Here is a 55,365-nt window from a genome sequence, read left to right as displayed (position 1 = left end):
ATCTGCGCCAAGCCGGCCGCGGCCGTCGCTGCCGGCAAGGGGCTGTTCTACCGCCAGCTTGAAATGGGTATCGAGGCCGCCTACCAGCTGGCGGGCCAGACCATGGCCTGCAACATGATGGATGACTCCGCGCTGGAAGGCGTGCAGGCCTTCCTCGACAAGCGTGCGCCCTCGTGGCGTGGCGAATAATAGACATTTCCGCGTTCTTTATGCTGGGTGCGCATAAAGACATCGGTAAAAATTCGTTTATGGTATGAAGTGAATCGCATAAAATACCCGCTTTACAAAAATAAGTGCGGCAACAGCGCTCGAGACAACCTCGCCTGTTGCCGTTTTCTTTTGGTCACCTTTACATGATCGAACTGCAAGGACTGTCGCAGCGCTTCCCGGGCGCGTCTGGCGACGTGCATGCATTGCGGGACGTCAGCCTGTCGATTGCAGCGGGCGAAGTCTTCGGCATCATCGGCCGCAGCGGCGCCGGCAAGAGCACGCTGGTTCGCGCCATCAACCTGCTGAACCGGCCCACCAGTGGCCGCGTCATCGTCGGCGGCCAGGACCTGACCGCGCTGGATAACGGCGCACTGCGCCTGGCGCGGCGCGAGATCGGCATGATCTTCCAGCATTTCAACCTGCTGTCGTCGCGCACCGTCTATGACAACGTGGCGCTTCCGCTCGAGCTGGCCGGCAAGCCCAAGGCGGAGATTGCCACTACGGTGCTGCCGCTGCTGGACCTGGTCGGCCTGTCCGCGCTGAAGGACCGCTACCCGGCGCAGATCAGCGGCGGGCAGAAGCAGCGCGTGGGCATTGCGCGCGCGCTGGCGAGCAAGCCCAAGGTGCTGCTGTCGGATGAAGCCACTTCGGCGCTGGACCCGGAAACCACCCGCTCCATCCTGGAACTGCTCAAGCAAATCAACCGCGACCTGGGCCTGACCGTCGTGATGATCACGCACCAGATGGAGGTCATCAAGCAGGTGTGCGACCGCGTCGCCGTGCTCGAGGCCGGCCAGGTGGTCGAGCAGGGCCGCGTGATCGACGTGTTCCTGCGTCCGCAGCACGACGTCACCCGCGCCATGATCGGCGATGTCATTGCGCAGGAGCTGCCCGCAAGCGTGCTCAAGCGCGTCGAAAGCCGGCTTGGCAACGGCCGCGATCATGTCTACCGGCTCGCGTTCACCGGCGAGGGCGTCGACCAGCCGGTGCTGGCGCAGGCGATCCGCCGCTACGGGCTGGACTTCAACATCCTGCACGGCCATATCGACGAGATCCAGGGCCAGGCCTTCGGCTCGCTGGCGATCATGGCCACCGGGGAGCTGGCCGACGTGAAGGCAGCGATGGAATACCTGCAGGCGCAAGGCGTCGTGGTGGAGGAGTTCGAGCATGTGGTCTGAGATGTCTGACCTGTTCCTGACCTCGTTCAACGAGACGCTGCTGATGGTGGCGATCTCGGGCGTGGTCGGCTCGCTGCTGGGCGTGCCGCTGGGCGTGCTGCTGCACCTGACCAATCGCGGCGGCGTGCTGTCGCACCCGCTGTTCAACCGCACCATCGGCGTGGTGGTCAATGCGGTGCGTTCGATCCCCTTCATCATCCTGCTGGTGGTGGTGATTCCGTTCACGCGCTTTATCGTGGGTTCGTCGATCGGCACCACCGCGGCGATCGTGCCGCTGACCATCGCGGCGATTCCCTTTATTGCCCGCCTGGTCGAAAGCGCGCTGCGCGAGGTCGACAAGGGCCTGGTCGAGGCCGCCCAGTCGATGGGCGCGACGACCGGCCAGATCGTGTGGAAGGTGCTGTTGCCCGAGGCCATGCCCGGCATCGTCGCCGGGCTGACCATCACCTTCGTCAGCCTGGTCGGCTACTCTGCCATGGCCGGCGCGATCGGCGGTGGCGGCCTGGGCGACCTGGGCATCCGCTATGGCTACCAGCGCTACATCACCGAGGTGATGGTGGCGGTGGTGGTGATCCTGATCATCTTCGTGCAGGCGGTGCAGAGCTTCGGCGACTGGCTCGTCCGGCGCATCAGCCACCGCTGAACCAAACGACTCTTAGAGATAGGTACGTACATCATGCAACGTCGCAACCTGCTGCAATGGATTCTCGGCGCCGCGCTCGGCGCCTCGCTGGCCACCGGCGCGATCGCCCAGGAAAAGCCGATCAAGATCGGCGTGACCGGCGGACCGCACGCCCAGATCATGGAACAGGTGAAGAAGGTCGCCGCCAAGGACGGCCTGAATATCCAGGTGGTCGAGTTCAGCGACTACATCCAGCCCAACGCCGCGCTGGCCGCCGGCGACCTGGATGCCAACAGCTACCAGCACCTGCCTTACCTGGAAGCCCAGATCAAGGACCGCGGCTACAAGTTCGCGCACATCGCCTACACCGTGACCTTCCCGATGGGCGTCTACTCCAAGAAGATCAAGTCGCTCGACCAGCTCAAGCAGGGCGCGCGCGTGGGCGTGCCCAACGATCCGACCAACGGCGGCCGCGGCCTGCTGCTGCTGCAGAGCAAGGGCGTGATCAAGCTCAAGCCCAACGCCGGCCTGAAGGCGACCCCGCTGGACATCGCCGAGAACCCGAAGAAGATCCGCATCGTCGAGCTGGACGCCGCGCAGCTGCCGCGCTCGCTGGATGACCTGGATGCGGCCGCGATCAACGGCAACTACGCGGAATCGGCCGGCCTGTCGCCGACCAAGGATGCGATCGCCATGGAAGGCCCGAAAGGCCCGTACGCCAACCTGATCGCGATCCGCGAGGCCGACAAGAGCAAGCCGTGGGTGGCCAAGCTGGTGAAGGCGTACCACTCGCCGGAAATCAAGCAATACGTCACTTCGACGTTCAAGGAATCGGTCATCACGGCCTGGTAAGCGTTGTAAAGCCTTGGTCACTTTGCGGGGTTCATCCAATCAGACGATCCCCGCAGGCCTGGGTTTGCGGCACAATCTCCGGACGGCTGGTGATTGCCGGGCTATGCCCGGCATCATTTTGCCGATAAAATAGTACGATCGTTCGAAAAACAGGAGAGCCGCCAACCCGGTGGTTATAATGACGAGCGAACAAAATTTCTGACTATCAGCTATCAGTGGAGTGAGCGCATGAAAGTACTCGTCGCAGTCAAGCGGGTGGTGGATTACAACGTCAAGGTCCGCGTCAAGGCGGATGGCACGGGCGTCGATCTGGCCAACGTCAAGATGAGCATGAACCCGTTCGACGAAATCGCCGTGGAAGAGGCCGTGCGCCTGAAGGAAGCCGGCGTCGTCACCGAAGTCGTGGCCGTCTCGTGCGGTGTCACGCAGTGCCAGGAAACCCTGCGCACCGCGATGGCCATTGGTGCCGACCGCGGCATCCTGGTGGAGTCGAACGAAGACCTGCAACCGCTGGCCGTGGCCAAGCTGCTGAAGGCGCTGATCGACAAGGAGCAGCCGCAGCTGGTGATCCTGGGCAAGCAGGCCATCGACGATGACTCGAACCAGACCGGCCAGATGGTGGCCGCGCTGGCCGGCCTGCCGCAAGCCACGTTCGCCTCGAAGGTGGTGGTGGCCGATGGCAAGGCATCGGTGACCCGTGAAGTCGACGGCGGCCTGGAAACGCTGTCGCTGAAGCTGCCGGCCGTGGTGACGACCGACCTGCGCCTGAACGAGCCGCGCTACGTCACGCTGCCGAACATCATGAAGGCCAAGAAGAAGCCGCTGGATACCGTCAAGCCGGAAGACCTCGGCGTCGACGTGAAGCCGCGCCTGTCGACCCTGAAGGTGGTCGAGCCTGCCAAGCGCAGCGCCGGTGTGATGGTGCCGGACGTCGCGACGCTGGTGCAGAAGCTGAAGAACGAAGCCAAGGTTATCTGAGCGCGGGGGAGATAGAACATGACTGCACTCGTCATTGCTGAACACGACAATCAATCGATCAAGGGCGCCACGCTGAACACCGTGACCGCCGCAGCCCAATGCGGCGGCGACGTGCACGTGCTGGTGGCCGGTTCCAACGCCAAGGCCGCGGCCGACGCCGCCGCCAAGATCGCCGGCGTGACCAAGGTCCTGCTGGCCGACGCCGCCTACTTTGGCGACGGCCTGGCCGAGAACGTGGCCGAGCAGGCGCTGGCCATCGCCAACGATTACTCGCACATCCTGGCCCCGGCCACCCCGTACGGCAAGAACATCCTGCCGCGCGTGGCCGCCAAGCTGGACGTGGCCCAGATCTCGGAAATCTCCAAGGTCGACGCCCCGGACACCTTCGAGCGCCCGATCTACGCCGGCAACGCCATCGCCACGGTCAAGTCGGAAGACAAGATCAAGGTGATCACCGTGCGCGGCACCGCGTTTGACGCCGCCGCCGCCGAAGGTGGCTCGGCCGCCGTCGAAACCCTGCCGGCCGTGGCCGATGCGGGCGTTTCGCAATTCGTTTCGCGCGAAGTGGCCAAGAGCGACCGTCCGGAACTGACCGCTGCCAAGATCATCGTCTCGGGTGGCCGTGGCGTGGGTTCGGGCGAGAACTACACCAAGGTGCTGACGCCGCTGGCTGACAAGCTGGGCGCCGCGCTGGGTGCTTCGCGCGCCGCAGTGGACGCAGGCTTCGTGCCGAACGACTACCAGGTCGGCCAGACCGGCAAGATTGTCGCGCCGCAGCTGTACATCGCCGTCGGTATCTCCGGCGCGATCCAGCACCTGGCCGGCATGAAGGACTCCAAGGTGATCGTCGCGATCAACAAGGATGCCGAAGCCCCGATCTTCTCCGTGGCCGACTATGGCCTGGTGGGTGACCTGAACACCGTGGTGCCGGAGCTGGTGGCCGCGCTGGGCTGATGCCATCAGCTTGCCGGGGCTGTGACGCCCGGCAATGTTCGCAAAAGGAGCCGTTCCCGGGGTTTCCCGCGAACGGCTTTTTTGCGTCTGGCCACCGCTGTGGAGGTCCGTGATCTCGGCCAAACAAAAAGGGCGGCCTGCGGGGCCGCCCTTGCGTTGCCTACGTGCCGGCGTTGTCAGGCATGCGCTGGCCGCGGCGCCACGTGATGGCGCGTGGGCTTGAAATAGCGGCCCACCGACAGGTCATCGGCACGGATCGCCGGCGAAGTCCCGGAAACCAGGTCCGACAGCAGCTTGCCGGAGCCGCAGGCCATGGTCCAGCCCAGCGTGCCGTGCCCGGTGTTCAGCCACAGGCCGCGTACCTGCGTCGGGCCGACGATCGGCGTGCCGTCCGGCGTCATCGGGCGCAGGCCGGTCCAGAAGGTGGCCTGGCTGACATCGCCGGCGCCGGGGAACAGGTCGGTGACCACGTGTTCGAGCGTGCGTCGCTTGGCCGGATCGAGGCCGCTGTCATAACCAACGATCTGCGCCATGCCGCCGACGCGGATGCGATCGTCGAAGCGGGTGATGGCGACCTTGTAGGTTTCATCGAGCACCGTCGACACCGGGCTGCGCGAGGCGTCGCTGAGCGGCACCGTGATCGAGAATCCCTTGAGCGGGTACACCGGCAGGTTGGACATGCCCGACAGGAACGGCTTCACCAGCTGCGTCGACCAGCTGCCCAGCGCCACCACCACCAGGTCGGCGGGGATCGGCTCGCCGTTGACCATGGCGCCGGTGACGGCATCGCCCTGCGTCATCAGGCTGTCGATCGAGCGGTTGTAGAGGAACCTGACGCCAAGCATCTCGGCCATCTGCGAAAGCCGTGTCGTGAACAACTGGCAGTCGCCGGTTTCATCATTGGGAAGGCGCAGGCCGCCGCTCAGCTTGTGGCTGACGGCGGCCAGCGCCGGTTCGCTCGCGGCGAGTTCTTCGCGCGAAAGCAACTGGTAGGGCACGCCGGCTTCTTCCAGTACGGCGATGTCCTTGGCCGCGCTTTGCAGCTGCTCGTCGGTGCGGAACACCTGCAGCGTGCCTTGCTGGCGGCCTTCATATGCGATCCCGGTTTCCGCACGCAACGCGCGGATGCAGTTGCGGCTGTACTCGGCCAGCCGCACCATGCGCTCCTTGTTCACGGCATAGCGCTCGGCGCTGCAGTTCAGCAGCATCTGCCACATCCACTGCAGCTGGAACAGCGTGCCGTCCGGACGGATGGACAGCGGAGCGTGCTCCTGGAACATCCACTTGATCGCCTTCAGCGGGACGCCGGGCGCCGCCCACGGCGACGCATAGCCCGGGGAGATCTGCCCCGCATTGGCAAAGCTGGTGCCAAGCGCGGGTCCCGCCTCGCGATCGACAACGGTCACTTCGTGACCGGCCTTGGCCAGGTACCACGCACTGGTGACGCCAATTACGCCACTGCCAAGTACGAGAACGCGCATTTCGGGGGCTCCCAACTACGATGTCAAGTTGATGAAGGATTTGTCTCTATACTATTGAATACAATCCAGTCATAGTTACCGAATTTCTCAGTAAAACAGGAAAAACTCATGAGAACGAGTCGCCAGCCCGTACGCAGCCTTGACCGGCTCGACCGCAGGATCCTGACGTTGCTGCAGGCCGACGGCAGGATCTCGATGAAAGATCTGGCGGAAGCGGTCGGCCTGACCATCACGCCCTGCATCGAGCGGGTCAAGCGCCTGGAGCGCGATGGTGTCATCATGGGTTACTACGCGCGCTTGAACCCGACCTTGCTGGGCAGTGCGCTGCTGGTGTTCGTGGAGATTTCGCTCGGCAATAAGTCGGGCAATATGTTCGAGCAGTTCCGGCGCGAGGTGCTGCGCATCCCGGAAGTGCTGGAATGTCACCTCGTGTCGGGCGATTTCGACTACCTGATCAAGGCGCGCATCCGCGAGATCGGGGAATACCGGCGGCTGCTGGGCGACATCCTGTTGCAGCTCCCCGGCGCCGCGCAGTCGAAAAGCTATGTCGTAATGGAAGAAATCAAGGAAACCCTGGCAATCCCGGTCGAGGACAGGAGCCAGCCGACCTGACCACAGAGGCCAGGCGAACCATGCCGGCAACTATGAAGCGCCCCACCAATTCTCCCAAAGACACGGCCACCGGCGCCGATACGCAGGCGGGCCCGCGGCCGCCCGTCGCACGCAAGGGACGCGGGGCGGTCAGCAACCTGCAGGGGCGTTTCGAGCGAGACCAGCGCGAGGCCTTCGACGACGGTTGGGGTGCTCCGGCCCTGGACGAGCCATCCGCCGCGCCGGCGCCGGAAGCGCCATTGCCGCCGCTGCGCACGCAGGTGCGCATTGAACGTGCGCGTTCGATCCTGACGCGCAACGCGTCGCCGGATATCCCGTTCGACGTCTCGCTGAACCCGTATCGCGGCTGCGAGCACGGCTGCATCTACTGTTTTGCGCGGCCCACGCACGCCTATCTTGACCTGTCGCCGGGGCTCGACTTCGAAACCCGGCTGTTCGCCAAGGCCAACGCGGCCGAGAAGCTGCGCGAGGCCCTGGCTCGCCCTTCATACCGCTGCGAGACCATTGCACTGGGCGTCAACACCGACGCCTACCAGCCGATCGAGCGCGAGCAGCGCATCACCCGCGGCATCCTCGAGATGCTGAGCGAGCACGACCATCCGGTCGCGCTGATCACCAAGTCTTCACTGATCGAGCGGGATATCGACCTGCTGGCGCCGATGGCCGCCAAACGGCTCGCGGTGGCTGCCGTGACCATTACCACGCTGGACTCGGACATCGCGCGCACGCTCGAGCCGCGTGCTGCCACGCCGTCACGGCGCCTGCGTACGATCCGTACGCTGACCGACGCCGGCATCCCGGTGGGCGTGAGCATTGCCCCGGTGATCCCGTTCGTTACCGAGCCTGACCTTGAGCGTGTGCTGGAAGCGGCGCGCGAGGCGGGCGCCGTTTATGCGAACTACATCGTGCTGCGGCTGCCATGGGAGGTGCGGCCACTGTTTGAGGAGTGGCTGCTGGCGCATTTCCCCGACCGCGCCGAACGGGTCATGAACCGCGTTCGCGACATGCGCGAAGGCAAAGCCTACGATGCCAGCTTTGCCACGCGCATGCGGGGCACGGGCGTGTGGGCGGACTTGTTGCGCCAGCGCTTCTACAAGGCCGCCGACCGGCTCGGCTTCCGCTATAACCGGTTCGAACTGGATACTTCGCGGTTCCGGCCACCCGCGGGCCCACGCGGCAAGGACGATCCGCAAGGCTCCTTGTTCTGAGCGGCTTCTGTGGCCTGCTGGTCGCCGATCATGCGGCTGGCCAGGTCCAGCGCGGCCTTCGCGCTCGATGGCGGCAGTCCAGAGGACAGCGCCAGCCTGACGGCAATGGCAGCCAGGCGTCCTTCGTCATACGTTGGCATGTCGATTGGTGCTCCTTTGCGCCGCCAGAGCCACGCTCCACCGCGCATGTCGCCGCCAGGATCGGACGGTGTTTCCAGTATGGGCGATTTGCGAGAAAGGGGAATTGCCGATTGCGCCCGCATTGACCTCGCGCAAATGCCGGCTGCGCTTAGCGCTTGCGTCGATGCTTGTGCCAACCCCAATAGCGCGGCATGACGCCGCCGCCGCGGCTATTGCGACAGCTCGCGCGCCGCCTCGACCTGCGATTCGAAGAAGGTCTGGAAACTGATTGCCAGCCCCGCCATCAGCAGGCCGGTACCGATCAGCAGCGACAGGATCACCAGGATCACGACCGGCCAGCCGGAGCGCGTGGGCCGGCCATGGGGGTTGAAGCGCGCATCCCACTTGTCGTCCGGGCGCAGGCCATAGACGATCGCGGACAGGAAGGCGCTGATGACCGAAACCCCGCCGGCAACGGCGAACGTCCAGTTGAGCGCGGGTGTCCCGGCGTCAGCCGCCATCGAGGCAATACCGATGGCGCCGGCCAGCAACCCCAGCAGGTGAGCCCAGCCGTACACGTCGCGTAGACCGCCCAGGTAAAAGCGGTGCGCCCCAAGGCTGCCGAGCAGGAACGCCAGCGCGACGGTCAGCAGCTTGGACTTGCCGCGAAGCGGGGCGGCGGTGCGAGTGGTTGCGGGACTGGCTGGCGTGGCGGCAGGCATGGCGTTGGGGGCGTGCGTGGCAGTTCAGGTAAAACGGCGGCACGCGCGTGCCAGCCGGCAGTCATTGTACGCCGACGGTCACGGCCAGGGAGGTGAGAGGTGCATCAGCCGACGCGTGGAGCGACGCTAATGCCAGCCGCCCGCGAGCAGGCTCTTGATAAAGGTGGCGGCGCGTTCGCTGATATGCGTTTCGCCGTAAAGGACCAGGGTAAGGATACCCATGAACAGGATAGACAGCGATAACTGGCCAACGTGTTCGGCCAGGTCGCTAAGCAGGGGTGACATGACAAACCTCACAGAATTATTGTCATTCTGGAGGCTGCGCCCGAGCTGTCGTGATCGGGTCCGACAGGAGGTGTCGGGCAGAGGCAGGTCAGTTCGATTGCCGTCTGCACTGGACGGCACGCTGTGAGCCCCGGGCAGCGCCGGGCGGCAGCCTGTGTGCGGCACCCGGAAAGCGGGGCACACACTCAGATACAGACAGTCGGAGCGCGAGGCGAGTTCCGCAGCGAGTTCCACAGGGTGCCGGCGTTGCACGAACGCCGGCCACAAGGCGAATCAGCGTGCGCCGTTGTCGCGGCCGCGTGCCTGCCAGCCGGGGCCCACGTTGCCGGGGCGCGAGTCGTTGCGGGCGTCGGGAGCGTTGCCGCGCTGATCCTGGGCACGCGCGCGGTTGTCGTCGCGAGCGCCTTGCATGGCGGCGGCGGCGCGGCGGCCGTTCAGGCGGTCGTCGGCGCGGGCACGGGCTTCCATGCGGTCGATTTGGGCCTGTACGTGATCGCGGCTTTCGGCGCGCACGCTGGCGACCTGCCAGCCGTCGCCGGCCTGCAGCCGCACCGGCCGGGCATCAGCACGGCTTTGTTGCCAGAATGCGACCTGGGCATGACTGGCGGCTACCGCGCCGACCAGGCCCGAGGCCACCAGGATGCCAGCCACCAGGTCGCGCAGGAGAGAGCGGGTGAGCATGCGGATTCCCAGGTTCCTGTCGCGCTAAGTTGCTGTTGGAAGATGGGTTCATGGTACGCATGGGCCATCGGGTCGCGCTATGCCAAGCGCGTTACCGGTGTAACGGATTGTTTCGGACGCACAGCCCTTGCCGTTCCTCGTGTTTCCGCGGCTTTGCGGGCCTTGCTCGGGTCGTCTCCAGCCTACGGCGCGTAGCGGATCCGGTAGATCGCGCCGGCCAGGTCGTCACTGACCAGCAGCGAGCCGTCAGGGGCGACCAGCACGTCGGCCGGGCGTCCCCAGGGCCTGCCGCGCAGCCATCCCTGGGCAAACACTTCCTGCCGGACTGCCTTGCCGGACTCGTCCAGCACCACGCGCACTACGCGGTAGCCGGACGGCTCGCTGCGGTCCCAGCTGCCGTGTTCGGCGATGAACACGTTGTTGCGGTAAGCCGGCGGGAACTGGTTGCCGGTGTAGAAGCGCATGCCGAGCGCGGCCACATGCGCCCCCAGCCGTGCCACCGGGCCGACGAACTCCGAACACTTGCGCTGGCTGCCGTACTCGGGGTCGGCGACGTTGCCGGCATGGCAGTACGGATATCCGAAATGCTGGTTGGCGGCGGTGGCGCGGTTCAGCTCGTCGTCCGGCACGTCGTCGCCCATGCGGTCGCGGCCGTTGTCGGTGAACCACAGCTCGCGCGTGGCCGGGTGCCAGTCGAAGCCGACGGTATTGCGCACGCCCCGGGCTACCACCTGCAGGTCGCTGCCGTCGGGCTTCATCTTCATGATGTTGGCGTAGCGGTTCTCGTCCTTCGCGCAGATGTTGCAGGGCGCGCCGACCGGGACATACAGGTATCCGTCCGGCCCGAAGGCGATGAATTTCCAGCCATGGTGCGTGTCGGTGGGAAAGCGGTCGCTTACCACCACCGGTTCTGGCGGGTTGTCCAGGCGGGCTTCGATGTTGTCGAGGCGCACGATCCTGGACACCGACGAGGCATACAGGCTGCCATCGCGCAAGGCCACCCCCGCCGGCATGCGCAGGCCGCTGGCGACGGTCCGCACGCGCGGTTTGGCGCCGAGCGCGTCGGTCACCGCATAGACTTTGCCCTCCCGGAGCGTGCCGACGTACAGTGTGCCCGCCGGTGACAGCGTCATGGCGCGTGCACCCGGCACGTCCTGCGTCAACACGTCGATGCGGAAACCAGCGGGCAGCTTGATCTGCTCGAGCGGCAGGGCCGCCGCCGCGCTGCCCGCCAGCAGGACCATGCCAAGCAGGGCGGATTGCCGTATGGTACGAAGCAAGAAGTGCAGGTGCGGGCGCATGTCGGGCCTCCTGTCGCGTTTTTTGCCACGATGCCCGCACGGCCCCGGCACGTCAATCACCTAAGTGTTTGTTTGGCCTCGGAAACTGGGCTATACTCTTGTGTTTCGTGTTCGTTTGAACACCCGGACACCCGTTTTCTGAGGAATCATCCCATGGTCGTTATCCGTCTGGCTCGCGGCGGCAGCAAGAAGCGCCCGTTCTTCAACATCGTCGCTACCGACTCGCGCAACCGTCGCGATGGCCGTTTCATCGAGCGCGTTGGCTTCTACAACCCGCTGGCATCGGAAGGCGAAGAAGGCCTGCGCCTGGCGCAAGACCGCCTGGCCTACTGGCAAGGCGTTGGCGCCCAGCTGTCGCCGACCGTTGCCCGCCTGGTCAAGCAAGGCGCCAAGGCTGCTGCCTGATTGCCGCTGGTCCATCGGACTGAGCGAACACTATAGCGTGCCCGCAAGGGCACGTTCTTCGTTGCGCACGTGACTGAACGCAAGCAGCGGCCGCTGAACCGGCCGCAGGGCCAGCAGGGTGAGGCCCCCAAGGCCCTCAAGATGCCCGCGGCGCTGCTGTATGCCGACGCCCTGCCGGAAGACCTGGTGGAAGTCGGCTATGTCGGCGCGGCCTACGGTATCCGTGGCTGGATCAAGGTCCAGCCGCATGCCAATGACGCGTCCGCCCTGCTGCATGCGCGTCGCTGGTGGTTGCTGGCGCCGCCGCAGGCGGGGCTGGTGGCGGCCGGTGCGCAGCATGCCCAGCCGGTCTGCGTGAAGATCGCGCAGTCGCGCGAGCACAGCGGCACGGTGGTGGCGAATGCTGCCGGCGTGGCCGACCGCAATCTTGCGGAAGCGCTCCGGGGCCGTCGCGTGTGGATCCGGCGCGCGGATTTTCCGGCGCCGGAAGACGATGAGTTTTACTGGGTCGACCTGATCGGCTGCAGCGTCAGCAACGAGCAAGGCGAGTTGCTGGGCGAAGTGTCCGGCCTGATCGACAACGGTGCCCACCAGATCCTGCAGGTCGCGTACGCGCTGCCTGACGGCAAGGCCGGTGAACGGCTGATCCCGTTTGTCGATGCGTTCCTGCGCACGGTCGATACGGCCGGCAAGCGCATCGTGGTGGACTGGGGGCTCGATTACTGACCCTGGCACCGAGCCCGGCTTGTGCCCAGGAGGGGGAGAGCGGATGCAGTTCGATGTGATCACGCTGTTTCCCGAGATGTTTCGTGCGCTGACCGACTGGGGCATTACCAGCCGGGCAGCCAAGCAACAGCGGTATGCGTTGCGCAGCTGGAATCCACGCGATTTCACGGTGGACAACTACCGCACCATCGACGATCGCCCCTATGGCGGTGGCCCTGGCATGGTGATGCTGGCCAAGCCGCTGGACGATGCGATCGATGCCGCGGTGGCAGCGCAGGCGCAGGCCGGCGTGCCGCGGCCGCACGTGGTGCTGATGTCGCCGCAAGGCAAGGCGCTGTCGCACGCCAAGGTGATGGAGTTGGCAGAACGGCCTGGCCTGGTCCTGCTGTGCGGCCGCTATGAGGCCATCGACCAGCGGCTGATCGACCGCCGCGTGGACGAGGAAATCAGCCTCGGCGACTTCGTGCTGTCAGGCGGCGAACTGCCGGCGATGGCGCTGATCGACGCGGTGGTGCGCCACCTGCCCGGCGTGCTGGGCGACGCGCAGTCCGCGGTGCAGGACAGCTTCGTCAACGGCCTGCTGGATTGTCCGCACTACACGCGGCCGGAAGAATATGAAGGCGTGCGGGTGCCCGAGATCCTGCTCGGGGGCCATCACGCCGAGATCGAGAAATGGCGGCGCCAGCAGGCGCTGGCCAATACCGCGAGAAAGCGTCCCGATTTGATCGAGGCGGCTCGCGAACAAGGTTTGCTGTCCCGCGCCGACGAGAAATTCTTGTTGGAATGGGCGGCGAAGGAAGGGCGGTAGGCAACTCCCGCCAGGTAAAACCCCATCCTCTGCCGGGGCCCGGGACATCCTGGGGCATACAACGCCGGCACGATGGTTACGGAGAAAAAACGATGAACCTCATCGAGCAGATCGAGAAGGAAGAGATCGCGCGTCTGACCGCGAACAAGACCATCCCCGCATTCGCACCCGGCGACACCGTGATCGTCAGCGTGAACGTGGTGGAAGGTACCCGCAAGCGCGTGCAGGCCTACGAAGGCGTGGTGATCGCCAAGCGTAACCGCGGCCTGAACTCGTCCTTTATCGTGCGCAAGATCTCGTCGGGTGAAGGCGTGGAGCGTACGTTCCAGCTGTACTCGCCGCTGATCGCTGCCATCGAAGTGAAGCGTCGCGGCGACGTGCGTCGCGCGAAGCTGTACTACCTGCGCCAGCGTTCGGGCAAGTCCGCACGTATCAAGGAAAAGCTGGTGTCGAAGGCTTCCGCCGCTGCCAAGGCTGCGGAGTAAGCCGGACCCGCCGGTCGGGGCGACCCGGCCAGCGTTTCCTCAGGAAGGGCACCTCATGGGTGCCCTTTTTGCATTGGCGTACGGGCAACGGCCCGATTTTGCTGCGGCGCCGAATTGCGAGCTTCTGTCATACTTGCACTTGTTATGCGTCCCGCCTTCGATCCCGAATCCCTTCCCGTCGTCGACACCGACTTGCGCAATGCGCCATTGACCGAGCCGCGCTTGCAGGTCGACTTCATCCGGCACCGCTTCGAGTTGCCGCCCGCCTGGGCGCCGGAGCTGACCGACGAATCGCGCGTCTACGACCGCAGCCGCGGACTGCGCGATGCCGCCGTGCTGGTGCCGCTGGTGGAGCGTCGCGACGGCCTGACCGTGCTGCTGACCGAGCGCAACGCCAACCTGAGTGCGCATGCGGGGCAGATCAGCTTCCCCGGCGGCAGGCAAGAGCAGTGGGACACGAACCGCATCGATACGGCGCTACGCGAAACGGAAGAGGAGGTGGGCCTGGCGCGCGACTACGTGGAAGTGCTGGGCGCGCTGCCTGACTACATTACCGGCACGGGATTTCACGTCAGCCCGGTGGTCGGCCTGGTGCGCGATGGTTTCACGCTGCGTCCGGATGCCTCGGAAGTGGCCGATGTCTTCGAGGTGCCGCTTGCCTTCCTGATGAACCCGTCACACCATGAGCGGCGCCTGTTCCGCTGGGTCGATGGTGAGCGCCTGTTCTACGCCATGCCTTATCCGCGCGATGACGGCGGCCACCGCTTTATCTGGGGCGCCACCGCGGGCATGCTGCGTAATCTCTACCACCTGCTGGCGGCCTGAGCTGCCGCCTTGGACCTCTCTCAGGCTGCCGCCTGCTTTGTCTCGATGCAGTGCGGGCAGCTCTTGCCAATCACGTAGTGCGGGCTCTGTTGTTCTTCCGGCGTGACCACGGCACGGCAGGCAAAGCACTGCTTGGGCCCGGCGGGCTCCAGGTTCGGGTTCAGCGCGGTGCGGTAGTCGAAGACGAAGCAATCACCGCGATAGTGGCTGCCGCCCACTTCCTCGAAGTACTTGAGGATGCCACCCTCGAGCTGGTAGACGCGCTCGACACCGACTTCCTGCATGTGGATCGCCGCCTTCTCGCAGCGGATGCCGCCGGTGCAGAACGACACCACGGTCTTGCCTTCCAGCTCCGCCTTGTGCGCGGCGACAGCCTCGGGAAATTCGCTGAACTTGGCGATGTCGTACTCGACGGCGTCTTCGAACGTGCCGACCGCCACTTCGAAGTCATTGCGCGTATCGAGCATCACCACCGGGCGGCCTTCATCGTCATGCCCCTGGTCCAGCCAGCGCTTCACGTCCACCGGCCGCACCGACGGTGCGCGGCCATTTTCGGGGCGGATCAGCGGCATCTTCATGGTGATGATTTCCTTCTTGGCGCGCACCAGCATGCGCTTGAAGGGCTGGTTCTCCGACAGGCTTTCCTTGGGCGCGATATCGGCGAAGCGCGCATCGGCATGCAGCCACGCCATGAAGCCGTCGATGGCTGCGCGCGGGCCGGCGAGGAACATGTTGATGCCCTCGGGCGCGAGCAGAATCGTGCCTTTCAGGCCGGCCGCCTCACAGCGCTCGCGCATGGCCGGGCGCAGGGTCTCGATGTCGTCCAGCGAGACGAATTTGTAAGCGGAGATATTGACGATCTGCATGGGGGACGGCGCCTGCACGTCCGCGCCCGGAAGGGCGGGAAGGGCTTGGCGGCTTGCGATAACTGCCTGATAGGAAAGGCGAAATTATAACGCGCGCAGGCGCTTCTGCCGCGCATTCCCAAGCACCCCGATCAGCTTTGCGCAGCGGCCGGCACGCATCGCCTGCACGCGATATTGGAGGCCGGCAGGCGAGCCGAGCCGGTACAATGTCGCCCATGTCCGCACCCCGCTTCGTCCACCTCCGCCTGCATTCCGAATACTCCGTCGTGGACGGCATCGTCCGCCTCGACGACGCCGTCAAGGCCGCCGCCGCCGATGGCATGGGTGCGCTCGCCCTGACGGATCTTGCCAACGCCTTCGGGCTGATCCGCTATTACAAGGAAGCGCGCGGCAAGGGCGTGAAGCCGGTGGTCGGGGCCGATGTCTGGCTGACCAATGCCGAAGACCGCGACAAGCCCGCGCGCCTGCTGCTGCTGGTGCAGGACCGGCGCGGCTACCTGAACCTGTGCATGCTGCTGTCGCGCGCGTGGCTGGGCAACCAGTACCGCGGCCGCGCCGAGATCGATCCGTCGTGGTTCCTGGAGCCGGGCGAAGACGACATGCCGCTGGCCACCGGCCTGATCGCGCTGTCCGGCGCGATGGGCGGCGATATCGGCATGGCGCTGGCCAACGGCAATGCCGACGGCGCGCGCCGTGCCGCGCAGCACTGGGCATCGGTGTTCCCGCAGCGCTTCTATGTCGAACTGCAGCGCGCCGGCCATGCCGGCACGGATGCCTACGTGCAGCAGGCCGTGCAACTGGCGGCCGAGCTGCAGTTGCCGGTGGTCGCCACGCATCCGGTGCAGTTCATGACGCCGGACGACTACACCGCGCACGAGGCGCGCGTGTGCATCGCCGAGGGCGAGCTGCTGGCCAACCCGCGCCGCACGCGGCGCTTCACCACCGACCAGTACTTCAAGACACAGGACGAGATGTGCGCGCTGTTCGCGGATATCCCCTCGGCGCTGGAGAACGCGGTCGAGATCGCGCGCCGCTGCAACCTGACGCTGGAGCTGGGCAAGCCGCGCCTGCCGCTGTTCCCGACGCCGGACGGCATGTCGCTGGACGACTACCTCGTCTTCATGGCCAAGGACGGCCTGGAGAAGCGCCTGGCGGTGCTGTTCCCGGACGATGCGGTGCGCGAAGCGAAGCGCGCGGAATACTACGCGCGGCTGGAGTTCGAGACCGGCACCATCATCAAGATGGGCTTCCCCGGCTACTTCCTGATCGTGGCGGACTTTATCAACTGGGCCAAGAACAACGGCGTGCCGGTCGGGCCGGGTCGCGGTTCGGGCGCCGGTTCGCTGGTCGCGTATGCGCTGGGCATTACCGACCTCGATCCGCTCAAGTACGCACTGCTGTTCGAGCGTTTCCTGAACCCGGAGCGGGTCTCGATGCCCGACTTCGATATCGACTTCTGCCAGCACGGCCGCGATCGCGTGATCACGTACGTGAAGGAGAAGTACGGCAAGGACGCGGTGTCGCAGATCGCCACCTTCGGCACCATGGCGGCGAAGGCCGCGGTGCGCGACGTCGGCCGCGTGCTTGACCTTGGCTATGGCTTTGTCGACGGCATCGCCAAGCTGATCCCGTTCAAACCCGGCAAGCTGGTCACCATCGAGGAAGCGAAGAAAGAAGAGCCGCTGCTGACCGAGCGCGAGAACAACGAGGAAGAAGTGCGCCAGCTGCTGGAGCTGGCGCAGCGCGTCGAAGGCATGACCCGCAACGTCGGCATGCACGCCGGCGGTGTGCTGATCGCGCCCGGCAGGCTGACCGATTTCTGCCCGCTGTACACGCAAGGCGCGCAGAACGACGGCATGAGCGGCGTCGTCAGCCAGTACGACAAGGACGACGTCGAGGCCGCCGGCCTGGTCAAGTTCGACTTCCTGGGCCTGACCACGCTCACCATCCTGGACTGGGCCGAGCGCTATATCCGCCGCCTGGACCCAAGCAAGGCCGACTGGAACTGCAGCCATATCCCGCTCGACGACGGCCCCGCCTTCGACATCCTCAAGACCGCCAATACGGTCGCCGTGTTCCAGCTGGAAAGCCGCGGCATGCAGGGCATGCTGAAGGACGCCAAGCCTGACCGCTTCGAGGACATCATCGCGCTGGTGGCGCTCTACCGCCCGGGCCCGATGGACCTGATCCCCAGCTTCTGCGCGCGCAAGCACGGCCGCGAGAAGGTGGAGTATCCCGATCCGCGCGTCGAACCCGTCCTGAAAGAGACCTACGGCATCATGGTCTACCAGGAGCAGGTGATGCAGATGGCGCAGATCATCGGCGGCTACTCGCTCGGCGGCGCCGACCTGCTGCGCCGCGCGATGGGCAAGAAAAAGCCCGAGGAAATGGCGCAGCACCGCGTCATGTTCCGCGAAGGCGCCGACAAGAACGGCCTCTCCTCGCAGCAGGCCGACGACATCTTCGACCTGATGGAGAAGTTCGCGGGCTACGGCTTCAACAAGTCGCACGCGGCCGCCTATGCGCTGCTGGCGTACTACACCGCCTGGCTCAAGGCCCACCATCCGGCCGAATTCATGGCAGCCAACATGTCGCTGGCCATGGACGATACTGACAAGGTCAAGATCCTCTACGAGGACTGCAAGCTCAACAAGATCGCGGTGCTGCCGCCGGACGTCAACGCGAGCGAATACCGCTTCGCGCCGACCGACCCCAAGACCATCCGCTATGGCCTGGGCGGCATCAAGGGCAGCGGGCAGGGCGCGATCGAAGACATCCTGCGCGCGCGCGAAGAGGGTGGGGCGTTCAAGGACCTGTTCGACTTCTGCGAGCGCGTCGACCGCCGCCAGGTCAACCGCCGCACCATGGAGGCCCTGATCCGCGCCGGCGCCTTCGACAGCCTGAACGACAACCGCGCCCAGCTACTGGCTTCGGTGCCGATCGCAATGGAAGCCGCCGAGCAGAAGGCCGAGTCCGCCAACCAGGTCTCGCTGTTCGACCTGATGGGCGATGCCGGCGAAGCGCACCGCCCAGAACTGCTCGACGAACCGCGCTGGAGTCCCAAGCGCACGCTGCAGGAAGAAAAGCAGGCGCTCGGCTACTACTTCTCCGGCCACCTGTTCGACGCCTACCGCGATGAGGTGCGCCGCTTCAACAAGGGCACGCTGGCCTCGCTGGAAAAGGAAGTGCAGGGCAACGGTGGCGGCTTCGGCCGCGACGTGCGCGGCAAGACCATCGCCGGCGTGATCTCGGGCGTCCGCACCCAGATGACCCAGCGCGGCAAGATGCTGATCGTGACGCTGGACGACGGCACCGGGCTGGTCGAGATGACGGTATTCAACGAGGTCTTCGACGCCAACCGTCAGATGTTCCGCGAGGACGAGCTGCTGATCGCTACCGGCAATGCGCGGCACGATACCTTCACTGGTGGCGTGCGCTTTACCGCGGAATCGGTGATGGACCTGACCGCGGCACGCATCCGGTTTGCGACGGCCGTGCGTCTGGCGATGAACGGCAATTCTTCGACCGGGATGCTGCGCGAACTGCTGATGCCGCACCTGGCGCGCGCCACCGGCGCGCAGGGATTGCCAGTGCGGATCGGCTACCAGGCCCGGACCGCGTTGTGCGAAGCCGTGCTGGGGCAGGAGTGGCAGGTGGTACCGTCCGACGAAGCGCTGGGCGCGCTGCGGCAGGCGCTGTCACCAGAGAGCGTGAATACGCTCTATGAATAACGCCGCACCGGCGGCGTGCTCAGGCGCGCCGCGCGGCCATCGCCTGCCCCGCCAGTGCCAGCAGGCTATCGACGTGGCTGCCGATGCGCGGATCGTAGTCCAGCATGGACATCGGCTGCGCCAGCCTCGCCTGGCCGGACTGCGCGGCCTGCACGGCGGCGCGGATGGCCTGGTCGAGCGTATCGGCGCGCTCGCGAGCGAACGCATGGACGGCCTGCGGCCGGATCACTTCCAGGCAGGCGATATTGTCGGCAAACACCAGCGGTGTGCCGCACAGCACGGATTCCACGCCAACCAGTCCGAACGGTTCATAGCCCGATGCCAGGATGGTGAAGTCCGCGGCGCGGTAGAGCGCGTCAATACGGCTGCTGTAGCCTAGCTCGCGCACGCGCGGGATGGTGCGCCCGACCGGGCGGCCCGCCACTGCCAGCGTAATCGGCAGGCTGGATTTCGAGAAGTAATCGGCCAGCAGGTCGAATCCCTTGCGGGCATGCCCCGACGACGGAAACAGGAACACGACCTCATCGTCGCCAAAACCGAACTCGCTGCGCAGTGACGCGCGCGTGGCGTCGTCGACCGGCGAAAAGCGCTTCGTGTCGACCGGCGGGTAGAGCAAGTGCACCCGGTCTTCCGGTATCCCGTACAGCTCGACCACTTCGCGCCGCATCAGCGCCGAGTGCGCCACCACGCAATGCGCGCCGGCGTACTGCGCGCTTTCGAGATCGATCTGCCAGCGATCGGAGCGGCGCGGCGGCGTGCCGCGCGCGGCCAGGTAGCCGCGCGCGGCCAGGTAGCCGCGATGGGTGCCGCCGCAGATGGCGATGTCGGATCCCCGCACGCGATTGCAGCCGATCAGCACCGCATCGGCGGGCAGGCGTGCCTGCAGGCGCCAGGAGAAATAGCGGTCGCGCAACTTGCCCGGCAGCCACGAGACCACGATCCGGTGCGGCTCGATGCCGGACGCTTCCGCCACCCCGGCATCGAAGCGGCGCGCGTAGACCGACACCTCGGTGCCCGCGTGGCTGGCCATGGCCTGGCTGATGTCGAGCGCATAGCGCTCCAGGCCGCCGCCGGCGCCGAAGCGGTTGCAGGAAATGCCAATTTTCATCGGTGGATGCAGTGAGAGGGTGGGGCGTCAGGCTTCACCGCGTACCCGGGCGCTGTCCGCGGCGTGCAGCAGCGCGAGCTTCGCGTACTTGTAGTAGCTCGCCTGCGCGTTCATCAGCGCGACGCCGAAACCCGCGCTGCCATCGAGGAAGCCGCGCTTGAACACGTAGGTGCGGATGAACGCCCACAGACCGTGGCCCGCGGCCGAAGCCACCGAGCTGCGCTTGCCGCGCGCGAAGGCCTGCTGCGCACCGGCGCTGGAGTAGCTGTCGATCTTGCGCAGCACGTCCGACAACGAACGGTAGCTGTAGTGGATCAGCGGCTCGCGCAAGCGGGTCACAGGATCGTCCACCTTCAGGTGTTCATGGACCAGGTCTTCGGTGAAGCGGCCGCGGCCGTTGCGGAACACGCGCGTGACATAGTCCGGATACCAGCCGGCATGGCGCACGAAGGTGCCGCAGAACGCGGACAGGCGCGGCAGGGCCAGGGCCTGGGCATCGGGCCGGGCGATATGCCGCAGGATTTCATCGCGCAGCGCAGGCGTGACGCGCTCGTCGGCATCCAGACTGAGAATCCAGTCGCCCTTGGCGGAATTGACCGCGCGGTTCTTTTGCGGGCCGAATCCCGGCCAGTCGTCGGTCTGGATCACAGTGGCGCCGGCAGCACGCGCAATGGCCACCGTGTCATCCGAGCTTGCCCAATCCACTATAATCGCCTCTTCGCACCAGGATACGCTGTCGAGGCAAGCCCCGATATTGTGAGCTTCATTCCTGGTAATGATGACGGCCGAGACTTTCATGGAGTATGGGCGGCACCCCTGTCGGGCATACCGACGAGCCGCCGGCGTCGCCAACAGCCGGCGCTGATGGAAGATCGCGTATTCTACCGCACCGGCGCAGTGGTCCCGGCGCCGCCTGAGGGTTGCCGCAGGCCAGCCAGCCTTGCCCCGGCGCCGTTTTCTCCAATCGCGAACTTGATGATAAGAGCACATTTGTCCCGATTTACAGGGATGGAAAAAGTCTTCTCCCTGGTGGCATGTGCCGCACTGATCTCCTTTCCCATCCTGCTGCTGACCTATCCTTCGGCGGCCAATGCCGGTTTCAGCTTCCTGCTGCTGTGGTGCGTGTTGGCGCTGGCCGTGCAGCCCCGCGCCAGCCTGTGCGCCTGGGGGACGATGCTGCGCGAGCATTGGGCGGTGGCGGCGGCGATGGCGGCCTTGCCGGCGGCCTTCCTGCTGCGCCAGGTAGTCAGCGGCGATGGCATGGACCTGCCCTATCTCTACCTGCGCTTCGCCTTGTTCGGGCTGCTGGCCTGGGGCCTCGCACTGCTCGACCGGCGTGCGCTGCAGGCCGTGCAATGGGGACTGGTGGTGGGTGCCATCGTTTCGGCGATCTGGATATACACGGCAACCGCCGGCGGCCGGCCGGACCATGTCGGCATCAACAACATCATTCCCTTTTCCAATCTGTCTCTGCTGATGGGGATGCTGGCCATGATTTCGATTGGATGGGACCGGCGCGGCCAATGGCTTTCGATGGCTCCCAAATTGCTGGCCGGCGCGGCCGGGGTCTATACGTCGTATGCCAGTGCGACACGTGGCGGCTGGCTCGCCATCCCCGTGCTGCTGCTGATCGCGATCACCATCATGCGCAAATGGACCATCCGCGCCCGCGCCGCTTTGCTGGCGGTCCTGGTGGGAGGCATGGCGGTAGCCGGATACTGCAGCGATGTCGTCCGCAAGCGTGTGAATGAGGCGGTCGCCAATCTCAATGCCGCGGTCTCGTCACCGGGCATCGATGCGGCCGTAGTGACGCACCGCGGGCTGGATACGTCGGAGGGCTGGCGCCTGCAGCTGTGGAAGGCCTCGCTGCGCATGCTGGAAACGCACCCGATGACTGGCGTGGGACCGGACGCATTCGAGGCCAACCTCAAGGCCATGGCAGCAAGCGGATTCATCACGCCTGCAACCACCCAGTTCGCGCACTCGCACAACGATGTGCTGTACATCGCGGCAACGCAGGGGATTCCCGGGGTGCTTGCGGTACTTGCGCTATACCTCGTGCCGGCAGGCTTTTTCCTGCGCCATCTGCGCAGCCGCGACATGGTCACACGCACCGCTGCCACCATGGGGCTCGCCATCAGCATCGGCTTCCTGCTGTTCGGGCTGACCGAAGCGATGTTCTTCATCGCCATGACCAATGCCTTCTACACGCTGATGATCGCGACCTGCTTCGCCATCGTGGTCGCGCAGCGCGAGGCACCGGAGCTGCCGGCACGGCCGGGCGCACGGGCGGTGGCGGCATGATCGGCGCCTACGTCATCAACCTGGCGAGCGCGGGCTCGCGCCGGCAACGCATCTCCGCGCAGCTTGAACGCCTTGGAGTGCCGTTCCAGGTTTTTGCTGCCGTGGACGGGCGCGCGCTTCCTGAACACGACGTGGCGCGCCGCTACGATGCGGCCGCGGCAGCGGTGCGGTACCGGCCCATGAGCCGCGGCGAAGTCGGGTGCGCGCTGAGCCACCTGGGCGTATGCCGCCAGATGCTGGAGGACGGCGCGGCATTTGCGCTGGTGCTGGAGGACGACGCCTTGCTTGGCGATGACCTGCCGGCGGTACTCGCCGACCTCGAGGCCCGCCTCGACCCGGACCGTGCGGAAGTGGTACTGCTGTCCCACGTTGACAAGTACACCCGCTGGGGCACGCGGCCGCTTGGCCACGGGCGCAAGCTGGTGCGGCGCTACGGCGAATGGTGGCGGGCGCATGGCTATGTGGTGACGCGGGCCGCGGCCGAGCGCCTGCTGGCGGGGCTGCAGCCGGTCTGGTGTGCTGCCGACTACTGGTCTGCCTTCGAGAAGCAGGGCATGGTGACGGTACGTGCCGTGGTCCCGTATTGCATCGGGCTGACCGAACTGGCGCAGGACTCCGCGCTGGAAGGCCATCGTGCCGATCTCGATGCCAGCGACAAGGCGCGGCGCAGCATCGGCTATTATCTGCGCCGCTACGTCTACCAGCGATTCCTGTTCCAGGTCTTCGTCCGGCCTTTCCTGCGCGTAGCGCGGCAGAAGCGGCCGGGATAGAGGCCTGGCCAGACGCCGGACAAGCCCCGACGCTGCACTCATACAGAAAGACATTCAGTGACCACATCCAAACCGCCCATCTCGCCCGGCGCCACCGTGCCCTCCAGCATGGCCAGCCGGCTCTGGTCTTACCTGCGTCCCGAGCTGCGCGTCTTTGTCGGCGCCATCATCGCCATGGCGGTGGTCGCGGCCAGTGAAGGGGTGATCCCCAAGGTCGTCAACGATTTGCTCGACAAGGGTTTCGGTGGCGACTACGCCGGCACGCTGTGGCATGTGCCTGCCATCCTGACCGGCGTGGCGCTGATCCGGGGTGTGGCGCAGTTCGCTTCCGGCTATCTGCTGAACCTGATCTCGAACCGCGTGCTGCTGAAGATGCGCATGCAGATGTTCGAGCGCCTGCTGCATGCGCCGGCGGGGTTCTTCCACCGCAACACGGCGGCATCGCTGATCAATGCGGTAATCTTCGAGGTCAACCAGGTGCTGCAGATCCTGACCAGTGTGTTCATCACGCTGGTGCGCGATTCCCTGACGGTCGTGGCGCTGCTGATTTACCTCTTCTATACCAACTGGCGCCTGACGCTGATCGTGGCGGTGATCCTGCCGGTGATCGGCTATCTGATGTCGAAGATCAACCGCCGGCTGCGCAAGCTCAACCGCGACCACCAGACCTACACCAACAACGCGGCCTATGTGGTGGAAGAGGCTGTTGGCGGCTACAAGGTGGTCAAGCTGCATGGCGGCGAGCAGTACGAGCTGTCGCGCTTCCGCACCGTTGCCGAGCGGCTGAAGAATTACTCGATGCGCATGGCGGTGGCCGGCGGCTTGAACCAGCCGGTCACTGCGTTCCTGGCTGCGCTGGCACTGTCGGTGATCATTACCATTGCAATGGTGCAGGCCCAGGGCAACCAGACCACCGTGGGCGGCTTTACCGGCTTCGTGATGGCAATGCTGCTGCTGATCTCGCCGCTGAAGCACCTGACTGACATCAACCAGCCGCTGACGCGCGGTATTACCGCCGCCGAGATGATCTTCCGGCTGATCGATGAGCCGATCGAGCCGCAGGATGGTGGCAAGGCTATCGGCCGCGCGCGCGGCGAACTGGCCTTCGAGGGCGTCGGCTTCCGCTATGGCGAGGCACAGCGGCCCGCGCTGCAGCAGATCGACCTGCGCGTGAGCCCGGGCGAGGTGGTGGCGCTGGTGGGGCCGTCGGGAAGCGGCAAGACCACGCTTGTTAACCTGGTGCCGCGTTTCTTCGACCCGACCGAGGGGCGCATCCTGCTGGATGGCGCGCCGCTCGGCGATCTGGCATTGAAGGACCTGCGCAACCAGATCGCCTTTGTCAGCCAGGACGTGGTGCTGTTCAACGATACGGTCGCCGCTAACGTGGCGTATGGCGCGCATGGCGAAACCGAGATCGACATCGCGCGCGTGGAGCGTGCGCTGGCGGCGGCGTACCTGACCGAGACCGTCAAGGGGTTGCCTGACGGGCTCAACACCAATATCGGCGACAACGGCATGAAGCTGTCCGGTGGCCAGCGCCAGCGCCTGGCAATCGCCCGGGCGCTTTACAAGAATGCTCCGATCCTGATCCTGGACGAGGCCACCTCCGCGCTGGATTCGGAATCGGAACGCCAGGTGCAGGCGGCGCTGGAAGAGCTGATGAAGGGCCGGACCACGCTGGTGATCGCGCACCGGCTGTCGACCATCGAGAATGCCGACCGTATCGCCGTGCTCGACCACGGCCGCGTCGCGGAGCAGGGTACCCACGCCGAACTGCTGGCGGCCAACGGCCTCTACGCCGGTTTGCACCGGATCCAGTTCGCGACCCAGTAAGGGACGGCGGCGCGGCGATCCTGCCGCGGCCATGACGAAAAAGGGGCCGGCACGTCGGGTATCGTGCCGGCCCCCTTTTTTGGTTTCGCTGCTTGCAGCCGCTCAGCTGCGCGACGCCACCGGCGGCTGCTGCGCCATCACTTCGTCGATGGCCGCGAGCACCTGCTCGCGCGTCGGCACCACGCCATGCCCGCCCATCGAGACCGCGCGGCCCGGCGTGTTGACGCCATACAACTCGCGCGAGGTCGTCGTGAAAAGCAGCACGGTCGGGCGGCGCATCGCATCCGCGATATGCACGAAGCCCGTGTCCATGCCAACCACCAGGGACGACCTGCCCACCACCTGGGCCAGCCCGGTGATGCTGAGGCGCGGCATCACTTCCGCACCGGGCACGCTCGCCGCGATAGTCTCGGCTTCCTTGCGTTCGGCATCGTTGCCCCACGGCACCAGCACGCGCAGGCCGCGTGCGGAGATTGCGCTGCCCACGGCAATCCAGTCAGCGATCGGCCATTTCTTCTCTTCGCTCGAGGTGGCGTGGAACAGCATCGCGTATTGGCCCTTCGCCGCGAAGGCGGGCGTATCCCCGGACATCTCCAGTCCGTAGTGCATTTCCTTTGTGAGCTCATAGCCGAAAGCGCGGCTGACCGCGCGGCGCATGCGCTGCCTGGCGCAATCCTCTTCGATCACGGGCTGGAACACATGGTTATAGCCGAAGCGCGCACCACTTTCGCCCAACTCCGCCACCGGATAGCCCCACCGGTGTCGCGTGCGCGCCAGCCGCGTCACGATCGCGCTCTTGTACACGCCATGGACGTCCAGCACCGCATCGTACTTCTCGCGGCGCAATTCGCGCAGTGCGCGGAAGATCTCCCGCAACCCGGCCCAGCTGCGTGCCTTCTTGAAGTTGCGCAGCGGCGCAGCGATGACACGTTCGATACTGGGGTTCCAGCGGGGCACGTCGGCGCAGTAGGAATCTGCGATCCAGTCGATCTTGACCCCAGGGAATGCGCGCTGCAGGTCGGCGACCAGCGGCAGCGTGAACACCATGTCGCCCAGCGAGGTCAGCTTGACGATGAGAATACGTTTCATCGGGAAGGTATGGCGCATGCGGCCAAAGGGCGCTCGCCTTGTTCAGGAAGGGACGTAGTATGCCTTATCCAGTCGACATCTGGCTTTGAGATGCATGAGCAACATGTGCCCGGCCTTGGCCCTGCAATCCGGTAAACTTTGGAGCGCTAGATACAAAAATTAGGGTCGACGAAGTCGACGAGAACGTATCGCCAACAGGAGACAACCATGCCCGACACCGCTTTCCCCATCAGCCGCTACCCCGTTCCCGCCCTCAAGGACCTCCCCGACGACATCCGCGCCCGCATCCTGGAAGTCCAGGACAAAGCCGGCTTTGTCCCCAATGTCTTCCTGGCGCTGGCACACCGCCCCGACGAATTCCGCGCCTTCTTTGCCTATCACGACGCCCTGATGCTGAAGGAAGGCGGGCTGACCAAGGGCGACCGCGAGATGATCGTGGTGGCGACTTCCGGCGCCAACCAGTGCCTATATTGCGTGGTGGCGCATGGCGCGATCCTGCGGATCTACGAGAAGAAGCCGCTGGTGGCGGACCAGGTCGCGGTGAACTACCTGAAGGCCGATATCCCGCCACGCCAGCGGGCCATGCTCGATTTTGCGATGAAGGTGTGCGAGGCGTCGCATGAAGTCGGCGACGCGGATTTTGCCGCGCTGCGCGAACATGGGTTTTCTGACGAAGACGCGTGGGACATCGCCGCGATCACCGCGTTCTTCGGGCTGTCGAACCGGATGGCCAACACCATCAGCATGCGCCCGAACGACGAGTTCTACCTGATGGGCCGCGTGCCCAAGGGGAAGTAGGCCGCAATACAGGCGCAACTGGGCCGGGGAAGCTCAGCGCACCTCGGCGCAGTTTCCGCTCTTGGGGTCGAACAGTACCGGCCAGGCCTGTTCGTAGATGCCCGGCGTACAGTATTTTTCGCAGCGGTTATGCGCCAGTGTCACGCGGCGCGGATCCTGCCACACCAGCAGCTTGCACTGGCTGCCGTCGATGGCGTGCAGTTCGATGTGCGGCGTCGTGCGAACCTGGCGGAACTGCACCAGGTTGAACTCGCAGCTGCCGCGCCGCGACACCCACAGTTTCCATGTCAACGCCTCCACCTTGTTGGCGGTGACGTCCATCAGCGCGTCCTCGCGGAAGCCGTCTTCCTCGGTGCGCTTGCATGCGCCGGCAATGGTGATGGTCTTGTGGGCGATCGGCGCCGCGCGTGCCTTCGGGGGCGGCGCTTCGGCAACGGGCGCGGCGGGGGGCGGCGGGGGCGGCCGGCGCTGCGCGACCGGCAACGGCACGCAGGCGGCGGTGCCCAGCAGGACGGCCAGCAGACAGGCCCCATGTTTCGTGGCGTTCATGCCGGACTCCTTCTCGCAACCCTCAACCTTCGCTTAGTTATAGCGGATCGAAGTTGAAATAGGAGTAGGACCATCCCGCATCATGGGGTCAGGCCCGGCCTACATCAGGATAATGTCGTACTGTTCCTGGTGGAAGGTCGATTCCACCTGCAGGGAGATCGGCTTGCCGATGAAGTCGCCCAGCATCGCCAGGTGCTGGCTTTCCTCTTCCAGGAACAGGTCGATGACTTCCTGCGAGGCCAGGATGCGGAACTCGCGCGGATTGAACTGGCGCGATTCGCGCATGATCTCGCGCAGGATGTCGTAGCAGGCGGTGCGCGGCGTCTTCACCTGTCCCTTTCCCTGGCATACCGGACATTGCTCGCACAATACGTGCGCCAGCGACTCGCGCGTGCGCTTGCGTGTCATCTCCACCAGCCCGAGCTGCGAGAAGTTGTTGACCGTGATGCGGGTGCGGTCGCGCGACAGCGCGCGCTTGAGTTCGGAGAGCACCGCTTCGCGGTGCTCGACATTCTCCATATCGATGAAATCGATGATGATGATGCCGCCGAGGTTGCGCAGCCGCAGTTGCCGCGCGATGGTGTGGGCCGCCTCCAGGTTGGTCTTGAAGATGGTGTCGTCGAAGTTGCGCGCGCCGACATAACCGCCGGTGTTGACGTCGATCGTCGTCATCGCCTCGGTCTGGTCGATCATCAGGTAGCCGCCCGACTTCAGGTCGACCCGGCGCGACAGCGCCTTCTCGATTTCGGCATCGATATTGAACAGGTCGAAGATCGGGCGCTCGCCGGTGTAGTGCGACAGCCGTGACAGCACTGCCGGCGTGTACTCCTTGGCGAACTCCACCAGCATCTGGTAGTTCTCGCGCGAATCGATCTGGATTACGCCGGTGGCGTCGTTGATGAAGTCGCGCAGCACGCGCTGGGCCAGGTTCAGGTCCTGGTAGAGCAGCGCCGGCGCCGGCAGCGTGGTGGCGTTCTGGCGGATCGTGCCCCAGATCTTGCGCAGGTAGGCGATGTCGTTGCCAAGCTCCTCGTCGGTCGCTTCCTCCGCGATGGTGCGTACGATAAAGCCGCCGCGCTCATCGGCTGGCACCAGGCCCTGCACGCGGCTGCGCAGCGCTTCACGGTCCACTTCGCCTTCGATGCGCTGCGAAATGCCGATATGCGGATCCTGCGGCAGGTACACCAGCGTGCGCCCGGCGATGCTCACCTGCGTGGACAAGCGCGCGCCCTTGGTGCCGATCGGGTCCTTGATCACCTGCACCATCAGCGCCTGGCCCTCGAACAGGGTCTTCTCGATCGCCAGCTGCGGGGTGCCGCCGTTGCGGTCGTTGTCGCGCGGGTGCCAGATATCGGCCACGTGCAGGAACGCGGCGCGCTCCAGGCCGATGTCGATGAAGGCGGACTGCATGCCGGGCAGCACGCGCACTACCTTGCCCAGGTAGATATTGCCGACCAGCCCGCGCGTGAGCGTGCGTTCGACGTGCAGTTCCTGGACGGCAGCCTGCTGCACGATGGCAACGCGCGTCTCCTGGGGCGTGATGTTGACGAGGATGTCTTCAGTCATAGCGGTGAAACGCGGTCGCCGGTGGCCCGGCGGAATTGGGGTTGCCCGGCGCGGCCGGGTCTTGTCCTGGGCGGCGGCGTGGCCGGGGTTCAGAACTGCAGGCGGGCCTGGCGAAGTAACGCCGCCGTCTCAAACAAGGGCAAGCCCATGATACCTGAATAGCTGCCCGCGATCCGCTCGACGAATTCGGCCGCGCGGCCCTGGATCCCGTACGCGCCGGCCTTGCCGAGCGGCTCCCCGCTGGCGACATAGCGGCTGATCTCGTCCGGTTGCATCGGGCGGAAGGTCACTTCGGAGACCGACAGCGCGTGGTGCATGCCCAGGGTGGAAACCACCGTGACCGCCGTGAGCACGCGGTGCGTGCTGCCGGCCAGCGCGGCGAGCATGGCCTGCGCGTCGGCGGCATCATCGGGTTTGCCGAGAATGCGGCCGGCCAGGCAGACGGTGGTGTCGGAAGTCAGCACCGGCGCGTCGGGCAGGGCACGGCGCTCGCGGCGGCGCAGCGCGGCTTCGGCCTTCAGCGCGCAGACGCGCTGCACGTAGTCGTCGGGAGTTTCGCCGGGCAGGACGGCTTCCAGCGCTTCGGCGTCCTCGTCGTCATCGGCAAGCAGCAGCTCGTAGCGTACGCCCAGCTGGGCCAGCAGTTCGCGGCGGCGCGGGCTTTGGGAGGCGAGGTAGAGGTAGTCGTGCATCGCGGCAGGCGGGGGCGGGCGGTGTGGGCCTGCCGGCGACGGGCCGACAGTGGCGTGAATTGTAACGCCCGCGGGCGGCGCGGTTCCGTCTCAGGCGCGGTGGTAGGGATGGTTCTGCGTGACCGACCAGGCCCGGTACAACTGCTCGGCCAGCAGCACGCGCACCATGCCGTGCGGCAGCGTCAGGCTGGACAGGCGGATCAGCGTACCGGCGCGTGCCTTCAGTGCCGGGTCGAGCCCGTCTGCACCGCCGATCAGGAAGGCGACATCGCCGCCCTCGCGCTGCCAGCCGGTCAGCTGCGCAGCCAGTTGCACGGTGGTGAAGTCGCGGCCGCGTTCATCCAGCGCGACGATGCGGCACTGCTTCGACAGCGAGCCCAGCACGGCGTCGATGCGCGCGGCCTCGCGCTGCATCACGGTGGCGGCGTTGTTGCTGGACGAGCGGGCTTCCGGCTTGACCTCGCGCAGCTCGATGCGCAGCTCGGGCGGCATGCGCTTGGCATACTCGTTGAAGCCGGTTTCGATCCAGGCGGGCATCTTGTGGCCGACGGCCACGATCACCAGTTGCATGGGGGCGGATTTGCGGCGGTGCGGGGGGCAGGGCAGGCGACGCGGCCGTCAGGCGGCCGCGCGGGGCATCAGGCCGAGCGGGTGGTGCGCTTGCGCGCGGCCGGCTTGGCTGCCGCGGTCCTGGTGGACGTCTTGCTTGCCGTCTTGCCAGCGGTTTTCGTGGCCGTCTTGCTTGCGGTCTTGCGTGCCGTGGTACCGGCGGCGGTCTTGCGCGGGGCGGCGGCGCGTGTACCGGCGGTCCTGGTGGCTGCGGTCTGGGTCGCAGTCTTGGTGGCAGTCTTGCGCGCCGGCTTGCGCACGGTGGCGATGGCGTCCGGGTCGGTATCCTCGTGGCCCATCGGCGGCGACGGCTCCTTCATGCCTTCGGGCAGGCGGGCCAGTGCCGGACGCAGGCTGCTGGCGCGGCGCGTCCCGCGCGCGGCCGGGACCTCGTCCTCGTCCTCGTCCATCGGCTCGCTGGCCTTGGCCAGGCTGCGGGCACCGGTGGCCAGCTTCATGCGCACCGGCTTGTCGCCCCAGATCTCTTCCAGGTTGTAGTACAGGCGCAGCTGCGGCTGCAGGATGTGGACCACGGCGTCGCCGCAGTCGACCAGCACCCATTCGCCGGTCTCCAGGCCCTCGACCGCCACGATATGGCCGCCGGCTTCCTTCACCGTATCCCGCACCGACGCCGCCAGCGCCTTGGTCTGGCGGTTGGACGTCCCGCTGGCAATCACCACCCGGTCGAACAGTTCGGTCAGGTGGCTGGTGTCGTACACCTTGATGTCCTGCGCTTTGACATCCTCGAGGCCGTCGACGATGGCGCGTTGCAGTTTACGAATATCCATGGTGTCTTCTTGTTCAGCTGAGATCGGTTGGGTGGTGGGCGCCGGTTGCGGGCAACCGGGTCAGGCCCTGGCCGGGGCGTCGCGGTACAGCCCGTGGCTGGCGATGTAGTGTGCCACGCCCGGTGGCAGTTGGTCATCTGCGGGCTGGCCGGCCGCCAGGCGCTGGCGCAGGTGGGTGGAGGACAGGTCAACGGCGAGCGTCTGGTCGATCCACATCCGGCCGGAGGGCGTGCATTGTATCAGGGTCGTGTCGGCCTGGCGCTGTGACAGCGCTTCCAGCACCGGCCCTTCCAGCGCGGCCAGCTCGAAGCGCGGGCGGGTGGCGGTGCACAGGTGGACGTGCGCGAACAACTCCTGCCAGCCGTGCCAGGTGTGCAGGCGCAGCAACTGGTCGGCGCCCATCAGCCAGCACAGCGAGGCCTGGGGGCCGTATTCGTCGCGCAGCTGGCGCACGGTATCGATGGTGTAGCTGGGGCCGGCGCGCTCGACTTCCATGCGGCTGACGCGGACTCTGGCGCCGGTGTCGCCCAGGGCGGCGGCGGCCAGCTCGGTCATGGCCAGCCGGTCCGCGGCAGGCGTCACGTCGGTGCCCTTCTGCCACGACTGGCCGGTGGGGATCCACACCAGCTCGTCCAGGCCCAGGTGGTCGATGCACAGCCGCGCCAGCGCCAGGTGGCCGATATGGGGCGGGTCGAAGGTGCCGCCGAGGATACCCAGGCGGTAAGGTCGGGCGGGGAGGTCGCCCGCGTCGGCGGCGGGCGTGCGGTCTTGCGCAGGATTGGCCATATGTCTGCCGTCAGGCCCAGTCGCGTGCCGGCAGGAAGTCGGTGTACAGCGCCGCTTCGGCGCTGCCCGCTTCCGGTTGCCAGTCATAGCGCCACGTCACCAGCGGCGGCATCGACATCAGGATGGATTCGGCGCGTCCGCCCGACTGCAGGCCGAACAGCGTGCCGCGGTCGAACACCAGGTTGAATTCGACGTAGCGCCCGCGCCGGTAGGCCTGGAAGCCGCGCTCGCGCTCACCATAGGGCGTGTCCTTGCGCGCCTGCAGGATGGGCAGGTAGGCGTCCAGGAAGGCGTCGCCGACCGATTGCATCATCGCGAAGCTGCGCTCGAAGCCCAGCGCCGAGAAGTCGTCGAAGAAGATCCCGCCCACGCCGCGCGCCTCGTTGCGGTGCTTCAGGAAGAAATACTCGTCGCACCACTGCTTGAAGCGCGGGTAGAGCTCGTCGCCATAAGGCGCCAGCGCCTGCTTGCAGGTGCGGTGGAAATGGCTGCAGTCGTCAGCATTGCCGTAGTACGGCGTCAGGTCCATGCCGCCGCCGAACCACCAGACCGGCTCGGCGTCGGGTTTTACCGCCACGAAGCAGCGCACGTTCATGTGGACCGTGGGCACGTAGGGATTGCGCGGGTGGAACACCAGCGATACCCCCATCGCCTCGAAGCTGCGCCCGGCCAGTTCGGGCCGGTTGGCGCTGGCCGATGGCGGCAGGGTTTCGCCGCTGACGTGGGAAAAGCCCACGCCGGCGCGCTCCATCACCGCGCCGCCTTCCAGGATGCGGGTACGGCCGCTGCCGCGCAGGCGTTCGGTGGGCGGCTTCTCCCAGGCGTCGGTCAGGAATGGCTGGCCGTCGACGGCGCCGATGGCATCGGTGATGCGGTCTTGCAGGCCGAGCAGGTAGGCACGGACTGCCTGGGAATCGATCATGGTGGCTGAATCGGATAAACCGACGAATGGACCGGCCGGATGGCAGTCCGGCAGCCAGTCGGCTGCCGGGTACGTCACAGCATTGTCACGATTGTACCGGCTGGGGCGGCCTGTTGGACGCCCAGGGCCGCTGAGGCCCCGCCGGCGGCCAATCAGCGCTTGATGGCGCGGTAACCGATATCGGTCCGGTACTGCATGCCGTCGAACCGGATCTGCTCGACCGCGGCATAGGCGGCGCGCTGCGCGGCCTTGACGGTGTCGGCCAGCCCGACCACGCACAGCACGCGCCCGCCCGAGGTCAGCAGGGTGCCGTCCTTGAGCGTGGTGCCGGCGTGGAAGGTCACGCTGTCCTCGGTCTCGGCCGGGATGCCGGTGATGGCATCGCCCTTGCGCGGGTTGTCCGGGTAGTTGTGGGCGGCCACCACCACGCCCAGCGCGGTGCGGCGGTCCCAGTCCAGTTCGATCGCGTCGAGCTTGCCGTCGACGGCGTGCTCCATCACGTCGACCAGGTCGGTCTTCAGGCGCGTCAGGATCGGCTGGGTTTCCGGGTCGCCCATGCGGCAGTTGAATTCCAGCGTCTTGAGGTTGCCGTCCTTGTCGATCATCAGGCCGGCGTACAGGAAGCCGGTGTACGGGATGCCGTCCTTCTCCATGCCGCGCACGGTCGGCAGGATGATCTCGCGCAGCGCGCGCGCGTGCAGCGCGGGCGTGACCACCGGGGCGGGGGAATAGGCGCCCATGCCGCCCGTGTTGGGACCGGCGTCGGCGTCCAGCAGGCGCTTGTGATCCTGGCTGGTGGCCAGCGCCAGCACGTTCTTGCCGTCGACCAGCACAATGAAGCTGGCTTCCTCGCCCTCCAGGAATTCCTCGATCACCACGCGCGCGCCGGCATCGCCCAGCTTGTTGTCGGCCAGCATCATGTCCACCGCGGTGTGGGCCTCTTCCAGCGACATCGCCACGACCACGCCCTTGCCCGCGGCCAGGCCGTCGGCCTTGATCACGATCGGCGCGCCCTGCGCGTCGATATAGGCATGCGCCTGGGCGGCATCGGAGAAGGTCTGGTAGGCGGCGGTCGGGATGCCGTGGCGCTGCATGAACGCCTTGGCGAAGTCCTTGGACGATTCCAGCTGTGCGGCCGCCTTGCTCGGCCCGAAGATGCGCAGGCCTTTGGCGCGGAAGATATCGACAATGCCGGCCGCCAGCGGCGCCTCCGGCCCGACTACGGTAAAGGCCACGCCTTCGCGCTCGGCAAAGGCGGCGATGACCTCAGGATCGGTCAGCGGAACGTTCTGCAGGCGCTTGTCGAGCGCGGTCCCGCCGTTGCCCGGCGCCACGTACACCACCTGTACCCTGGGGGATTGGGCCAATTTCCAGGCCAGCGCGTGTTCACGTCCACCCGAGCCGACAACCAATACTTTCATGATCACTGCCAGAAAAGAAACAGATACTAAAAGGCGGCGGCCTGGTCTGAGTCCGGGTCGCCGCCATGGGGGGCTTGTTGCTTCAGCTTAGTCTTCGATCACCGCGTTGGTGAAGACTTCCTGCACGTCGTCGAGGTTTTCCAGGGCGTCGAGCAGCTTCTGCATCCTGGCCGCGTCGTCCCCGGCGAAGCTGACTTCGTTCTGTGGCTTCATTACCACGTCGGCCATTTCGGCCTTGAAGCCGGCGGCTTCCAGCGCGGCCTTGACCGCCGGGAAATCGTTGGGCGGGCAGGTCACTTCGATCGAGCCGTCGTCATTGGTGACGACGTCGTCGGCGCCGGCTTCCAGCGCGGCGTCCATCAGCTTGTCTTCCGGCGTGCCGGGGGCGAACAGGAACTGGCCGCAGTGGGTGAACATGAATGCCACCGAGCCTTCGGTGCCCATGTTGCCGCCATGCTTGGAGAACGCGTGGCGCACTTCGGCCACGGTACGGGTGCGGTTGTCGGTCAGGCAGTCGACGATGATGGCCGCGCCGGCCAGGCCGTAGCCTTCGTAGCGGATCTCTTCGTAGTTGGCGCCTTCCAGGCCGCCCACGCCGCGCTGGATCGCGCGCTGGATGTTGTCCTTGGGCATGTTCGCGTCCATGGCCTTGTCGATCGACAGGCGCAGGCGCGGGTTGGTGTCGGCATCGCCGCCGCCGAGCTTGGCGGCAACGGTGATTTCCTTGATCAGGCGGGTCCAGATCTTGCCGCGCTTGGCGTCAGCGGCGGCTTTCTTGTGTTTGATGTTGGCCCATTTCGAGTGACCGGCCATGATGCTCTCCGAGGCGGAAAAGGTGTTATGCGGTGATGGAATGCGGGATGCCAGGCGCGGGCGCCAGGTGACGTATATGCCTGGCGGCTGGCTATAATCAGCCGAGGATTTTATCACGCGGGCCTGCCCGCGCCGCTGCCGTGGCGAGTCCCGCGGCACTTGCTACCAGGAAGACCATGGCCGACCCCATCCTTATCGCCAAGAACGCCGAACACGAGCTGGTGCTGCTGCCGCAGATGGGCAACCGGCACGGCCTGATCACGGGCGCCACCGGCACCGGCAAGACCGTCACGCTGCAGACGCTGGCGCAGGGTTTTTCGCGTCTGGGCGTGCCGGTGTTCATGGCCGACGTCAAAGGTGACCTGACCGGCATTTCCCAATCCGGCCAGCTGTCGGACAAGCTCAGGCAGCGCCTGGCCGACCTTGGCCTGCCGGAGCCGGCATGGGGCGGGTGCCCGACCACGCTGTGGGACGTGTTCGGCCAGAAGGGCCACCCGGTGCGCGCCACGGTCTCGCACATGGGCCCGCTGCTGCTGTCGCGCATGCTGGAGCTCAACGACACCCAGCAGGGCGTGCTCAACCTCGTGTTCCGCATCGCCGACGCCAACGGCCTGCTGCTGCTCGACGCCAAGGACCTGCGCGCGATGCTGCAGTACGTGGGCGACAACGCGTCGCAGTTCACGACCGAGTACGGCAATATCTCCGCCGCCTCGGTCGGCGCGATCCAGCGGGGGCTGCTGGCGCTGGAGTCGCAGGGCGGCGATGTCTTCTTCGGCGAGCCGATGCTGAACCTGGAAGACTTCATCCAGACCGAGAAGGGCCAGGGCGTGGTCAATATCCTGGCCGCGGACAAGCTGATGAACTCGCCGCGGCTGTACGCGACCTTCCTGCTGTGGATGCTGTCCGAGCTGTTCGAGAAGCTGCCCGAGGCCGGCGATCTCGACAAGCCCAAGCTGGTGTTCTTCTTCGACGAGGCGCACCTGCTATTCAATGACGCGCCCAAGGCGCTGCTCGACAAGATCGAGCAGGTGGTGCGGCTGATCCGCTCCAAGGGCGTGGGTGTGTATTTCGTGACGCAGAACCCGGTCGACATTCCGGACACGGTGCTGGGCCAGCTGGGTAATCGCGTGCAGCATGCCCTGCGCGCATTCACGCCGCGCGACCAGAAGGCGGTCAAAGTGGCGGCCACCACCATGCGCGCCAACCCCAAGCTGGACCTGGAAACCGCGATCGGCGAACTGGGCGTGGGCGAGGCGCTGGTGTCGTTCCTGGACGCCAAGGGCACGCCGTGCGTGACCGAACGCGCCTGGGTGCTGCCGCCGGGCAGCCGCATCGGCCCGGCGACCGACGAGGAGCGCAGGCAGCTGATCGCAAACTCGCTGGTCGCGGGGACCTACGAAACGGCCGTGGATCGCGAATCGGCTTACGAAAAGCTGCGCGGCAGCGTGCCGACGGTTGCCAATGGCAAGGGCAAGCAGCCAGAAGCCAAACCGGAAGCCGAACAGGACAGCGGCTGGCTCGGCACTGCCGGGGATATTTTCGGCACGCTGACCAAGGGCACCGGCAAGAGCGGGCGCGGCGATTCGATCCTGGAGTCGATGGCCAAGTCGGCGGCGCGCACGGTGGGGTCGCAAGTAGGCCGCGAGTTGATTCGTGGCGTGCTGGGCAGCCTGCTCGGGAAGAAGAAGTAGAAGACCCGAAGGGAACGAACAAGGGCCGCGCAATGCGGCCCATTGTTTTCAGTGGCGCTGGGCGCCTTGCCGGGCTTTCGCGGCCTCCGCGTCCTCGCGCATCTTGCGCGCAAACATCCGCGAGAAGAACCAGCCCATGCCGATGATGAAGACGATCACGCCCAGGCTCATCAGGCCGGTGCTGGTGCTGAAGAGAATCTTGAAGGCTTCCATGGCGGGCTCCCTGGTTGGCGGCATTGGGTTGGTCGCATGTGCCGGCGGAAGAACCGCCAGCGACTGCCGCCAGTGTAGGGAGCCACGTGGCGCGGGCTATTGAGGCTGGTCAAGCCCGCGCGAGGCCAGCGCCTGTCAGTTCTTGGTGCCGAACAGCCGGTCGCCCGCGTCGCCCAGGCCCGGTACGATGTACGCATCCGCATCCAGGTGGCTGTCCAGCGAGGCCACGTACAGCTTGACGTTCGGATGCGCCTTCTGGAACACCTCCACGCCTTCCGGTGCCGCCACCAGCGCGACGAAGGTGATGGCCTCGTCCTTGACGCCGCGGCGCTTGAGCACTTCGACCGCATGCACGGCCGAGTAGCCGGTGGCCACCATCGGATCGCACAGGATAAAGCTGCGGTCTTCCAGGTCAGGCAGCCGCACCAGGTATTCGACCGGGCGGTGCTGCTCGTCGCGGTACACGCCGATATGGCCGATGCGCGCGGACGGGATCAGCTCCACCAGGCCATCGCTCATGCCCACGCCGGCGCGCAGCACCGGGACGATGGTCAGCTTCTTGCCGGCGATCACCGGGGCATCCAGTTCCACCAGCGGCGTGTCGATGCGGCGCGTGGTCAGCGGCAGGTTGCGCGTGATCTCGTAGCCCATCAGCAGCGTGATCTCGCGCAGCAGCTCGCGGAAGGTGCGCGTGGACGTTTCCTTGTCGCGCATGTGCGAGAGCTTGTGCTGGATCAGCGGGTGGTCGAGGATGAACAGGTTGGGAAAGCGCGGATCTTGTTTCATGGCTGGCGGCGAGGGCTCGGCGGGGATAGGGGCAAGCGGCTGGAGCGGGCGGCCGGGTCGGGTGGATCCAGCCGCCGCGCCGTTGTAGCCGGATTGTAATGGAAGCGGGCCGCAGCGCGCCTGCGGCCCGGTCCCCGGCAAGCTTGGCCCTACCCGGCGCGCGTCAGTCCAGCGCGCGGTCCTTGGATTCGATATCCACCATGAAGATGGCGAATGCCGCCACGGCCAGGAACGACGAAAGCAGCCCGAGCGCCAGCGTGAACTGAGTAGCCATGATTGGCGCAATGATCGAAGGGGCGAACAGGCCACCGAATCGTGCCATTGCACCGGCGGTACCCATCCCGCTGGCCCGCAGGTCCGTCGGATACACCTCCGGCGTGAAGGCGTAGAGCGCGCCCCAGGTGCCCAGCAGCGCGAAGCTCATCAGCAGGGTGGAGCCGACGATCAGCGCGGTGGATGTGCCCAGGCTGTACAGCATGCAACCTGCGGCGCTGAGCAGCAGGAAGCCGATCAGGGTCGGCTTGCGCCCCCAGCGCTCGACGCCGTGCGCGGCGAGCGCGAAGCCGGGCAGCTGGACCAGCGCGAGCAGGATCAGGAAGACCTGGCCACGCATGAAGCCAAGGCCCTGTCCGGCCAGCTTCACCGGCAGATAGACAAAGACACCGTAGTAGGCGATCGAGATCAGCATCCACGCGGCGAGCAGGCAGATGCTGCGGCGCCGGCATCCGGCCGCGAACAGCGCGAACACCGATTTGCGCTCCATCTTCTGCGGCTCCAGCGCCCCGATTTCCACCGATACCCGGTTGGCTTTGGCAACGCGCTGAAGCACCGCGCGCGCCTCTTCCGAGCGCCCCGATTTATTCAGGTAGAGCGGCGATTCGGGAACAAAGAACCGGACCACCACGCCGATCAGCGCGGGCAGGCCAGTGACGAGGAAGATCAGGCGCCAGGCATCATCGCCACGCGACAGCGCGACCAGCGCAAGGATGGCGAGCAGGATGGTGCCGACGGCCCAGAACGACTCAAGCAGCACCAGCCAGCGCCCGCGTCGGTCGGAGGGGAGAAATTCGGCCATCATGGTGTAGTCGACGGGCAGCGTGCCGCCCACCCCGATGCCGGTCAGGAAACGCAGCAGCAGGAGCCACTGGAAATCCGGGGCGAAGGCCGAGGCGACGCCGCAGATGGCGTCCAGGATCACCGCCATCATCAGCACCGGCCGGCGGCCGATCCTGTCCGCCAGCCGGCCGAACGCAAAGGCGCCGATCAGCATGCCGACGAAGAACATCGTCCCGGTCTGCAAGGCAGTCGGCACAGGGATGCCGAATGTCGTGGCAATGGAAGGCGCGGTGAAGCCGATCGACAGCACCTGCATCGCGTCGGCCAGCCAGACCAGGCCAAAGATGGCGAACAGCCGATACTGGAACCGGCCGACGCCGGCTGCGCGAATGCCTTGCTCGATCGTGATGGTTTGGGACGACGATGCCCGGACGCTTGGCTGCGGGGGCGCGCCGACCGTTGCCTGCGGGATTGTCGTTGCTGCCATTGAGGAAATTGATGACGACATGTTGTCTACCTTGTCTTTATAGGCTGGATCTTGAATTCGGAAGCCCACGCGCCGCGTTGCGGCGAAGCATGGTGGCTACCCCAATCTAGCGAGGCCAGAACTGACCAGGTAGTCCTCTCGCAACACCTTCCTGATACTGATACGACATAGTCACTCCTTGTTGTCTACCCTTGGTTGTCCGGGCCCGAATTCCCGGTCGGCACGGCGGTGGACTATGCAAGCCCCGGGCCAGCGCTTCCGGTGATGTAAAGGGCCAATCTTGTGGTCTTCTTGTCTTGTCTGCCGCTCGTCTGCGCGGTTCTTGCGCCGTCCTTGTGCCGTCCTTCTGCCGGGAGGCACCGCGGCGCGGCTTTTGGTACCGATGCCGGCACTCATGTAGTGCGCACTACATGATCGTTCAGCGTAAGCTACATGAAACTTGCGGGCAAGGCCGAACTGCGGTTTCTCTCCTCGGGGTTTTCCCGCGCCTGGCGCGCAGTGCGCCGATATGTCGGCGCAGGTCTCCCTGCCCGGTGGCAAAGCGCCTTGCCAGGCACGGCACGGATACTGTCAGCATGGATGCGGAAGGCGCGGCAAGCGGCCGCGCAGGCCTCCGCTGGTCTTCAGTGCGCAGGCGCCGCGCGCAGCCGCGCGACGGTGTTCTCCAGGTCCTGCCAGGCGGGTTGGTCCGGGGCAAAGCGCGCGCGCAGGTACTGCACCAGCTGCGCGATCTGCCGGTCGTCAAAGGTGTCGGCATAGGCCGGCATCGCGCCCAGCTCGCTGTTGGGCGGCGCGGGCATGCCTTGCAGCAGCACCTGGATGACGTTGTCAGCCAGCTTGCTGTGCAGGTTGGTGTTGAGCGCGAGCGACGGCTTCACGCCGAACTGTGCGATGCCTTGCTCCGACTGGTGGCACACCGCGCAGGCGCTCTGGTACAGCCGTTCACCGGGTCCGCCGAGCGTGCGCGCGGCCTGCGCGCTGCGTTGCTCGATCTGCGCCGCCTGCGCGGCCAGCACGGAAGGCGCGGCGGAAGCTGAGGGCGAGCCGAACGACGCGACGTAATGCGCGATCGCGCGCACATCCGCTTCGGGCAGCTGGGCGAGTTCTTCCACCACAGGCGCCATGGGCCCGGCGGCTGCGCCATGATGCGGCGCATAACCGCCGCGCAGATAGGTGAACAGCGCCGCCTCGGTCCACGGCACCGGCGCGTGCGACAGCGCGGTCAGCGGCGGCGCTTCCCAGTTTTCGGCACTGCCGCCGGTCAGGTACTTGCGACCTCCCTGCTCGGCGCCGAGGGCGTTGCGCGGCGAATGGCAGGCGCTGCAATGGCCCAGCCCTTCGGCGAGATACGCGCCTCGGTTCCACTGCGCGGAGCGCGCGGGATCGGGCTTGAAGGGTTCGTTGCGATGGAACAGCAGGTTCCAGCCGCCCAGCAGGGGGCGCACGTTGAACGGGAATGCGAGTCGGGTTTGAGGTACCTCTGACTTCACCGGCTCGGCCGACATCAGGTACGCATACAGCGCCTGCATGTCGGCATCGCTGACCTTGGCGAACGCGGTGTAGGGGAAGGCCGGATAGAGGCGCCGCCCGTCGCGGTGGATGCCCTCGCGCATCGCGCGCTCGAAGGCGGCGAACGACCAGTTGCCGATGCCGGTCTGCACGTCGGGCGTGATGTTGGTGCTGTAGACCGTGCCGAATGGCGTTTCCAGTGGCAGGCCGCCCGCGTTCTTCACGCCGCCGGGGGCGGTATGGCAAACCGCGCAGTCACCCGCCGCGGCCACCAGGCGGCCGCGCTCCAGCGTCGCCGCGGAATAGAAGCCGGGCCCGGGCGGTGCGACTGGTGAGATCGGCGCGCGCCACGGCATCAGCGTCGCGCACAGGCCGGCCGCGGTCGCGGCAGCGGCGGCGATCCAGCCGCGCTTGCTGCGCTTGCCGAAGCGCGTGTCCTCTGGCTTGTCTTCGCGCTCGGCCAGCGCCAGGCGGATGCGTTCGGCGCTGAAGGGCGGTGTGCGCAGGCGCACGCCGGTGGCATCGAAGATGGCATTGGCTACGGCGGCCGCGGCGGGCAGCGTATCGCCCGGGCCCGCGGCCAGCTGGTCGTGCCCGGTGAGCGCGCCGGCCAGGCGGACTTCCGGCAGCGCCGCGCTGGTAGCCACGGCGGGAAGCGATTGGCCGGCAGGCGCGTCCGTGGCGGGCCAGGTGTCGAAGGCCGGGCCGGCAGCGGTCAATCGCAGCGTGGCGTCGGCGACGGCCTGTTCCAGGGAGCGCGCAGCAGGTGCGGCTTGCGCGGGCGCCAGCGATTCGCTGTCATGCCCCACCGTCACGCGCGTGACCGCCAGTTCGCCGGTGGTGCCGTCGACTTCAACTTCGGCGACCCATGCCGACCAGGTCTGGCCGGCATCGTGGTCGACGGTGTGCGCATAGGCAAAGCCGCGACCGCGCCGCACGTTGCCGGCCGACGTGGTGGCATGCGGGGCGGATGGGATCCAGCCGGCGCGCTCGCTGACTTGCCTCACGAGGGCCGAGCCGCGCGCGTCGTCGAGGTGCGAGAGCCGCAGCGCAACCGGATCGGTCCCGGATGCGGCGGCAATTTCATCGAGATGGGATTCGCGCGCAAAGACATGTGCGCGCGCCGCGGCAAGCGGTGCCGCATCAAAGGCGGCCACGGCGCCGGCGGTGCCGACATCGACATCGGGAATGCGATACGGCGGCATGACCGCGCTGCCGCTGTCGCCGGTATCCGTGACGGGCGAGGCCGTATGCGTCAGCCACAGTGCCAGCGGCACGGACGGTGCCGCCGTGCCGGCCAGCGTTGCGGCATAGGCGTCGATGGCATTGCCGCTTTGCGCGGTGTCGACGCGCACGGCGAGCTGCGCACCGGACAGGCCGATATCGTCGGCGCACAGCCGGCGCATCACGGGTTTGCCGGCGGCATGGGCCAGCAGTGCGGCGTCGGCGGCTGCGTGGTGAGCGAGCAGCGCCGGATCGCCGGCATCGGCGGGCGCCTGCCAGCCGGACAGCGCGACCTGTTGCGGCGCAATGCCCAGCAGCGCGGCCAGTTCTTCGCGCAGCGCACCCGGGCGCGGAGTTGGCAGCCACACGTGCAGCATGCCGTCGCGCCAGTCCGCGATCGCGGTGCAGAACGCTTCGGTCCGGGTGCCGGCCAGGGGCCACTGGTAGTGCTGCGCGTGGCGCGTGGCGGCGCTGGCAAGCGCGCGGGTGGCGTCGCCGCGCTGCGCAACGGCGTGGCGCGGCACGGGAGCGTCGTCCGCGCGAGGCGGCGCCGACCAGCGTGCCTGCAGGGCGCTGATGGCATTGGCCGCCAGCGCATTGCTTTCCGCGACCACGCCTGCAAACTGGTTGCGCACCACGACCGCGCGAACCCCGGGCAACGCCAGGGCGGCATTGCGGTCCGCGCCGAGCAGGCGCGGTGCCAGCGCCTTGCCGTCGATCCAGCGCAGCCCTGGCGGCGTCAGCACATGGGCAACGAGACACATGGAAGCCGGCGGTGGTGCGAATTCCGTCAAGGCGCCGGTTTCCACTGCCTGCCGTACGAGTTCCTGCTTCACGATGCCGCTCCCTCGCCGGCCTGCCGCATCAGCACCGCGGCGCGCTGCACCGCGCGCACGATTTCCACGTGCGTGCCGCAGCGGCACAGGTTGAAACGCAGCGCCTCGCGGATCTGCGCTTCATCGGGATCGGGATTTTGCGCGAGCAGCGCCTTGGCGGTCATGATCATGCCGTTCAGGCAATAGCCGCATTGCGCGGCCTGCTCGTCGATAAAGGCCTGCTGCACCGGGTCGGGATGCTCCGCCGTGCCCAGGCCTTCGAGCGTGGTGACCGCGTGGCCCACCGCCGCCCTGACCGGCAGCACGCACGAGCGCGCGGGCAGGCCGTCGACCAGCACCGTGCACGCGCCGCACTGGCCCAGCCCGCAACCGTACTTGGGGCCATTGCACGCCAGGTCGTTGCGCAGGATATAGAGCAGCGGCGTGTCAGGCGCCACGCTGAGCGTGTGCTCGGCGTGGTTGACTTGTAGCGTGAGGGGGCGAGGCGTGTTCATCGGGGGCGGCAGGTTGCAGATCACGCGGCGGGCACGCCGCGCCCCTTCGTGCGAGGGGCTGCAGCGTGCGGGTTCAGGTCAGGCCTAAGGTCTGGCGTTACGCCGCCGCGGACAGCGGCGCAGGCCCGGCCGACACCAGCGGCACGTTGAACACATCGTAGCCGAAACACCAGTCCGGGTTCTCGTTGCTGCGCAGCCACGTATTGTTGTGCGAGACCAGCTGGACCTTGCCGGCGCGTTCGGCGCGGTTGGCTTCATACAGCGCAAACGCGGCGGCGTAGTCGTCCAGGCCGGTTTCGGTGAAGCAGCGCGTCAGCATGGCGGCATCCTCGATTGCCATCGCGGCGCCCTGTGCCATGTGCGGCTTCATCGGGTGGCAGGCATCGCCCAGCAGCACCAGGCGGCCGCGGCTCCACAGCGGCAGCGGGTCGCGCTCCAGCAGCGGCCACTTGGTCACTTCGACCGTGCCTTCGATCAGCGACTGCACGCCCTCGTGCCAGCCGTCGAACGCGGCGCGCATTTCCTCGATGCTGCTCGGCACCCAGCTCTTGCTCATGTCCCACTCGGGCTCGGGCACGCCGGTGACGTAGTAGATCTCGTCCAGCTTGCTGGTGTCGAAGTACACCATCATGTGGCGGTCGTCGGTCCACCATTTGGTGCAGCGCTCGTGCGTGAAGCCCTTGACGCGCGAGATCGGGAACACCGCGCGGTGCGCCACGTAGCCGGTGTACTTGGGGGGCTCGGCACCCAGCAGGGTTTCGCGGATGCGGGAGTTGACGCCGTCGGCGCCGATCACGATATCCGCCTGGTCCACCGTGCCGTCGGTGAAGCGCAGTTCGACCACGTCGCCCTGGTCAGTGACGCTTTCCAGCTTCTTGTTGAAGAACAGCGTGCCCGGGGCCACGGCGTCGGTCAGCAGCTTGTGGAAGTCGCCGCGGTGCACGGTCAGGTAGCTGGCGCCATAGTGCCGCTCCGCGTAGTCGCCCAGCGGGATCTGCGCGATCACTTCGCCGGTCAGGCCGTCGCGGCTGTACCAGTAGTCGGGGTGGCAGCCCATGTCGTTGAGCGCGTCCTCGATGCCGATGCGCCGCATGATCTTCATGACGTTGGGCCCCACGTGGATGCCCGCGCCCAGGCGCGAGAACGCCGGTGCCTGTTCATACAGCCTGACTTGGAAGCCGGCTCGCTGCAGCAGGGCGGCCGCGGCCGTTCCTCCGAGTCCGGCGCCGACAACTGCGATTCGCGGTTTGCCTTGCACGTTATTTCTCCTGGCAATGACACATGGGGTCGATGGGGGCTTGGTCGACCGATCTTGGTTGACCGTTGAAAACGAGTGTACACACTCAAAATATCAACAGCAAGAAAGAAAGTACCGATCCTATGGAAAACCCTTACGACATCATGATTCGTCATGAACATTGCTTGAATGTGGCGAATTAGTGCGCTAAAACAGGGATTGATTAATTAAGTATGCACTGAACGAGTGAATCTCGCACGGCACAGATTCTATTTGCCTAGATAAAGTGTGTACACTACAATCGATCGCAGCATGCAAGGCCATCCGGGCAGGGCAGGCGGGTAGACAGACAAACAGATGACGGAGTCGACAGTGCAGAAAGTTTTCCGAATCGGCCAGATCGTGCCGAGCTCCAACACCACGATGGAAACCGAGATCCCGGCCATGCTGGCCGCGCGCCAGCTGGTGCGTCCGGAGCGCTTCACCTTCCACGGCAGCCGCATGCGGATGAAGAAGGTGGTCAAGGAGGAACTGGCGGCGATGGATGCCGAATCCGACCGCTGCGCGGTGGAGCTGAGCGATGCCCGCGTCGATGTGCTCGGCTATGCCTGCCTGGTCGCGATCATGGCGATGGGCCACGGCTACCACCGCGTGTCCGAGCAGCGCCTGCAGGCGCACACCGCCGAGAACGGCGGCGACGCGCCCGTGATCACCAGTGCCGGCGCGCTGGTCGATGCGCTCAAGGTGATGGGCGCGAAGCGCATCGCCGTGGTGGCGCCGTACATGAAGCCGCTGACCGAGCTGGTGGTCGACTACATCCGCAATGAAGGCTACGAGGTGGTCGACTACCGCGCGCTGGAGATCCCCGACAACCTCGAGGTCGGTCGCCACGACCCGTCGCGGCTGCCGGAGATCGTCGCGCAGATGGATTTCGCCGATGCCGATGTCATCGTGCTGTCGGCATGCGTGCAGATGCCGTCGCTGCCGGCGGTGGCCAAGGTGGAGGCGATGACCGGCAAGCCGGTGGTCACCGCCGCCATCGCCACGACTTATGCCATGCTCAAGCGGCTGGGCCTGGAGCCGGTGGTGCCGGGCGCGGGCGCGCTGCTGTCCGGCGCCTACTGAAGGAGCCGGACATGACGACCAGCACCTTCCCCGGTACCTTCCTCTACGGCGCCAACGTCCATGCCAACGGCATCCGCCAGCACTACCTGCGCTATGGCGGCCAGGACGGCGCGCGCGCGCAGCGCGATGCCGTCATCATCGTGCCCGGCATCACCAGCCCGGCGGTCACCTGGGGCTTCGTCGGCGAGCAGTTCGGGCGGCATTTCGATACCTATGTGCTCGACGTGCGCGGCCGCGGCCTGTCGCAGGCCGGCGCGGAACTGGACTACGGCCTCGGTGCGCAGGCGGCAGACGTGATTGCGCTTGCCGAAGCGCTCGGGCTGCAGCGCTATGCCATCGTCGGCCATTCGATGGGCGCGCGTATCGGCATCCGCGCCGCGCGCAGCAAGCCCGCTGGCCTGACGCGGCTGGTGCTGGTCGATCCGCCGGTATCGGGCCCGGGCCGCCGTGCCTATCCGGCACAACTGCCGTGGTACATCGATTCGATCCGGCTGGCGCAGCAGGGCATCGACGCGGAAGGCATGCGCCGTTTCTGCCCGACCTGGACCGAAGAGCAGCTGCGCCTGCGCGCGCAATGGCTGCATACCTGCGACGAGCGCGCGATCCTGGCCAGCTTCGATGGTTTCCATGAAGACGATATCCACGCCGACCTGCCGCGGATCGACGTGCCGGCCCTGCTGATGACCGCGGGCCGCGGCGACGTGATCCGCGAGGAAGACGTGCAGGAGATGCGCAAGCTGCTGCCCGCGCTGCTGGTCGCGCATGTCGCCAATGCCGGCCACATGATCCCGTGGGACGACGAGCCCGGCTTCTACCGCGCCTTCGGCGACTTCCTCGGCGCTGCGCTGACCTGATCAAGGAGGGAACATGCCCGTAAGCGATTACGACCTGACGGCGGCGTGGAAGCAGGTGCTGACGCTGTCGAAGCTGCAGCCGGGGCAGACCGTCACCGTGCTGACCGGCGCGGCCACGCATCCGCAGACGCTGCGCACGGCGCTGGTGGCGGCGCAGTCGATGGGCGCCATCGTCAACCGGCTCGACCTGCCGCCGGTCAACGGCGAGAAGGCGCTCAGCCGCGACGCGCTGGCCTATCTCGGCACGACGCCGCTGACCGGCAATCCGGCAGCGATTGCCGCGCTCAAGGCCAGCGACCTGGTGCTGGACCTGATGACGCTGCTGTTCTCGCCCGAGCAGCACGAGATCCTGTCCGGCGGCACCAGAATCCTGCTGGCGGTGGAGCCGCCCGAGGTGCTGGCACGGCTGGTACCGACCGAGGCCGACCGCACCCGCGTCAAGGCCGCGACCGAGCGGCTGGGCAAGGCGCGCGAGATGCATATCGTGTCCGATGCCGGCATGGACCTGCGTTGCCGCCTGGGTGAATTCCCCGCGATCAGCGAGTACGGCTTTGTCGACGAGCCCGGCCGCTGGGACCACTGGCCGAGCGGCTTCGTGCTGACCTGGCCGGACGAGGGCGGCACCCACGGCACCATCGTGCTCGACCGCGGCGACATCCTGCTGCCGATGAAATCCTATCTGCAGGCGCCGATCCGCATCACGGTCGAAGCGGGCTACGTGCGCCGCATCGAAGGCGGTGTCGATGCCGAGCTATTGGCCGACTACATGGCGTCGTTCAACGACCCCGAAGCGTATGCGATGTCGCATATCGGCTGGGGCCTGCAGCCGCGCGCAAGCTGGTCGGCGCTGGCGATGTACGACCGCGAGGCCACCATCGGCATGGACGCACGCGCCTACGAGGGCAATTTCCTGTGCTCGTTCGGCCCCAACAACGAAGCGGGCGGCAGCCGCACCACCGCCTGCCATATCGATATCCCGGTGCGCCACTGCACGGTCAGCCTCGACGGCGAGCCGGTGGTGGTGCGCGGCAAGGTGATGGACGGGCACCATGCTCCCGCCGCATCGCTCTACAAGGATTCGCGCCATGGATGACGCAGTGCAGACCTACCAGCGCCAGGGCTTCGGCGCGTCGATGGAACTCAAGGCGCCGTACGGCCTGCTGATCATCGATTTCGTCAACGGCTTTGCCGACCCGGCCGTATTCGGCGGCGGCAATATCCCCGAGGCCATCCGCAACACGCAGCCGCTGCTGCGCGCCGCGCGCGAGCAGGGCTGGCCGGTGGCGCACAGCCGCATCGTGTTTGCCGACGACGACAGCGACCACAACATCTTCACGCTGAAGGTGCCCGGCATGCTGACGCTGAAGGAAGATGGCCACAACAGCCAGATCGTGCCCGAGCTGGCGCCCGCGCCGGGCGAGCTGGTGGTGCGCAAGACGGTGCCGTCGGCGTTCTTCGGCACCTCGCTGGCGGCGTGGCTGACGCAGCGCGGCGTGCAGACGCTGCTGGTGGCCGGCTGCGTCACCAGCGGCTGCGTGCGCGCCAGCGTGGTCGACGCGATGTCGCTGGGCTTCCGCCCGCTGGTGGTGTCCGATTGCGTGGGGGACCGCGCCATCGGCCCGCACGATGCCAACCTGTTCGACATGGCGCAGAAGTACGCGACCGTGCTCACGCGCGACGCAGCGCTGGCGCAGGTTGCGGGTGAAGGCGTCCGCGCCGCCGCTTGAGGTTGGCGGCCCGGCGCTGCGTCTCAGGCTGCAGCCGCCCGCCTGTTTCGTGCGGCCTTGCGCGCCGGCGCAGCCGGCGGCACGCTGGCTTCCGGCACGGCCCCGGGCACCGTCACCGTGCGCAGCACTGTCTGCTGGATCACATCGCGCCAGTGCGCCAGCGCAGGCGGGCTCATCATGGCCTCGCCCAGGAAGGCGCCGAGCGTATGATGGTTGGAGTTGTAGAAGTAGCCGAGCGAAGCGATCACCATGTAGACATCGCGCGCGCCGATCTCGGGACGGAACAGCCCGGCGGACTTGCCGCGCGTGAGGATCCCGTCGAGTACCGACAGCGCGTAGCTGGAGATTTCCTTGAGCCGGACCGATTTCTTGGCGTGCTTGCCCTGGCTCATGTTCTCGCTGGACAGGATCGCGACGAACTCGGGGTGGTCGAGGTAATACTGCCAGATGAAGTCGATCAGCTGCGACAGCGCGCGCACGGGGTCGGCGGCGTCAAGTTCGTGCTCGAGCTGCTGCTCGGCTTCGTTGAGCTGCAGGTAGATGGTCTCCAGCACTTCGACGAACAGCTTCTCCTTGCTGCCGAAGTAGTAGTAGATCATCCGGTCATAGGTCTTGGCCAGCGAGGAAATGCGCTCGATGCGGCCACCGTCGTAGCCGCGCTGGGCAAAGACCTTGATCGCGGCTTTAAGGATGCGCTCGCGGCTGTCCTGCGCCTGCCTGGCCCGGGTGCCTGGGGCAGCTCGCTTGGCGGACGGTTTCGCCGCGGTGGAGTTCGTCATGATGGTTGGGTGGCTCTGACTCTGTTGGCTGGCAGTATAACGGTGCCCCGTTGAAGGAGATTGGAAGACGATGACGGCAACGACCCTGCAACCCGTGGCACAGGCCGATCCCGCCACGCCCCGCGCGCTGCGGCTGGCGCTGCTGCAGGCGGCCGGCGTGCTGCTGGTCACGCGCGCGCCGCAGGCGGCGGCGCGTCCCGCGCCCGGCCAGCCCGGCGCGGCGTCGGATTACGTACCGGCGCTGCCGGATATTTTCATCGCCGTGCGCGACAGTGGCGAGGTGCTCGCCTTCAATGGCCATGTCGACCTTGGCACGGGCATTCGCACGGCGCTGGCGCAGATCGTGGCGGAAGAGCTCGACGTGCCGCTGTCGCAGGTGCGCATGGTGCTGGGCCATACCGAAGCGACCCCCAACCAGGGTCCGACGATCGCCAGCGCATCGATCCAGATCTCCGCCATCCCGCTGCGCCGTGCCGCGGCGCAGGCGCGCGCGTGGCTACTGGCGCGTGCGGCACAGCAGCTTGGCGTGGCGCCCGATCAGCTCGAGGCGCAGGACGGCGAGTTCCGCGTCCGGGGAGCCGACGCCGCCATCGGCTATGGCACGCTGGTGCAAGGCGAGCATGTGGCGCTGCCGTTGGCCGAAGACGTGCCAATCAAACCGGTGGAGTCCTACCGCATCGTCGGCCGCTCCGCGGGCCGCGTCGATATCCCCGACAAGGCGCGCGGCGTGCTGACTTTCGTCCATGACGTGCGCGTGCCCGGCATGCTGCATGGGCGCGTGGTGCGGCCGCCTTACGCCGGCCGCGACAGCGGCGACTTTGTCGGCAACAGCCTGCTCGCGGTCGACCGCGAATCGGTGCGCGATGTGCCGGGACTGGTCGATGTGGTGGTACAGGGCGACTTTGTCGGCGTGGTGGCCGAGCGCGAAGAGCACGCGGTGCTTGCCGCGCGCAAGCTGCGGGTGCATTGGAAACCCGTGCCGCCGATGCCGCCGCTCGCCGACCCTGAACCCGCGCTGCGCGCCAACCCGGCGACGCGCCGCGAACTGCTCAACGACGGCGAGATGCCTTCGGCCGGCGCCGGCAAGACGCTGGAACGCCATTACGTCTGGCCATACCAGATGCATGGTTCGATCGGTCCGTCGTGCGCGGTCGCTGACTGGCATGAGGATGGGCTCACGGTATGGTCGGGCACGCAGAACCCGCACGTATTGCGCATCGACCTGGCACGCCTGTGCGGGCTGGGCGAGGACAGCATCGAGATCGTGCGCATGGAAGCCGCCGGCTGCTACGGCCGCAATTGCGCGGACGATGTCTGCGCCGATGCCGCGCTGCTGTCGCGTGCCGTCGGCCGCCCGGTGCGCGTGCAGCTGTCCCGCGAGCAGGAACACCTGTGGGAACCCAAGGGCGCGGCCCAGCTGATGGATGTCAGCGCAACGCTGGGCACCGACGGCGAACTGCTCGGCTATGACTTCACCAGCCGCTATCCGTCCAACGATGCGCCGACACTGGCGCTGGTGCTCGCCGGCGTCGTTCCCAACGCGCCGCGCACGCTGGAGATGGGCGACCGCACCGCTGTGCCGCCGTATGCCTACCGCGCGCGCCGCATCGGCTGCGACGACACGCCGGCCATCGTGCGGGCGTCATGGTTGCGGGGCGTGTCGGCGCTGCCGAATTCGTTCGCGCATGAATGCGTGATCGATGAACTGGCCGCCGAAGCCGGCGCCGATCCGATCGATTTCCGGCTGCGCCATCTGCCCGACACGCGCGCCGCCGAGCTGCTGCGCGCGGTGGCCGACGCGGCGGGCTGGCAGCGCGGCGCGCAGGGTTCGCGCGGCAAAGCTGGCGACGACGGCATGCTGCGCGGGCGCGGTGTTGCCTATGCGCGCTATATCCACAGCCGCTTCCCCGGATTCGGCGCGGCATGGGCGGCATGGGTGGTCGATGTGGCCGTGGAAGCGGCAACGGGCCGCATCGTCGTGGAGAAACTGGTGGTCGCGCAGGACACCGGCATGATGGTCAACCCCGATGGCGTGCGCCACCAGATCCACGGCAACGTGGTGCAGGCGTTGAGCCGGGTGTTGAAGGAGCAGGTGCGCTTCGACGCCGACGGTGTTGCCAGCCGCGAGTGGGGCAGCTATCCGTTGCTGACGTTCCCGGAAATCCCGCCGATCGAGGTGGTGCTGATGCCGCGGCAGGAAGAGCCGCCGATGGGGGCAGGGGAGTCGGCATCGCTGCCGGGAGCACCGGCGATCGCCAATGCGTTGTTCGATGCGCTCGGTGTGCGGCTGCGGCGGCCGCCGTTCGTGCCGGAGACGGTGCTGGCGGCGTTGCGGGGCTGAGGGGCTGAGGGCCTCAGCATACCGCTGTCTGGCTCCCTCTCCCGCTTGCGGGAGAGGGGAGCAAGCAATCGGGAATCCGAAGGAAAAAGGGCGCTCACGCGCCCCCATTCCCCTCATCGATCTCACTCATCTTCCGCAGCAGGTACGTCACCGCCACCCGCTCCGCGGGATTCAAACCGCCAAACGTCTGCTCCGAGATCTGCTTCGCAAACGGCACCGTCTCATCGATCAGCGCCAGCCCCCCGGGCGTTACCGTCACCACCACCTTGCGCCGGTCGTTCGGGTCATGCGACACCGCAACCAGCTTGCGCGCCTTCAGCCGCTCGATGATGCCGCGCACCGTCGCCTGGTCGATCGCCGTGGCGCGCACCACTTCGTTCAGCGAGCACGGCTGCCGGTCCCTGACCGCGCACAGCACCACGAATTGCGCCGCGGTGAGCTGCGAATCCGGGATGGTCTGCTGGAAGATCGCCACGTGGCGCTGGTAGGCGCGCCGCAGCAGGTGGCCGACCTGTTCGGTGAAATCGTAGTCGGGGGCGGTCTGGTCTGCTGACGGTGCGGAGGATGCGGAGGGGTTGGGCACGTCGACGTGATGCGTTGGATGAGCGTGCCCAGAGTATATCCGCTGCCTGCCGGTCCGCTAACTACTCCACAGTGATCGCTGCCGTCTTCGCCACCTTGCCGAAGCGCTCGTATTCCGACTGCGTCAGCGCCTGCAGTTCAGCCGCGCTGGACCCCTTGGGATTGAAGCCCGCCTGCACCAGCTTCTCGCGCACATCGGCACGTGCCAGCGCCTCGACGAAGGCGCTGTTCAGCGTCTGCACCACCGGTGGCGGCAGGTTGGCCGGCCCATAGACCCCGAACCATGGCTCGACCGCATAGCCTTGCAGCCCCGCTTCGGCCAGCGTCGGCACGTCGGGCAGCGACGGCGCGCGCTGCTTGCCGGCCACCGCCAGTGCGCGCAGCTTGCCCGCCTGGATATGCGGCAGCGATGCCGGCAGGTTGTCGAACATCACGCTGATATGGCCGCCCAGCATGTCGTTGATGGCCGGGCTGCTGCCCTTGTACGGCGCGTGCGTCAGGCTGGTCTGCGTCATCTGCGCGAACATCGCGCCGGCCAGGTGCATCGAGGTGCCGGTGCCGGCGGTCGCATAGGTCAGCCCCGGATTGGCCCTGGCGTAGGCCACCAGTTCCTTGACGGTCTTCACCGGCAGCGCCGGGCTGACCTCCAGCACGATGGTCGACGTGCCGAGCAGGCTGATCGCGGTGAAGTCCTTGCGCGGGTCGAACGGCACCTGCTTGTAGATATGCGGGTTGAGCGCATTGGTGGAGATCGCGCCGAAGCCGATGGTGTAGCCGTCCGGCGCGGCCTTGGCCACGGCGTCCATGCCGACATTGCCGCCGGCGCCGGGGCGGTTCTCGATGACCACCGGCTGCCCAAGCTTCTCGCCCACGCGCTGGCCGACCGTGCGCGCCACCAGGTCGGTGGTGCCGCCGGCGGCGTAGGGCACGACAAAGCGGATCGGACGGGACGGATAGCCGTCGCCGGGTGCGGCGGCGGCAACGAAGCTGGCGGCGAGCGCCGCGGCCCCGGTCAGCGCAGCGAGCAGCAGCGCGCGGCGGCCGGCGTGTGCGGGATGGGTTGGCATGGCGAGAAGTCTCCTGGGGTTGTTATTGTGGCGCCGGCCGTGACGCAGGCGACGCGCGGCCATTGTAGGGGATCGGCAGGACGCGCGGCAGGCCGGGGCGGCCGCCGATGCGGTTGCGTCTTTTCGAATACAATCGTCGGGTCGCTTCGCGGGGCCGACGCGGGGCCGGTATGCACCGGTCCCGCGGCCCGCTTTCCACGTATTCCCGTGCCCGCCTCCCAGAAGTCCCTCGCCGCGCCTGCCGCGCTGCCGTCGCCGCAGCGCGCGGGGCTTGCCATCGCCGCCGTCGGCGCGGTGCTGTTCTCCGCCAAGGCGATCGTCGCCAAGCTGATGTACCGCTACAACGTCGATGCCGTGATGGTGCTGACGCTGCGCATGCTGTTCGCCGTGCCGCTGTTCATGGCGATCGGCTGGTGGCAGTCGCGCCGCCTGGCGCCGCTGTCGTGGGCGGACCGGGGGCGCGTGGTGTTCCTCGGCTTCATCGGCTATTACCTGTCGAGCTTCCTCGATTTCATCGGCCTGCAATACATCACCGCAGGGCTGGAGCGGCTGATCCTGTTCCTGACGCCGTCGTTCGTGCTGCTGGCCACCGCGCTGGTGTTCCGGCGGCCGATCAGCTCGCGCCAGTGGCTGTCGCTGCTGCTGGCCTATGCAGGCATCGTGCTGGTCTTCGCCCATGACCTCGACGTCAGCGGCAGCCAGGTATGGCTGGGCGGCGCGCTGGTCCTGGGCAGTGCCATGACGTACGCTGTCTACCTGATCCTGAGCGGCGAGCTGGTGCGGCGCATCGGCTCGCTGCGGCTGGTGGCTTATGCGATGTGCGTGTCCACCGCCTGCTGCGCGATCCAGTATGTGGCGCTGGGCCGGCCTGTGGCCGAGCTGGCGCAGCCCGCGCCGGTGATGTGGCTGTCACTCATCAACGCGGTCTTCTGCACGGTGCTGCCTGTGTCGATGACCATGGTGGCGGTGGCGCGCATCGGTGCGCCGCTGGCGTCGCAGGCCGGCATGATCGGCCCGGTATCGACGCTGCTGCTCGGCTACTGGCTGCTGGGCGAGCCGATGAGCGGGGTGCAGCTGGCCGGCAGCGCCCTGGTGCTGGCCGGCATGTACCTGCTATCGACAAAGAAAACCTGATGCATTGGCCGGACCGGACAACCGAAGGCCGTACCAATACAACCGACAAAGGAGAAACTCATGGACCTGGGATTGCGCGGCAAGCATGCGCTGGTGTGCGGCGCCAGCAAGGGCCTTGGACTTGCCTGTGCCGACGCGCTCGCGGCCGAAGGCGTTGACGTGGTGATCGTGGCGCGCGGCGCCGAGGCGCTGGAGAAGGCCGCCGCCGACCTGCGCGCCCGCCATGGCCGCCGCGTGATCGCGGTGGCGACCGACATCACCACGCCCGAGGGCCGCAAGGCGGCGCTGGATGCCGCCGCCAGGCTGGGCGACCTCGACATCCTGGTCAACAATGCCGGCGGCCCGCCGCCGGGCAACTTCCGCGACTGGGAGCGCAGCGACTGGCTGGCCGCGCTCGACGCCAACATGCTGACCCCGATCGAGCTGATCAAGGCCACCGTCGACGGCATGATCGCGCGCAAGTGGGGCCGCATCATCAATATCACCAGCGGCGCGGTCAAGGCGCCGATCGACGTGCTGGGCCTATCCAACGGCGCGCGCTCCGGCCTGACCGGCTTTGTCGCGGGCGTGGCGCGCGAAGTGGCGCAGCATGGCGTCACCATCAACAACCTGCTGCCCGGGCCGTTCAATACCGACCGCCTGCGCAAGACCATGGAAGGCGGTGCCAAGAAGGCCGGCCTGAGCGTCGAGGAAGTGGCGCAGCGCCGTGCCGCGCAGAACCCGACGCGCCGCTTCGGCGAGCCGGCCGAGTTCGGCGCCGCCTGCGCCTTCCTGTGCAGCCGCAACGCCGCCTATATCACCGGGCAGAACCTGCTGATCGACGGCGGCGCCTACCCCGGCACGTTCTGATTTCCACCAGCCTGCTGCAGTCTGACCACCCACAACCAGGAATTACTGATGACACGCCCTCGCATCGCGCTGATCGCCCACGACCACAAGAAGGACGACATCGTCGCCTTCGCCACGCGCCACCGCGCGTTCCTCTCGCAATGCGAGCTGCTGGCCACCGGCACGACCGGCGGCCGCCTGATCGACGAGGTCGGACTGGAAGTGACGCGCATGCTGTCGGGCCCGTGGGGCGGCGACCTGCAGATCGGCTCGCAGCTGGCCGAAGGGCGCGTGCGC

Annotated in this window: 54 protein-coding genes (2 of these 54 running past the window's edge); 27 read left to right on the top strand and 27 right to left on the bottom strand. The window is 66.8% G+C overall.

Annotated elements, in window-relative coordinates; translation table 11 throughout:
* The 6 genes from K309_RS0106690 to K309_RS0106665 all read left to right on the top strand — a co-directional run.
* Window positions 1-189, top strand: the final stretch of a protein-coding gene (locus K309_RS0106690) for an enoyl-CoA hydratase (RefSeq protein WP_029045698.1). It extends 615 nt beyond the left edge of the window; 189 of the gene's 804 nt are visible here — the last part of the coding sequence; its start codon lies beyond the left edge, outside the window; it ends in the stop codon at window positions 187-189.
* A gap of 164 nt (window positions 190-353) precedes the next feature.
* On the top strand, window positions 354-1,388 hold the full coding sequence (locus K309_RS0106685; RefSeq protein ID WP_029045697.1) for a methionine ABC transporter ATP-binding protein: 1,035 nt from the start codon (window positions 354-356) through the stop codon (window positions 1,386-1,388).
* Window positions 1,378-2,031, top strand: a complete 654-nt coding sequence (locus K309_RS0106680) for a methionine ABC transporter permease (protein WP_029045696.1) — start codon at window positions 1,378-1,380, stop codon at window positions 2,029-2,031. The genes K309_RS0106685 and K309_RS0106680 overlap by 11 nt, the downstream gene beginning before the upstream one ends.
* A 33-nt stretch (window positions 2,032-2,064) precedes the next feature.
* On the top strand, window positions 2,065-2,862 hold the full coding sequence (locus tag K309_RS0106675) for a MetQ/NlpA family ABC transporter substrate-binding protein (protein WP_029045695.1): 798 nt from the start codon (window positions 2,065-2,067) through the stop codon (window positions 2,860-2,862).
* 228 nt (window positions 2,863-3,090) lie between these two features.
* Window positions 3,091-3,840 carry an electron transfer flavoprotein subunit beta/FixA family protein gene (locus K309_RS0106670; RefSeq protein WP_029045694.1) on the top strand — a complete coding sequence of 250 codons (750 nt, stop codon included), beginning with the start codon at window positions 3,091-3,093 and terminating at the stop codon, window positions 3,838-3,840.
* A gap of 18 nt (window positions 3,841-3,858) precedes the next feature.
* Window positions 3,859-4,794, top strand: coding sequence for an electron transfer flavoprotein subunit alpha/FixB family protein (locus K309_RS0106665; protein WP_029045693.1), 936 nt, complete (start codon window positions 3,859-3,861; stop codon window positions 4,792-4,794).
* A gap of 176 nt (window positions 4,795-4,970) precedes the next feature.
* On the opposite strand, the gene K309_RS0106660 is transcribed toward K309_RS0106665, so the two are convergent.
* Window positions 4,971-6,275: a D-amino acid dehydrogenase gene (locus K309_RS0106660; protein ID WP_029045692.1), complete on the bottom strand. Its 1,305-nt coding sequence runs from the start codon at window positions 6,273-6,275 to the stop codon at window positions 4,971-4,973.
* Window positions 6,276-6,383: 108 nt separating this feature from the next.
* Between K309_RS0106660 and K309_RS0106655 the strand changes: the two genes are divergently transcribed.
* The gene (locus tag K309_RS0106655; RefSeq protein WP_029045691.1) at window positions 6,384-6,887 is read left to right on the top strand and encodes an Lrp/AsnC ligand binding domain-containing protein; all 504 of its coding nucleotides are present in this window, start codon (window positions 6,384-6,386) and stop codon (window positions 6,885-6,887) included.
* Between the two features lie 32 nt (window positions 6,888-6,919).
* Complete coding sequence (locus K309_RS0106650; protein WP_156914315.1) at window positions 6,920-8,095, top strand: PA0069 family radical SAM protein; 1,176 nt, start codon at window positions 6,920-6,922, stop codon at window positions 8,093-8,095.
* Between the two features lie 350 nt (window positions 8,096-8,445).
* Here the strand turns inward: K309_RS0106650 and K309_RS0106645 are convergent, their stop codons facing one another.
* From K309_RS0106645 to K309_RS0106630, 4 genes are all read right to left on the bottom strand, one after another.
* Window positions 8,446-8,937, bottom strand: a complete 492-nt coding sequence (locus K309_RS0106645; RefSeq protein WP_029045689.1) for a TM2 domain-containing protein — start codon at window positions 8,935-8,937, stop codon at window positions 8,446-8,448.
* A 126-nt stretch (window positions 8,938-9,063) separates the two neighbouring features.
* Window positions 9,064-9,222 (bottom strand): hypothetical protein, encoded by a 159-nt coding sequence (locus K309_RS42395; protein ID WP_198030793.1) that lies wholly within the window; start codon window positions 9,220-9,222, stop codon window positions 9,064-9,066.
* A gap of 273 nt (window positions 9,223-9,495) precedes the next feature.
* The gene (locus K309_RS0106635) at window positions 9,496-9,903 is read right to left on the bottom strand and encodes a hypothetical protein (RefSeq protein WP_029045688.1); all 408 of its coding nucleotides are present in this window, start codon (window positions 9,901-9,903) and stop codon (window positions 9,496-9,498) included.
* A 182-nt stretch (window positions 9,904-10,085) separates the two neighbouring features.
* Window positions 10,086-11,204: a PQQ-dependent sugar dehydrogenase gene (locus K309_RS0106630; RefSeq protein ID WP_029045687.1), complete on the bottom strand. Its 1,119-nt coding sequence runs from the start codon at window positions 11,202-11,204 to the stop codon at window positions 10,086-10,088.
* Between the two features lie 153 nt (window positions 11,205-11,357).
* Between K309_RS0106630 and rpsP the strand changes: the two genes are divergently transcribed.
* The 5 genes from rpsP to K309_RS0106605 all read left to right on the top strand — a co-directional run bounded on the left by rpsP (window position 11,358) and on the right by K309_RS0106605 (window position 14,453).
* A complete protein-coding gene (rpsP, locus tag K309_RS0106625; RefSeq protein WP_029045686.1) occupies window positions 11,358-11,609 on the top strand; it encodes a 30S ribosomal protein S16 in 252 nt (83 codons plus the stop codon).
* A 141-nt stretch (window positions 11,610-11,750) separates the two neighbouring features.
* The gene (gene rimM, locus K309_RS0106620) at window positions 11,751-12,335 is read left to right on the top strand and encodes a ribosome maturation factor RimM (RefSeq protein WP_232232324.1); all 585 of its coding nucleotides are present in this window, start codon (window positions 11,751-11,753) and stop codon (window positions 12,333-12,335) included.
* A gap of 43 nt (window positions 12,336-12,378) precedes the next feature.
* Entirely contained in the window at window positions 12,379-13,143 is a 765-nt protein-coding gene (gene trmD, locus K309_RS0106615; RefSeq protein ID WP_029045684.1) for a tRNA (guanosine(37)-N1)-methyltransferase TrmD, read from the top strand.
* A 92-nt stretch (window positions 13,144-13,235) separates the two neighbouring features.
* Window positions 13,236-13,628, top strand: a complete 393-nt coding sequence (rplS, locus tag K309_RS0106610; protein ID WP_029045683.1) for a 50S ribosomal protein L19 — start codon at window positions 13,236-13,238, stop codon at window positions 13,626-13,628.
* Window positions 13,629-13,772: 144 nt separating this feature from the next.
* On the top strand, window positions 13,773-14,453 hold the full coding sequence (locus K309_RS0106605) for a CoA pyrophosphatase (protein WP_029045682.1): 681 nt from the start codon (window positions 13,773-13,775) through the stop codon (window positions 14,451-14,453).
* A 20-nt stretch (window positions 14,454-14,473) separates the two neighbouring features.
* On the opposite strand, the gene K309_RS0106600 is transcribed toward K309_RS0106605, so the two are convergent.
* Window positions 14,474-15,319, bottom strand: a complete 846-nt coding sequence (locus K309_RS0106600; protein ID WP_029045681.1) for a sulfurtransferase — start codon at window positions 15,317-15,319, stop codon at window positions 14,474-14,476.
* Window positions 15,320-15,534: 215 nt separating this feature from the next.
* Here K309_RS0106600 and dnaE point away from each other — a divergent pair, with 215 nt between their 5' ends.
* Window positions 15,535-19,050, top strand: coding sequence for a DNA polymerase III subunit alpha (gene dnaE, locus K309_RS0106590; protein ID WP_029045680.1), 3,516 nt, complete (start codon window positions 15,535-15,537; stop codon window positions 19,048-19,050).
* A 19-nt stretch (window positions 19,051-19,069) separates the two neighbouring features.
* On the opposite strand, the gene K309_RS0106585 is transcribed toward dnaE, so the two are convergent.
* Both K309_RS0106585 and K309_RS0106580 read right to left on the bottom strand, forming a co-directional pair.
* Entirely contained in the window at window positions 19,070-20,158 is a 1,089-nt protein-coding gene (locus tag K309_RS0106585) for a glycosyltransferase family 4 protein (protein WP_029045679.1), read from the bottom strand.
* A 27-nt stretch (window positions 20,159-20,185) separates the two neighbouring features.
* Window positions 20,186-20,956, bottom strand: coding sequence for a glycosyltransferase family 2 protein (locus tag K309_RS0106580; RefSeq protein WP_029045678.1), 771 nt, complete (start codon window positions 20,954-20,956; stop codon window positions 20,186-20,188).
* 210 nt (window positions 20,957-21,166) lie between these two features.
* Here K309_RS0106580 and K309_RS36055 point away from each other — a divergent pair, with 210 nt between their 5' ends.
* The 3 genes from K309_RS36055 (at window position 21,167) to msbA (ending at window position 25,065) form a co-directional block, all read left to right on the top strand.
* Window positions 21,167-22,462 (top strand): O-antigen ligase family protein, encoded by a 1,296-nt coding sequence (locus K309_RS36055; protein WP_232232323.1) that lies wholly within the window; start codon window positions 21,167-21,169, stop codon window positions 22,460-22,462.
* Complete coding sequence (locus tag K309_RS0106570; RefSeq protein ID WP_029045677.1) at window positions 22,459-23,232, top strand: glycosyltransferase family 25 protein; 774 nt, start codon at window positions 22,459-22,461, stop codon at window positions 23,230-23,232. Before K309_RS36055 ends, K309_RS0106570 begins: the two co-directional genes overlap by 4 nt.
* 108 nt (window positions 23,233-23,340) lie before the next feature.
* On the top strand, window positions 23,341-25,065 hold the full coding sequence (gene msbA / locus K309_RS0106565) for a lipid A export permease/ATP-binding protein MsbA (protein WP_084402368.1): 1,725 nt from the start codon (window positions 23,341-23,343) through the stop codon (window positions 25,063-25,065).
* A 102-nt stretch (window positions 25,066-25,167) separates the two neighbouring features.
* Here msbA and waaC read toward each other — a convergent pair whose 3' ends face one another.
* Window positions 25,168-26,154 (bottom strand): lipopolysaccharide heptosyltransferase I, encoded by a 987-nt coding sequence (waaC, locus tag K309_RS0106560; protein ID WP_029045675.1) that lies wholly within the window; start codon window positions 26,152-26,154, stop codon window positions 25,168-25,170.
* Between the two features lie 207 nt (window positions 26,155-26,361).
* Between waaC and K309_RS0106555 the strand changes: the two genes are divergently transcribed.
* Window positions 26,362-26,952, top strand: coding sequence for a peroxidase-related enzyme (locus tag K309_RS0106555; RefSeq protein WP_029045674.1), 591 nt, complete (start codon window positions 26,362-26,364; stop codon window positions 26,950-26,952).
* 33 nt (window positions 26,953-26,985) lie between these two features.
* Here the strand turns inward: K309_RS0106555 and K309_RS0106550 are convergent, their stop codons facing one another.
* The 9 genes from K309_RS0106550 to K309_RS0106510 form a co-directional block, all read right to left on the bottom strand.
* Window positions 26,986-27,501, bottom strand: coding sequence for a hypothetical protein (locus K309_RS0106550; protein ID WP_029045673.1), 516 nt, complete (start codon window positions 27,499-27,501; stop codon window positions 26,986-26,988).
* Window positions 27,502-27,600: 99 nt separating this feature from the next.
* A complete protein-coding gene (rng, locus tag K309_RS0106545; RefSeq protein ID WP_029045672.1) occupies window positions 27,601-29,067 on the bottom strand; it encodes a ribonuclease G in 1,467 nt (488 codons plus the stop codon).
* A gap of 89 nt (window positions 29,068-29,156) precedes the next feature.
* Entirely contained in the window at window positions 29,157-29,759 is a 603-nt protein-coding gene (locus K309_RS0106540) for a Maf family protein (RefSeq protein WP_029045671.1), read from the bottom strand.
* Between the two features lie 90 nt (window positions 29,760-29,849).
* Window positions 29,850-30,329, bottom strand: a complete 480-nt coding sequence (gene rlmH, locus K309_RS0106535; protein WP_029045670.1) for a 23S rRNA (pseudouridine(1915)-N(3))-methyltransferase RlmH — start codon at window positions 30,327-30,329, stop codon at window positions 29,850-29,852.
* Window positions 30,330-30,397: 68 nt separating this feature from the next.
* Window positions 30,398-31,156 (bottom strand): ribosome silencing factor, encoded by a 759-nt coding sequence (gene rsfS, locus K309_RS0106530; RefSeq protein ID WP_029045669.1) that lies wholly within the window; start codon window positions 31,154-31,156, stop codon window positions 30,398-30,400.
* Between the two features lie 60 nt (window positions 31,157-31,216).
* A complete protein-coding gene (locus tag K309_RS0106525) occupies window positions 31,217-31,942 on the bottom strand; it encodes a nicotinate-nucleotide adenylyltransferase (protein WP_029045668.1) in 726 nt (241 codons plus the stop codon).
* Window positions 31,943-31,952: 10 nt separating this feature from the next.
* A complete protein-coding gene (hemF, locus tag K309_RS0106520) occupies window positions 31,953-32,864 on the bottom strand; it encodes an oxygen-dependent coproporphyrinogen oxidase (RefSeq protein WP_035876942.1) in 912 nt (303 codons plus the stop codon).
* 152 nt (window positions 32,865-33,016) lie between these two features.
* Complete coding sequence (gene purD / locus K309_RS0106515) at window positions 33,017-34,285, bottom strand: phosphoribosylamine--glycine ligase (RefSeq protein ID WP_029045666.1); 1,269 nt, start codon at window positions 34,283-34,285, stop codon at window positions 33,017-33,019.
* An 87-nt stretch (window positions 34,286-34,372) separates the two neighbouring features.
* Window positions 34,373-35,098, bottom strand: a complete 726-nt coding sequence (locus K309_RS0106510; RefSeq protein WP_029045665.1) for a YebC/PmpR family DNA-binding transcriptional regulator — start codon at window positions 35,096-35,098, stop codon at window positions 34,373-34,375.
* Window positions 35,099-35,274: 176 nt separating this feature from the next.
* Here K309_RS0106510 and K309_RS0106505 point away from each other — a divergent pair, with 176 nt between their 5' ends.
* On the top strand, window positions 35,275-36,789 hold the full coding sequence (locus K309_RS0106505) for a helicase HerA-like C-terminal domain-containing protein (RefSeq protein WP_029045664.1): 1,515 nt from the start codon (window positions 35,275-35,277) through the stop codon (window positions 36,787-36,789).
* A 48-nt stretch (window positions 36,790-36,837) separates the two neighbouring features.
* Here K309_RS0106505 and K309_RS39770 read toward each other — a convergent pair whose 3' ends face one another.
* The 6 genes from K309_RS39770 to K309_RS0106475 form a co-directional block, all read right to left on the bottom strand.
* Entirely contained in the window at window positions 36,838-37,002 is a 165-nt protein-coding gene (locus K309_RS39770; protein ID WP_084402367.1) for a DUF3149 domain-containing protein, read from the bottom strand.
* A 135-nt stretch (window positions 37,003-37,137) separates the two neighbouring features.
* Window positions 37,138-37,788: a uracil phosphoribosyltransferase gene (upp, locus tag K309_RS0106495; protein ID WP_029045663.1), complete on the bottom strand. Its 651-nt coding sequence runs from the start codon at window positions 37,786-37,788 to the stop codon at window positions 37,138-37,140.
* 163 nt (window positions 37,789-37,951) lie between these two features.
* A complete protein-coding gene (locus K309_RS0106490; RefSeq protein WP_232232322.1) occupies window positions 37,952-39,352 on the bottom strand; it encodes an MFS transporter in 1,401 nt (466 codons plus the stop codon).
* A 602-nt stretch (window positions 39,353-39,954) separates the two neighbouring features.
* Window positions 39,955-42,828, bottom strand: coding sequence for a c-type cytochrome (locus tag K309_RS0106485; protein ID WP_084402370.1), 2,874 nt, complete (start codon window positions 42,826-42,828; stop codon window positions 39,955-39,957).
* A 68-nt stretch (window positions 42,829-42,896) separates the two neighbouring features.
* Window positions 42,897-43,394, bottom strand: coding sequence for a (2Fe-2S)-binding protein (locus tag K309_RS0106480; protein ID WP_029045660.1), 498 nt, complete (start codon window positions 43,392-43,394; stop codon window positions 42,897-42,899).
* A 97-nt stretch (window positions 43,395-43,491) separates the two neighbouring features.
* Window positions 43,492-44,652: an FAD-dependent monooxygenase gene (locus K309_RS0106475; protein WP_029045659.1), complete on the bottom strand. Its 1,161-nt coding sequence runs from the start codon at window positions 44,650-44,652 to the stop codon at window positions 43,492-43,494.
* A 351-nt stretch (window positions 44,653-45,003) separates the two neighbouring features.
* Between K309_RS0106475 and K309_RS0106470 the strand changes: the two genes are divergently transcribed.
* Genes K309_RS0106470 through K309_RS0106455 form a run of 4 tightly spaced genes read left to right on the top strand, consistent with a single transcriptional unit; the run spans window position 45,004 to window position 48,337 of the window.
* Window positions 45,004-45,756 carry a maleate cis-trans isomerase family protein gene (locus tag K309_RS0106470; RefSeq protein WP_029045658.1) on the top strand — a complete coding sequence of 251 codons (753 nt, stop codon included), beginning with the start codon at window positions 45,004-45,006 and terminating at the stop codon, window positions 45,754-45,756.
* Between the two features lie 11 nt (window positions 45,757-45,767).
* The gene (locus K309_RS0106465) at window positions 45,768-46,610 is read left to right on the top strand and encodes an alpha/beta fold hydrolase (RefSeq protein WP_029045657.1); all 843 of its coding nucleotides are present in this window, start codon (window positions 45,768-45,770) and stop codon (window positions 46,608-46,610) included.
* Between the two features lie 13 nt (window positions 46,611-46,623).
* On the top strand, window positions 46,624-47,703 hold the full coding sequence (locus K309_RS0106460) for a 2,5-dihydroxypyridine 5,6-dioxygenase NicX family protein (RefSeq protein WP_029045656.1): 1,080 nt from the start codon (window positions 46,624-46,626) through the stop codon (window positions 47,701-47,703).
* Complete coding sequence (locus K309_RS0106455) at window positions 47,696-48,337, top strand: N-carbamoylsarcosine amidohydrolase (RefSeq protein ID WP_029045655.1); 642 nt, start codon at window positions 47,696-47,698, stop codon at window positions 48,335-48,337. The genes K309_RS0106460 and K309_RS0106455 overlap by 8 nt, the downstream gene beginning before the upstream one ends.
* Window positions 48,338-48,360: 23 nt before the next feature.
* Here the strand turns inward: K309_RS0106455 and K309_RS0106450 are convergent, their stop codons facing one another.
* The gene (locus K309_RS0106450; RefSeq protein WP_029045654.1) at window positions 48,361-49,116 is read right to left on the bottom strand and encodes a TetR/AcrR family transcriptional regulator; all 756 of its coding nucleotides are present in this window, start codon (window positions 49,114-49,116) and stop codon (window positions 48,361-48,363) included.
* A 70-nt stretch (window positions 49,117-49,186) separates the two neighbouring features.
* On the opposite strand from K309_RS0106450, the gene K309_RS0106445 reads away from it, so the two are divergent.
* Window positions 49,187-51,457 carry a xanthine dehydrogenase family protein molybdopterin-binding subunit gene (locus K309_RS0106445; protein WP_029045653.1) on the top strand — a complete coding sequence of 757 codons (2,271 nt, stop codon included), beginning with the start codon at window positions 49,187-49,189 and terminating at the stop codon, window positions 51,455-51,457.
* A gap of 94 nt (window positions 51,458-51,551) precedes the next feature.
* Here K309_RS0106445 and K309_RS0106440 read toward each other — a convergent pair whose 3' ends face one another.
* Complete coding sequence (locus K309_RS0106440; RefSeq protein WP_029045652.1) at window positions 51,552-52,040, bottom strand: MarR family winged helix-turn-helix transcriptional regulator; 489 nt, start codon at window positions 52,038-52,040, stop codon at window positions 51,552-51,554.
* A gap of 61 nt (window positions 52,041-52,101) precedes the next feature.
* On the bottom strand, window positions 52,102-53,106 hold the full coding sequence (locus K309_RS0106435) for a Bug family tripartite tricarboxylate transporter substrate binding protein (RefSeq protein ID WP_029045651.1): 1,005 nt from the start codon (window positions 53,104-53,106) through the stop codon (window positions 52,102-52,104).
* Window positions 53,107-53,352: 246 nt separating this feature from the next.
* Here K309_RS0106435 and K309_RS0106430 point away from each other — a divergent pair, with 246 nt between their 5' ends.
* The 3 genes in view from K309_RS0106430 to K309_RS0106420 are tightly spaced (at most 60 nt apart) and all read left to right on the top strand, a layout consistent with a single transcriptional unit that may run on beyond the window.
* On the top strand, window positions 53,353-54,240 hold the full coding sequence (locus K309_RS0106430; RefSeq protein WP_029045650.1) for a DMT family transporter: 888 nt from the start codon (window positions 53,353-53,355) through the stop codon (window positions 54,238-54,240).
* 60 nt (window positions 54,241-54,300) lie between these two features.
* Window positions 54,301-55,089 carry an SDR family oxidoreductase gene (locus K309_RS0106425; protein WP_029045649.1) on the top strand — a complete coding sequence of 263 codons (789 nt, stop codon included), beginning with the start codon at window positions 54,301-54,303 and terminating at the stop codon, window positions 55,087-55,089.
* A gap of 45 nt (window positions 55,090-55,134) precedes the next feature.
* A protein-coding gene (locus K309_RS0106420) for a methylglyoxal synthase (RefSeq protein WP_029045648.1) crosses the window boundary here: on the top strand, window positions 55,135-55,365 show its 5' portion. The gene runs 180 nt beyond the window's last position; 231 of the gene's 411 nt are visible here — the first part of the coding sequence; the start codon lies at window positions 55,135-55,137; its stop codon lies off the right edge, out of view.

It is taken from the genome of Cupriavidus phytohabitans, from assembly GCF_000426345.1.
Taxonomy (GTDB): Bacteria; Pseudomonadota; Gammaproteobacteria; order Burkholderiales; family Burkholderiaceae; genus Cupriavidus.
The sequence above is the reverse complement of the archived record's forward strand: the minus strand, read 5'-3'. Positions and strand labels throughout refer to the sequence as shown.

What these genes read in the sequence shown, in the direction of transcription:
- trmD (WP_029045684.1), top strand. Translation starts at nt 12,379, where the DNA reads ATGCAGTTCGATGTGATCACGCTGTTTCCCGAGATGTTTCGTGCGCTG.
- K309_RS0106435 (WP_029045651.1), bottom strand. Translation starts at nt 53,106, where the DNA reads ATGCCAACCCATCCCGCACACGCCGGCCGCCGCGCGCTGCTGCTCGCT.
- K309_RS0106450 (WP_029045654.1), bottom strand. Translation starts at nt 49,116, where the DNA reads ATGACGAACTCCACCGCGGCGAAACCGTCCGCCAAGCGAGCTGCCCCA.
- hemF (WP_035876942.1), bottom strand. Translation starts at nt 32,864, where the DNA reads ATGATCGATTCCCAGGCAGTCCGTGCCTACCTGCTCGGCCTGCAAGAC.
- K309_RS0106650 (WP_156914315.1), top strand. Translation starts at nt 6,920, where the DNA reads ATGAAGCGCCCCACCAATTCTCCCAAAGACACGGCCACCGGCGCCGAT.
- K309_RS0106675 (WP_029045695.1), top strand. Translation starts at nt 2,065, where the DNA reads ATGCAACGTCGCAACCTGCTGCAATGGATTCTCGGCGCCGCGCTCGGC.
- K309_RS0106445 (WP_029045653.1), top strand. Translation starts at nt 49,187, where the DNA reads ATGACGGCAACGACCCTGCAACCCGTGGCACAGGCCGATCCCGCCACG.
- K309_RS0106485 (WP_084402370.1), bottom strand. Translation starts at nt 42,828, where the DNA reads ATGTGTCTCGTTGCCCATGTGCTGACGCCGCCAGGGCTGCGCTGGATC.
- K309_RS0106645 (WP_029045689.1), bottom strand. Translation starts at nt 8,937, where the DNA reads ATGCCTGCCGCCACGCCAGCCAGTCCCGCAACCACTCGCACCGCCGCC.
- K309_RS0106490 (WP_232232322.1), bottom strand. Translation starts at nt 39,352, where the DNA reads ATGTCGTCATCAATTTCCTCAATGGCAGCAACGACAATCCCGCAGGCA.
- K309_RS0106570 (WP_029045677.1), top strand. Translation starts at nt 22,459, where the DNA reads ATGATCGGCGCCTACGTCATCAACCTGGCGAGCGCGGGCTCGCGCCGG.
- K309_RS0106510 (WP_029045665.1), bottom strand. Translation starts at nt 35,098, where the DNA reads ATGGCCGGTCACTCGAAATGGGCCAACATCAAACACAAGAAAGCCGCC.
- K309_RS0106630 (WP_029045687.1), bottom strand. Translation starts at nt 11,204, where the DNA reads ATGCGCCCGCACCTGCACTTCTTGCTTCGTACCATACGGCAATCCGCC.
- waaC (WP_029045675.1), bottom strand. Translation starts at nt 26,154, where the DNA reads ATGAAACGTATTCTCATCGTCAAGCTGACCTCGCTGGGCGACATGGTG.
- rsfS (WP_029045669.1), bottom strand. Translation starts at nt 31,156, where the DNA reads ATGGATATTCGTAAACTGCAACGCGCCATCGTCGACGGCCTCGAGGAT.
- K309_RS0106680 (WP_029045696.1), top strand. Translation starts at nt 1,378, where the DNA reads ATGTGGTCTGAGATGTCTGACCTGTTCCTGACCTCGTTCAACGAGACG.
- K309_RS0106505 (WP_029045664.1), top strand. Translation starts at nt 35,275, where the DNA reads ATGGCCGACCCCATCCTTATCGCCAAGAACGCCGAACACGAGCTGGTG.
- K309_RS0106670 (WP_029045694.1), top strand. Translation starts at nt 3,091, where the DNA reads ATGAAAGTACTCGTCGCAGTCAAGCGGGTGGTGGATTACAACGTCAAG.
- rpsP (WP_029045686.1), top strand. Translation starts at nt 11,358, where the DNA reads ATGGTCGTTATCCGTCTGGCTCGCGGCGGCAGCAAGAAGCGCCCGTTC.
- K309_RS0106455 (WP_029045655.1), top strand. Translation starts at nt 47,696, where the DNA reads ATGGATGACGCAGTGCAGACCTACCAGCGCCAGGGCTTCGGCGCGTCG.
- rplS (WP_029045683.1), top strand. Translation starts at nt 13,236, where the DNA reads ATGAACCTCATCGAGCAGATCGAGAAGGAAGAGATCGCGCGTCTGACC.
- K309_RS0106550 (WP_029045673.1), bottom strand. Translation starts at nt 27,501, where the DNA reads ATGAACGCCACGAAACATGGGGCCTGTCTGCTGGCCGTCCTGCTGGGC.
- K309_RS0106665 (WP_029045693.1), top strand. Translation starts at nt 3,859, where the DNA reads ATGACTGCACTCGTCATTGCTGAACACGACAATCAATCGATCAAGGGC.
- K309_RS0106605 (WP_029045682.1), top strand. Translation starts at nt 13,773, where the DNA reads ATGCGTCCCGCCTTCGATCCCGAATCCCTTCCCGTCGTCGACACCGAC.
- rng (WP_029045672.1), bottom strand. Translation starts at nt 29,067, where the DNA reads ATGACTGAAGACATCCTCGTCAACATCACGCCCCAGGAGACGCGCGTT.
- dnaE (WP_029045680.1), top strand. Translation starts at nt 15,535, where the DNA reads ATGTCCGCACCCCGCTTCGTCCACCTCCGCCTGCATTCCGAATACTCC.
- upp (WP_029045663.1), bottom strand. Translation starts at nt 37,788, where the DNA reads ATGAAACAAGATCCGCGCTTTCCCAACCTGTTCATCCTCGACCACCCG.
- K309_RS0106525 (WP_029045668.1), bottom strand. Translation starts at nt 31,942, where the DNA reads ATGGCCAATCCTGCGCAAGACCGCACGCCCGCCGCCGACGCGGGCGAC.
- rimM (WP_232232324.1), top strand. Translation starts at nt 11,751, where the DNA reads ATGCCCGCGGCGCTGCTGTATGCCGACGCCCTGCCGGAAGACCTGGTG.
- K309_RS0106540 (WP_029045671.1), bottom strand. Translation starts at nt 29,759, where the DNA reads ATGCACGACTACCTCTACCTCGCCTCCCAAAGCCCGCGCCGCCGCGAA.
- K309_RS0106685 (WP_029045697.1), top strand. Translation starts at nt 354, where the DNA reads ATGATCGAACTGCAAGGACTGTCGCAGCGCTTCCCGGGCGCGTCTGGC.
- K309_RS0106660 (WP_029045692.1), bottom strand. Translation starts at nt 6,275, where the DNA reads ATGCGCGTTCTCGTACTTGGCAGTGGCGTAATTGGCGTCACCAGTGCG.
- K309_RS0106465 (WP_029045657.1), top strand. Translation starts at nt 45,768, where the DNA reads ATGACGACCAGCACCTTCCCCGGTACCTTCCTCTACGGCGCCAACGTC.
- K309_RS0106555 (WP_029045674.1), top strand. Translation starts at nt 26,362, where the DNA reads ATGCCCGACACCGCTTTCCCCATCAGCCGCTACCCCGTTCCCGCCCTC.
- K309_RS0106585 (WP_029045679.1), bottom strand. Translation starts at nt 20,158, where the DNA reads ATGAAAATTGGCATTTCCTGCAACCGCTTCGGCGCCGGCGGCGGCCTG.
- K309_RS0106480 (WP_029045660.1), bottom strand. Translation starts at nt 43,394, where the DNA reads ATGAACACGCCTCGCCCCCTCACGCTACAAGTCAACCACGCCGAGCAC.
- K309_RS39770 (WP_084402367.1), bottom strand. Translation starts at nt 37,002, where the DNA reads ATGGAAGCCTTCAAGATTCTCTTCAGCACCAGCACCGGCCTGATGAGC.
- rlmH (WP_029045670.1), bottom strand. Translation starts at nt 30,329, where the DNA reads ATGCAACTGGTGATCGTGGCCGTCGGCCACAAGATGCCCGCCTGGATC.
- purD (WP_029045666.1), bottom strand. Translation starts at nt 34,285, where the DNA reads ATGAAAGTATTGGTTGTCGGCTCGGGTGGACGTGAACACGCGCTGGCC.
- K309_RS42395 (WP_198030793.1), bottom strand. Translation starts at nt 9,222, where the DNA reads ATGTCACCCCTGCTTAGCGACCTGGCCGAACACGTTGGCCAGTTATCG.
- K309_RS0106600 (WP_029045681.1), bottom strand. Translation starts at nt 15,319, where the DNA reads ATGCAGATCGTCAATATCTCCGCTTACAAATTCGTCTCGCTGGACGAC.
- K309_RS0106460 (WP_029045656.1), top strand. Translation starts at nt 46,624, where the DNA reads ATGCCCGTAAGCGATTACGACCTGACGGCGGCGTGGAAGCAGGTGCTG.
- msbA (WP_084402368.1), top strand. Translation starts at nt 23,341, where the DNA reads ATGGCCAGCCGGCTCTGGTCTTACCTGCGTCCCGAGCTGCGCGTCTTT.
- K309_RS0106425 (WP_029045649.1), top strand. Translation starts at nt 54,301, where the DNA reads ATGGACCTGGGATTGCGCGGCAAGCATGCGCTGGTGTGCGGCGCCAGC.
- K309_RS0106580 (WP_029045678.1), bottom strand. Translation starts at nt 20,956, where the DNA reads ATGAAAGTCTCGGCCGTCATCATTACCAGGAATGAAGCTCACAATATC.
- K309_RS0106655 (WP_029045691.1), top strand. Translation starts at nt 6,384, where the DNA reads ATGAGAACGAGTCGCCAGCCCGTACGCAGCCTTGACCGGCTCGACCGC.
- K309_RS36055 (WP_232232323.1), top strand. Translation starts at nt 21,167, where the DNA reads ATGGAAAAAGTCTTCTCCCTGGTGGCATGTGCCGCACTGATCTCCTTT.
- K309_RS0106635 (WP_029045688.1), bottom strand. Translation starts at nt 9,903, where the DNA reads ATGCTCACCCGCTCTCTCCTGCGCGACCTGGTGGCTGGCATCCTGGTG.